We start from the raw sequence: 49,534 nt of genomic DNA on the forward strand, positions 1-49,534 counted from the left end.
CCGATGGTTCACCACGGCCGTCCCTCACCCCCCGCTATCCCCCCCCACCCCTGATCGCTTCCCCTCCACCCGCTCCCCCACCGCTCACTCCCCCGCCGCTGACTCCCGCGCCGCGCCCAAAGCGTCGGTTCAGTTCGGCGAGGGTCAGGCGGATGACGGTCGGCCGTCCGTGCGGGCAGGTCAACGGGCGCCCCGTTGATGCCAAGTCCCGCAGAAGGGCCTCCATCTCCGATCGGAACAGCGGGTTTTGAGCCTTGACCGCGCCCCTACAGGCGGCAATGGCCCGCCGGGCATGGTCCCGATCCGTCTCCCGCCGCTCCTCACCGGTGAGGGGGTCGGTCAAGGCGTCGAGGATGTCTCGGACATCCTTGGGGCCGTAAGATTCCCCGGTGCCCGCCGGGACCGATCGGATCAGCAGTGACCTGGGGCCGAATGGCTCAGCCTCGAAACCGGCTTCCCCCAGGGCCCCCCGGTAACGCTCGAAGGCCGCCGCTTCGTCTGCCGACAGCTCCACGGATAGCGGGACGAGGAGAGGTTGGCCGCGACCGCCTCCCGTCCCGGCCAGACGGTCGTAGATGATCCGTTCGTGGGCGGCGTGCTGGTCGATGAGATAGAGCCCGTCGGGACCCTCGGCCACCAGATATAGGTGGTGCAGCTGCCCCAGTGGACGGAGCTCAGGCCATGGGGCGACCGCCGATGATGGTGCGCCGGCCGACGGCCCCCCGGAGGGAGCCCCGAAACCCGCCTCGCCTCCGACCCCAAGCAGGTCCCCCGCAGCGGGAGGAGCCGCGCCCGAGGCCGGGACGGAGGCCGGCCAAGCGGCGGCGGTCTCCGGCGGCAGCTCCCTCAGGACACTCCCGCCCCAGGCCGCGCCGGCGGCCACCTCCCTGATCATCGAGCCCCCTCGCAAAGCCCCGGCGACACCGGCCCGGACGAAGCTGAAAGCCTCCCGTTCCCTGGCCAGCCGAACCTCGGCCTTGGCCGGGTGGACATTGATGTCGACCGCCTCTCCGGGCACATCCAGGAGGATGACCCCGACCGGGCGCCGCCCACTGGGAAGGAGGCCGGCGTAAGCTTCCTCGAAGGCCTTGGACAGGGCGGCCGATTGGACCGGCCGGCCGTTGATCAACAGGAGTTGTCTGGATCGATTGCGACGGTGGGCTTCCGGGCGGCCGACGAACCCTTCGACCCTAAGGGCCCCGTCGGCCAGGCCGACCGGCACCAAGAGGCCGGCCACGTCTCTCCCCCAAAGCTCGAGGATGACGGCGAGCCGGTCGCCCCGACCATCCGTATGCAGGCTGACCCGCCCGCCGACCTCGACGGAGAAAGCGATGTCCGGCCGGGCGACCGCCGCCCGTCCGACCGCCTCGACGGCCGCCGACGTTTCGGTGGCCACCGCCTTTAGGAACTTGAGCCTGGCCGGCACGTTATAGAAAAGGTTGCGGACGGTCACCTGGGTCCCCGGTGGCCCGGCCGCCTCCTCCGTCGCGATCAACTGCCCCCCCTGATAGCGGACAAGCGTCGCCGAACCGGCCCCAGCCTCCCTGGTCAGGACCTGGGTCAGGGAGACCGAAGCGATGCTCGGCAGCGCTTCGCCTCGAAAGCCCATCGTCCGGACCTCATCGAGGTCGGCGATAGACCGGATCTTGCTCGTCGCGTGACTGATGAAAGCCGACTGGGCGTCCTCGGGGGACATCCCAGACCCGTCGTCGGTGACCCGAATCATCGTCCGTCCGCCGTCGGTCAGTTCCACCCGGATCCGCCCGGCGCCGGCATCAATCGCGTTCTCGACCAGTTCCTTGACCACCGAGGCCGGCCTTTCGATGACCTCTCCGGCGGCGATCTGGCTGATCGTCTGTTCGTCCAGGAGACGGATCACGCCCATCCCCTCACCTTCCCCTCCGGGCCTTCTCCTGCAACTCATACAGCTTGTTGAGGGCTTCCAGAGGAGTCATCTCCACCGGCCGCAGGGAGCGCAACTCCTCGACCAGAGGGTCGGTCTTGCTTTCAAACAAGGCCAGCTGGGTGATGTACCGCGGGCGCCGTGAAGCAGCCACCTGACGGCGGCTGCGCCGGACCTCCTCGTCGGCCTCGATCGAGTTCAAGATCTCCTGGGCCCGCCCAGTGACCTCGGCGGGCAATCCGGCCAGACGGGCGACATACAGCCCGTAGCTACGGTCCGTTCCCCCGGGCACGATTCGACGCAGGAAGACAACCTCGTCCCCCTTCTCGGCCACGGCCACCGACAGGTTGGTCACCCCGGGGACGAGCCCTTCCAGCTCGGTCAACTCGTGGTAGTGGGTGGCGAAGAGGGTCAGCCCGCCGATCCGGGCCGGGTCGGCGACGTACTCAGCCACCGCCCAGGCGATGGACAGCCCGTCGAAGGTGCTGGTGCCGCGGCCGATCTCGTCCAGGATGACCAGGCTGTCAGCGGTGGCGTGATTGAGGATATTGGCCGTCTCGACCATCTCGACCAGAAACGTCGATTGCCCCATGGCCAGGTCATCGCTGGCCCCGACCCGGGTGAAGAGGCGATCGACGACCCCGATCTCGGCCGCCGCCGCCGGTACGAAGCTCCCCATCTGAGCCATCAGGACGATCTGGGCCACCTGCCGCATGTAGGTCGATTTGCCGGCCATGTTCGGGCCGGTGATGATCTGGAGGCGGCTGTTCTCCCGGTCGAGGAGGGTATCGTTGGGGACGAACGGGGCAGCCAACACCCGTTCGACCACGGGATGCCGGCCCGCCTTGATCTCGATCCGGCCCGCGGCGCCGATGCTCGGCCGGACATAGCCAAAGACGGCCGCGGCCTCACCGAGGGCGGCCATCGCGTCGAGTTCAGCCAGGATGCGCGCGTCCTCAATGAGGGTCGGGACGTCTTCGGCGACCTTCTCTCGAACGGCCTGGAAGAGCTCGTATTCCAGGGCGGCCAGGCGTTCTTCGGCGCCGAGGACGAGCGCTTCCTTCTCCTTTAGTTCCGGGGTGATGAACCGCTCGGCGTTGACCAGAGTCTGGCGCCGGTCGTAGTCAGGCGGGACGGATTCCAGGTTGGCCCTGGTGACCTCGATGTAGTAGCCGAAGACCTTGTTGAACCCGACCTTCAGCGAGCGGACTCCAGTTCTCTCCCGCTCCCTGGCCTCGAGGGCGGCGATCCATGACTTTCCGTCCCGACCGGCCTCCCGCAACTCGTCGACGCGCGGGTCGTGACCCCGCCTGATCAGCCCGCCCTCCCTGATGGCCGGTGGGGCCTCCTCGTCGATGGCCCGCCCGATCAAGGCGACCACCTCGGGGAGAGGGTTCAGACGGTCGGCCAAGTCGGCCAAGGCGGACGACTTCGGGCCGCTCGCCCGGAGGACCTCGGCCACCCGCGGGACCTGCTCCAAGGAGGCCTTCAGGGCCAGCAGGTCGCGGCCGTTGGCGCTGCCATAGGCCACCCGGCCCGCCAGTCGTTCGAGGTCGCGGACCCCCCGAAGGTAGTCGCGAAGGTCCTTCCTCATGAACGGGTGATTGAGGAACTCGTCCACCGCGTCGTGGCGGCGCCGGATCGATTCGACTCCGCGCAGCGGGCGCTCGATCCAGTCCCTGATCAGCCGGGCCCCCATGGCCGTCACCGTCAGGTCGAGGAGTTCGAGGAGGGTGCCCCGTCTTCCCCCTTCCCGAAGGTTCTTGGTCAGCTCGAGGTTCCGTCGAGTGGCCGCGTCCAGGACCATGAACTCCGACCGCTGGTAAGTATGGAGCCCGGTGAGATGGCCCAGGTCGCTCTTCTGGGTGTCCCGCAAGTAGGCCAGGACGGCCCCGGCCGCCCCGATGGCCGCCGGGAGGCCCCCGCACCCATAGCCGTCCAGCGTCGCCACGCGGAACTGGCGGCGCAGGTCCTCAGCCGCCAGCTCGGGCTGGAACTCGAGCTCCGGTCGGACGGTCACCGGAATCCTCAGTCGCCCCCCCCGGATGTCGTCAGCCACCCGCCCGGCCTCGGCCATTCCGGCCGGGAGAAGGCACTCCGCCGGGGCGATCCGCCCCAACTCGTCGAGGAGGTCCTGGTCGGCCGCCGGCCCGGTGATTTCGGTGACGGCGAAGTCACCCGTGGACGAATCGATGACCGCCAGGCCGTAACCCCCACCCGGCCGTCCGGCCACGGCTGAGAGGTAGTTGTGCTTCCTCTCATCCAGGAGGCCGGCCTCGGTCACCGTGCCCGGGGTGATCACCCGAGTGACCTCTCGTTTCACCAGCCCCTTGGCCGACTTTGGATCCTCGACCTGGTCGCAGAGGGCGACCTTGTACCCCCTCTCAAGGAGGCGGGCAATATAGCCCTCGGCGGCGTGGTAGGGGATGCCGGCCATTGGAGCTCGGCTCCCGTTGCCCGCGTCGCGGCCGGTCAGGACGATCTCCAGCTCCCTCGAGACCAACTCGGCATCATCGAAGAAGGTCTCGTAAAAGTCCCCGAGTCGGAAGAAGAGGATCTTGTCCCGATGCTCGTCCTTGACCCGGCGGTACTGGATCATCATCGGCGTAACGGCTTCGGTCAACCCTCTCCCTCCAGGGGTGGGGCGGATTCGGCTTGACCGTGCAGGACCCAGGTCCCGGCCCGCTCGACCCGGACCCGGACCAGCCGGCCCCGGTCGGCCGCCCCGCCCGGGAAGAGGACCAACCGGTTCGACCTGGCCCGTCCCTCGGCCCGTCCAGGGTTCTTGGCGCTCTCCCCTTCGGCCAGGACCTCCACCGTCCGACCGACTAAGCCCTCGTTGAGTTGACGGGTGATGGTGTTCTGAAGGTCGATGAGGCGGGCAATCCGGTCCTTCTTGACCTCCACCGGGACCTGCTCCGGCAGGGAGGCGGCCGGCGTGCCGCGGCGGGGGGAATAGATGAAGGTGAAAGCGGCGTCGAAGCGAATCTCCCTGACCAGGTCGATGGTCTCGGCGAAGTCGCTATCCCGCTCACCGGGGAAGCCGACGATGATGTCGGTGCTCACCGCCACCCCAGGTACGGCCGCCCTAATCCGAGCGATCAGATCGCGATAGTGGCGGGCCGAATAGCCTCGGTTCATCAATTCGAGGATGGAATCACTGCCTGATTGCATCGGCAGGTGGACATGCTCACAGACGGGCCCTCCGGCCGCCAGGGCCTGGATGAGCTCTGGGCCGAAGTCCCGCGGGTGGGAGGTCATGAAACGGATCCGCCAAAGCCCGGGGCTCCGGCGAAGGTCCCCGAGGAGAGCGGCGAAGCCCACTCCGCCCGCGTTCCGCGGGTCCAAGTCGCGACCGTAGGAGTTGACATTCTGCCCGAGCAGGGTGACCTCTCGACAGCCCTGGTCGACCAATTCCTCGACTTCGCGGCGGACGGCCTCCGGCCGGCGGCTGCGCTCCCGGCCCCGGACGTACGGCACGATGCAGTAGGAGCAGTAGTTGTCACAGCCGTGGGTGATCGAAACCCAGGCCTTCAGGCCGTCCTTGCTCCGGCGCGGCAGACCCTCGGCGATCTCCCCTTCGTCTCCACAGACGGCGACCAATGGTTGCCGCGCTTCCAAGACCTTCCGGAGCAACGCGGGGAAGTCGGCCAGGTTGTGGGTACCGAAGACGAGGTCGATGTGGGGGGCACGACGCCGCAGAGCCTCGGCCATCCCCTCCTGCTGAGGCAGGCACCCGCAGACCCCCAGGACCATCCCGGGGCGCTCGACCTTGAGCCGCTTGAGCTCACCAAGGCGACCGTAGACGTGCTCGACCGCGCTCTCCCTGACCGTGCAGGTGTTGAGGATGACCACGTCGGCCCCGGAGGGGTCGGGCGCTTCCTGGTAGCCCATTTCCTCCAGCATCCCGGCCAGACGCTCCGAGTCGTGCTCGTTCATCTGACAGCCGAAGGTCATCAAGCGATACTTCAAAGACCGACTCACCAGTCCTTCCGCCACCCCCAAGGAGGTGTCCAAATGTTCCAAGACCAGGCCGACCCGGGCGGTGGACGGCCGCCGCTGGACAACCAGGTCCTCGCCACCATCCGCCACCGCCGGAGCATCCGGGCCTACGCCGACCGCCCGGTCCCCGAGGAGGTCATCCAGGCCCTCCTCGAAGCCGCCCACTGGGCGCCGAGCGCGGTCAACTCACAGCCCTGGCAGTTCGTGGTGGTCACCGATCCTGAGCGGAGGCGGCGCCTGGGTAGCATTGCCCGTTTCTTCTTCGTCCGGTACCGTCACGTCGGCTCGGCCCCGGTGGTCATCGCCGTCCTTGGCCGGCCGACCGGCGACCGCTGGTATCAGATCGACTGCTCCCTGGCCGCCGAGAACCTCATCCTCGCCGCCGAGAGCCTCGGCCTGGGCACCTGTTACGTGGCCGGATTCTCGGTCCCCGCGGCCCGGCGCATCCTCGGCGTTCCCAAGGCCCTCGACATCCTCGGGCTGATCACCCTCGGTTACCCGGGCGAATCCCCGGCCCCGCCGCCCCGCCTGGAACTCAAGGAGGTGGTCCACCGCGAAGTCTACGACCCGCAGACGGCGGCCACCCTGACGAGCCGGCTAAGGAAGAGCGGCCTCTTGTCGCTCGGCAAGCGCCTGCACGGGCTGTTCCGGCGCTCAGGACGGCGGTGACCCGCCTCGCCACCATCAAGCCGGCCGGAAGGGTAACAAAGAAGAGCGCCCGAGGATGACCGACCGGACGGGTCCATCCCCGCCCGAAGTCACGGGCTCGGACGCCCGCCGGGGGCCCGGGCCGGCCCCGCTCCCCTACTCTCGCCGAGGCTTAGTCTTTCGACCAGCGCAAGGCTTTATCCTGCGGTCCGCGGCCCCGCGGCGAGGAGGAATTCCCGCCGATGGGGCCACTTCGAGGGCCTCCCGGTGATCGACGGCGGTCGCCTGGCCGGCGTGGTCACCATGTGGGACCTCTTGATGCGCTCCGTCGGCAAGGACCCGGCCTTCATCGGCCAGACCCCGATTAACGAAGTCATGAGTCCGTCATCCGGCTGCGGCCCACGGACGCCAAGAAGGTCGTCGACGACCTTCGGGCGAGCGGTGAGCGAGGACCGGGACGCAGCGGTGCCGGCGCCCGGACAGCCGACGAACCGCCCCGGGCCGGGGAGATGGGAAACGCGGCATGCGAAGAGGGAGCCCTGGAGGCTCCCTCTTAAATGTTCCCACCAGGTAGTCCTCTGGCCTCGATGGCCTTACCCCGGCGGCCGACCGGCTCACCCCGGCCGCCGCCTTCAGAACTCCCACAAGCGGGCCCAGAAGGACTTCTTCCGGTCTCGCCGGCTTTTCTGGGCAGTCAGCTCGTAGCGCAGCGACTGGACCTCTTGCTGGGTCCGAAGGAGGGTGTTGAGAAGGCGCTCGCGCTCTTCCCGTTGCTGCGCCTCCATCGCCTCCAGGTGGCCCACCAATTGGCCGACTCGCTCCATCAGCAGGCTCAAGTCCGCCAGGTCGGCATCGTAGACGGCCGGGACCTCGGAGACGGGCGTGGGCGTCGGGAAGGCGATGACCGCCGGCCGCGAACTGGCGGCGGCTTCAGCCGACGCGGCTGTCATCGTCGCCAGGGCTGCCTTGATATCCGTGTCACCGCTGCCGCCGCCGCGCATCTCGACGATCCGCTGCAGGCGCTCGTAGGCCCCAACCGTCAAATGCTTGGCCGGGACATCTAGGCCGGCTTGGACCGAGACGATCTCGGTCTCGAAATCAGCCAAGATGGATCGGAAGACTCGCGGCGTCAGGTTGAGAAGGACGCACGCTTCTTCGTAAGACACGAACTCCTTGAGACCGCCACCCATCCCCAGGCCTCCCTAAACGCCCTTCCTGACCAATAGCGACCGCCGGGTCCCACCCCATCATATTGTGCTTTCTACACCTGGCGACACCTTTCCTCCGTCTTCGCATAGCTCCATAGGGCCGCCGGAAAACTATCGATGCGGCACGACGGACCCTCCCAAGGTGGTTCAGAATCGAGCGCTGATGGAGGCAGGCCATGAAAGGGCGCCGGCAGATGATCATCCTCAGCCTGGTCGCGGCCCTGGCGGTTACGACGGCGGTGTTCTATGGGGTCACTTACGGCCCGCTCTCCCCGGGACCTCGGGGCGAGGGCGAACGAGCCCGAGGCTACACCGAAATCCTCGACGAGGACCGTCAAGTCCTTCTCCGCACCGGACTGGCCGTGGCCGTCGGCGATCAGCTGATCACTGCCGGCGACTCAATGTACCGGGTCATCCGCGTCTTGGGCCGGACGGCCGTAGCTCGCCTGGTGTCCAAGGCCGGAAGCCTCGACTCGACCGGCGGCTGGGCCCCGCCGAGCCAGGCGGCGTCAGGCCCCCAGCCCGCGACGGAGCCGACCCCAAGCCCGATACCGGCGCCTCAGCCCGCCCCCACCCCCGTCCCGGGGCCCGGTCAGCCGGCGACCCCAACCGGGCCGAGGGCCGTCGTCGTCTACCACACCCACTCCGACGAATCCTATACCCCGGACGACGGGGCCCCCGTCATCCCGGGCAACGGCAGCATCTTCGAAGTCGGGGCCACCTTCGGCACGGCCCTGCGGGCGAACGGCTATGTTGTCGTCGGCGACCCGACCCGCCATGACCCCCACGACAACCAGGCCTACATTCGCTCCCGGCGGACGGCCTACCAGGACATCCAGATGTACAACCCGTTCGCCCTCTTCGACCTCCATCGCGATTCGGCCCCGGCCTCCGACTACCTGCGGACCGTGGCCGACCAGCAGATCCAACAAGTGATGATCGTCATCGGGCGCCAGAACCCGACCATGGTCGCCAACCTCTATGTAGCCACGCAGATCAAGGCCACCGCCGACAGCCTCTATCCCGGCCTGGTCAAGGCGATCTACATGGGCCGCGGCCTCTATAATCAGGACCTGATGCCGACGGCACTGCTGTTTGAGTTCGGTACCGAGACCGCCCCGCGGGGGACGGCCGACAATGCCGCCCGGCTCTTCGCCGATGTCATCGCCAGAGCCTTCACGGCGACCACGACCCCCTGAGGGTCGGCGGCGACGCCGGCCGGCCATTGTCCGGACCAGCCGCACTTTCCACCGGAAGCCTTTGAAGAATGTTCTAGCATGGGTTTTGTTCGGCCGGCTAATAATACAATTGACTTCTAGAGGCCTGGAGGTGAAAACATGGCTCAAGACAACGATGACCTTCTCGTTCCCCAGGCCGACAGCGCCCTGAAGGACCTCAAGTTCGAGGTCGCCAGGGAGGTCGGAGTGGCCCAACGAGCGGGCTCGGGCACCGGCCTGACCCAGCAGAACTATGACCAAGTGCTCGACAAGTTCAAGAATGAGATCGCCGGGGAGATCGGCATCCTCGATGAAGTGAATCGTCGCGGCTGGGCCGACATGCCCTCGCGCCAGTGTGGACGGGTCGGCGGGTTGATGGGCGGGGCCATCGGCGGCCAGATGGTCAAGCGAATGATCGCCCTGGCCGAAGAACACCTCAGAGCCGGAACCAAGGTCTGATGTCCGGGACGCGAACAACGACGGCGCACCGCCAATGAGCGGAGCGCCGTTCTCTTATCGTCCACCAGGTCGCTTCGGGGAGTCTCCTTGGCGGCGCACGCGGACCGTCACTCCGCCCCGCAGGCGATAGAGGCGCCCGGGCAATTCCCCGAGCCGTCTTTCCTCCCAACCCCGCAGGATCGAAAGGTAAGTGGCGGCTTCCTCCTCGAGGTCAGCCGGGTCGACCCGGACAAACGAAAGATGGGCGAGGGGCGGCCGTTGGGCGGCCACCCGGAGGTGGGCCCGCCCGATGACGGCGATCTTCGGGTAGCCGCCGGTCGTATGGTGACCGGCCAGAAGGCAGACCGGCCGCCCATCCCGAGCCACCTGCACGGCCCCGGCGATCAGGCCGTCGGAGACGATGTCCGCACGTTCGGGGCTGACCGCCGGACCGTTCAGACGAAGCCCCATCCGGTCGGACGAGGGCGCGACCTGGTAGACCGAACGGTAGAAGCGGGCGAGCGCGGCGGGGGAAAAATGGTCGGCCTGCGGCCCGTCGGCGGCCGCGACCACCTCGCGGTCGAGGTAGTCGGCCGGGCTCTCCTGGCCCGGGGGGAGCATTTGCTCAAGACTCAAGGCCAGGCGGTCCAGGCGCGCCTGGGTCACGGCGCCTCCGGCCACCGGGAGGGCGTCGCCCGCCTTGACCGCCCGCCCCTCTCGCCAGCCCAGCCTGGCTCGCGGATCCGAGGACCGGCTGCCAAGGCTGACGGGCACGTCCAGACCCCCGGAGACCGCCAGATAGGCCCGACAACCCCGAGCTACGGGCCGGAAGCGCAGGGTCTGACCGGCCCGGGCCGTGATCCCCCGCCAGCTCGGGATGGTTCGTCCGTCCAGTTCCAGCCCCAGGTCGGCCCCACTCACCGCAAAGCTGATCGACCGGCGGAACCGAAGTTCCGGTCCGGCCAGGGTGATTTCCAGACCGGCCGCCCCGGGTTCGTTATCGACCAGGAGATTAGCCGCTCGTAAGGCGAAGCCGTCGGCCGCCCCCCCCGGACCCAGACCGTAGCGGGCGTAGCCTGGTCGCCCAAGGTCCTGAATGGTGGTGAGAAGCCCCGCTGCGATGACCTCGATGCGACCCTCGGTCACCTCGGCTCACCCCCGGCCCGGTCGGCCTTCCGGCCCTGGGCCGAGGCCGCGACAGATTCCACCGGGCAAAAGCGCACCCGGTCTCCCGGCTCGAGCAGCGAAGGCCTGTCCCGCCCCGGGTCCCACAGGACCAGTGGAGTCCAGCCGATGATTCGCCACCCGCCCGGGCTGGTGCTCGAGTAGATCCCGGTCTGCCCGCCGGCGATGCCCACCGCCCCCGCGGGCACCGTGGTCCGGGGACTCGCCAGGCGGGGCACGTTCAGCTCCGGAGGCAGTCCGGCCAGGTAGGGAAAGCCCGCCTGAAAACCGAGCATGGCCACAGAGTAGTCGGCCCCGCTATGTCGCCGAATGACCTCACTCTCAGAGAGCCGACAGTGCTCAGCCACGTCGGTCAGGTCGGGACCATGGCTGCCGCCGTAGGTGACCGGGACGACCAGGGTCGGTCGAGCCCCCGACCTTCGCCGGCGCTCCAGTCGCACCTGTTCGACCCAGCGACGGAGGGCGGTCGACGAGAGGATGCTCGGGTCGTAGACCACGGATAGTGAGCGGTAGGTGGGGATGACCTCGATGATCCCCGGTGGTCCGGCGGAGATCATGGCGTCGTCCAGCGCCCCCACCGCGACCAGGGCGTCGTCCTCGATGCCATCGGCGAACTCCACCGTCAGCGCGCCGTCGCCCAATGGCAACAGCCTCGGCCGGTCATACATCACGGGGCCGTCTCCGACTTTCGTTGAAGGCCAACGATCCTGACCCCGGCGGCCTCCAGACGGGTCCTGACCGCCGCGGCCAGAGCCGGGGCCCCGGCCGTATCGCCGTGGATACAGATGGTGTCCGCCCGGACCCGGATGCAGCCACCGTCGATGGCTGAGACCCGGCCCTCTCGGATCATCCTCAGGGCCCGCTCGGCGACGATCGGCGGTTCGGTGACCAGGGCCCCGGGCAGCTCCCTCGGCGCGAGGCGGCCGTCACTCAGGTAGGCTCGGTCGGCGAAGACCTCCTCGACCACCCTCAGGCCCTCCTCCCGGCCGACCGCACCGAGCTCGGAGCCGAATAGGCCGACCAGGGCCAGGTGGGGATCGACCGACTTGATCGCCCGGGCCACAGCCCGGGCCAATGACTTGTCCCGGGCAGCCTGGTTGTAGAGAGCCCCGTGGGGCTTGACGTGGGTCAGCTCGACACCTTCTGCCCGGGCCACTCCGGCCATGGCCCCGACCTGGTAGACGACCAGGTCCTCGACCTCGGACGGGTCGACCTTCATCTCCCGCCGCCCGAACCCGACCAGGTCCGGATAGCCCGGGTGGGCCCCGACCGAGACCCCCCGGTTCCTGGCCAACGCCACCGTCCGTCGCATCTGGCTCGGGTCTCCGGCATGGAAGCCACAGGCCACGTTGGCTGACGAGACCACGGCCAGCAGCGCTTCGTCGGCGCCAAGGCGGTAGCGGCCGAAACCCTCCCCCATATCACTGTTCAAGTCCACCCGCAGCACACGGTCCACCGTCCCTTGACCATCCTTCGACCCGGCCCGCTACGAGATTCCATCCGGAAGCTTGAAAAGCCTGCCCCTGGTGCGCTTTTTTGCCAGGTATGGCCAGCCGGCGCGGATCCCAAGACTAAAGCTCACAGGACCCGGACACCCGCCGCAAAGGTTCCGCCGGGGCCGGAATCTCTCCATCGAGGTGGTCAGGTAGTGATGTTCAGACGATGGGCGACCAGGCCACCCAAGGCCGGCGGCGCCCACCCGGTGACTCAAGAAAAGATCACCACGGGCCAACGGCTGGACCCCAAGGAGAAGCGTTTCCTCCTCGAGATGCACCGCAACGCCGTCCAGGACGAAGAATTCGCCCTGTTTGAGGAGCCTATCTCCGGTTGGTGGTCGAACGACTGGGTCATCGACCAGGAAGACCCCCGCCTCGACGACCCTTAGGACACGATGGTAGGTGGACACTCAAGGCCGGCGCGAGCGCGCCGGCCTTGACTTCACCGCGATGATCAATCAGGTAGTCCGCGGGCCGGCTTCCCTGACCTCGCTTGGCGAGCGGTCCAGGACCACCGGGGTGGCCGACTCCTCGCCTTCGATCGGTGGGGGCGGGAGAGCCCCTCCGACCTGAATCAACCGAGCCATCTGGCGGCACATCCGGCGGAGCCGTTCGTTCTCCTCCTTGAGGCGGGCCCCACGCTCGCGGCGGTCGTGGTCCATCGCCACCAGGAGGTCCATCAGCACCCTCCGGCTGAACCTCAGGCTCTGGACCTGATCCTCGAGCGTCCGCAAGCGGACCAGGAGCCGTTCGACGGAATCCTCGGATGCCGCTTCGGGCACGTTCGTCACTCCCCTCGCCAACCTCTACAGCTTATTATAGCTGGCAAGGGTTGACCCTATTCGGGCGGCCGTGACCCCGGCCCCCTCACCCCCACCGCGACCCTTCAGAACTCGGTGACGCCGGTGAAGGTGAAGCCCATCACGGTCGGCCTTCGTCCGACCGACGGTCTTCCAGCTCCTTGATGACCTCGTCCCCGACCCGGACACCGCCGATGGGAGCCCGCCCCGGAAAGCCCGGGCCGTGGGCATCGGAACCCCCGGTGACGACCAGACCGTAACGCCGAGCCATGGCCACATAACGCCGGGTCTGGCTTCGCGAGTGCTCCGGATAGCGGGCCTCGAGGCCGGCCAGGCCGGCGGCCACGAGCGGGGGGATGATCGAGTCGTCACCGATCAATCCCGGGTGGGCGAGCACGGCCACGCCACCGGCCGCCCGGATCAGCCGGACGGCCTCCTCCGGCGAAAGCTTGTAGCGTTCCACATAGGCCGGTTTACCGATCCCGAGATAGAGCCGGAAGGCCTCGCGGACCGATCCCGCATACCCCGCCTCGACCAGGACCTGAGCGATGTGGGGACGACCGAGCGGGCCGCCGCCGGCGATCTCCCTGACCCTGGTGAACGAGACGGGCAGGTTCAACCTGACCAGCCGGTCCAGGATCAAGCGGGCCCTCTCGTACCGGGCCGTCCGTAACCGCTGCAACTCGGCCTCCAGGGCCGGGGAGGACGGGTCGAAGAGGTATCCGAGGACGTGCACTTCGCGCGTTCTGTCGGCGATGGTCGTATCCGTGTTGACCTCGACTCCCGGGACGACGCGCAGTCCTCCCCCGGAGGCTCGAGCCGCCTGGGTCGCCTCGGGCAGACCGGCGGTGGTGTCGTGATCGGTCACCCCAATGGCCGTCAGCCCAGCCGCGACAGCCGCCCTGACGGCCTCGGAAGGGGTCAGCGTTCCGTCGGAGGCGGTCGTGTGCACGTGCAGGTCGGCTGGCATTACTTGGCCGACTCGGCCAGCCAAGCCAGGGTTCGGACGCCGAACCCGGTCGCCCCTTTGGGGGTATGGGCCTGCTCCGTCGAGGTCAGAGCCAGGCCGGCGATGTCCAGGTGGACCCACGGCGAATCGCCGGCGAACTCGCCAATGAAGTGGGCCCCGGTGATCGCCCCGCCCGGCCGGCCGCCGCTGTTCTTGATCTCCGCCACATCGCTCTTGAGAAGATCACGGTATTCGCGGTCAAGGGGCATCCGCCAAACCTTCTCCCCCGCCTTCGCGGCCGCCTCCTCGACCTCGGTGGCCAGCCGGTCGTCATTGGCGAAGAGACCTGCCCTCACGTTTCCCAAGGCGACCACGCAGGCCCCGGTCAGGGTGGCCAAGTCGACCAGCCGCTTCGCCCCAAGGCTCCTGGCATAGGCCACGGCGTCGGCCAGGATCATCCGGCCCTCAGCATCGGTGCTGATGATCTCGATGGTCTTCCCGTTCATCGCCCTGACCACGTCGCCGGGCCTGGCGGCGTGCCCTGAAGGCATGTTCTCCGTGGCCGGGACGACCGCGATGACCTCGACCGCCGGCTTCAGGCCGGCAACGGCCTGCATCGCCCCGAGTACGGCGGCCCCGCCGGCCATGTCTGCCTTCATTGCCTCCATTCCCTCGCCCGCCTTCAGCGAGATCCCACCGCTGTCGAAGGTGAGACCCTTGCCGACAAAGGCGAGGGGGCCGCCGGCCGCCCGGCCCTCGCTCGGGCGATAGCGCAGGACGATGAGCTTGGCCGGTTCGTCGCTGCCCCTGGCGACGGACAGGAAGGCCCCCATGCCCAGCCGCTCACAATCGGCCTTCTCGAGGACTTCGAGCTCCAATCCCTGGCGGGCGATGTTGGCGGCCACCTCGGCCAGAGCCGTCGGGGTGATCAGCTTGGCGGGCCGGTTGACCAGGTTTCGGGCCAAGGCGGTGGCCTCCGCGAGGACCTGCCCGTGCCGGACACCGGCCTCGACGGCGGGGATCTTGGTCTCATTGTGCTCGACGACGATCAATTCCTCCACCCCGTGCGGGGCGGACTCCTTGGCCGACTTCAACTCCCGAAATGAGTAGCTTGCCAGCAGGCTCCCAATGACCGTAGCCTCGGCCGCCGCGCCGGCCTCCAGGCCGGCGATGCCGGCCCCGTGGACGATGGTGGCCACGGTCCGACATCCACCCCGCGCCGCCGCTTTCATCGCCCATCCGGCGGCCCGGCGGACGCCCTCGAGGTCGAAGCCTGACGATGGACCCAACCCGGCCACGACGACCTTGGTCGCCGGCAGGCGCCCCAGGGAGTAGACGACCACCGCTTCCTTTTCCTGACCGGTCAGCTCCCCCGCTTCGGCCAGGCGGCTGATGGCTCCGCCCAGGGCCTGGTCGACCGCCCCGGTCGCCCCCCCGGGGCGCTTGACCCCTTCAAACAGGTTGATGATGACCGCATCCGCCTTGACCTCAGTGATCGAGCCTCGCCAGACCTTGACCTTCACCCTCGCCATCTCCTTGCCCGCTATTAGCAATTCTGCCCAAATGCCCCCCGGTTTTCCCCCGCCGCCGCCCGCCTATTCTTCCACGCCTTCCCTCCGTTCCCTGCCTGGCCTAATCTCGACCGGCAAGAAAAAAACCCGTCCCGAGTAGGGACGGGTGTCGGCTTCCTCTACGGGGTCGGCTCACCGTGGTGAGACGATGAGCCTTATGGCCGTCCGTTCCTGACCATTGATCTCGATGTCGGTGAACGCCGGGACGCAGACCAGGTCCATGCCACTTGGGGCGACAAAGCCTCGGGCGATGGCCACCGCCTTGACCGCTTGGTTCAAGGCGCCGGCCCCGACGGTCTGAATCTCAGCGTTGCCGCGTTCGCGCAGGACTCCTGCCAAAGCCCCGGCGACCGAGTTGGGATTGGACTTCGATGAGACCTTGAGGACGTCGACCAACTTGGGAAGAACCTCCTCCGCTTGGAAATTCTGCTCGGCAAGGGATAATGTTCTCTCTTGTCGGACAAAAACCTGCTGGCAGAGGAGCGAAAATCTTCACACTTCGACCTCTAGGCGCCCTAAATGAGAACCTGCCGGAACCCGCCGTGGGCGGTTTCTGTGGTCAAGCGAGACCGGCCAGCCCGGCCAGGTCTTCCGGCCGGATACGAAGGTCCTTGAACAACTCGGCTTCCATCGCTCTCACCGCCGGCCAGCACTCCTCGATGAGTGACGCGCTGCCGGGGTATCGCCGCTTGAGGTCGGAGAAGCGGGCCGCCAAGCCGACAAAGTCCCGGGCAACCAGCTTGTCGGCATAGTAGACGAGCTTCTCCTCCAGGTTTCGCGGTTGACGCTCGGGATCCAGGACGGCCTCGAGGAGGTGACGGCGGACGGCCTCAACCAGTTCGGCGTAGCCACGCTCGGCGGCGATGCGGGCTGAGGCGGCGGCGTGGTCAACGTCCCGCGGAACGCCCGGGGCCTTCCCCAAATCGTGCAGGAGAGCGGCCGCCCGGACGAGATCGACTTCCACCTTCCGGCCCGACCGCTTCAATTCCTCGGCCAGGAAGACGGCGACGGACGCCACCGTGGTCACGTGAGACCAGGCCCCGTCCGGAAAGCGATACTCCGACAAGAGCCTGAGGCACTCGCCCTCAGAGGGAATGATGACCCAGCCCTCCCCTTCTGGTCCGAAAGTCAGTCAGAACGCAGCGGATCACCCCTCGTCTTCCTGGAGGCGCCTGATCCCGGTGGCTCGGCCGGTCTGGTCGTCGAGGTCGACGACCACCGCTTCCAGCCTCGACGGCGGTCTGGCCACATCGAGACGCGTCGGAAGCTGGGTCAGGAAACGTTCCAGGGCCTGGTCCCGGTCGACGCCGATGATCGAATGCCGGGGCCCGGTCATCCCGACATCAGTGATGAAGGCCGTGCCTTTCGGCAAGATCCGTTCGTCGGCCGTCTGGACGTGGGTATGGGTACCGATCACCGCCGACACCCGACCGTCAAGGTAGTGGGCCATGGCCGCTTTCTCCGAGGTGGCCTCGGCGTGGAAATCGACAATCAGGAACGGCGACCGCCCGGAGACCTCTTCGAGGGCCCGCGAGGCGGCGCGGAAGGGGCAGTCGACGTAGACTTCCAGGAAGACGCGGCCACACAGGTTCACGAGGGTGACCTCCCGACCGTCGGCCGCCTGAACGACCCCGGTGCCGTGGCCGGGAGCCTGGCCCGGGTAGTTGAACGGTCGGACCACCCGTGACTCCAGTCCGAGGTAGTCATAGACCTCACGCTTGGCCCAGGCATGATTGCCGAGGGTGATCCCGTCGACCCCGGCTTCGAAGAGCTCCTCGGCCGTTTCCTGAGTGATTCCCTTTCCCCCGGCCACGTTCTCGCCGTTAGCCAGGACCAGGTCGGGGCCCTCTCGCTCCTTGATGACCGGCAGGAGCCCGGCCAATGCCTCCCGCCCCGGCCGCCCTATGACATCCCCGATGAACAGGATCCTCATGACGCACCCCCCGGACAAGGTAGTATACCCGACGGGCCCGGTGGCACAAAAAGGCCCCGCCGCTCGGCGAGGCTCGGCCGGCGCCCGTGGGCGCCGGGGTGTCGTCCTACCCTCACTTGTTGAAGACCAGGACCCGCCCTTCCTCACGAAAGGCGATCAGGTTCTTCTCCGAGCGGGCCTCCCTCAGGTCATCAAGCATCTCCTCGATGAGTTCCTCCTGGGCCGCCAGATCCTCCTCCTGGAAGGTCTCGCCCCGATCGACGACGAGGATGGTCGCGAAGGACCCCCTGATCAACTCGATGGTCAAGGCAATCTCGCCCTGACTGAGAGAGCGCACGTCCCTGGTGACTTCGACCACGCTGACTCCGCCGAAGCGAGACAGGCTGACCTCGCTCTTGCTCATCTCGAGGTTCTCAAGCCAGCCATAGGCGGCTAAGCTGTCGGTCAGGCGATGCTGGAAGGCCGAGAACTCCTCCTCCGACAGGACCTTGGTGAGAAGGAAGGTGAACTTCAGGGTCTGCCCCCGGGGATCGAAGTTGATCGTCGCCAATTCCGGATAACGTACCAGCATCGATATGAGCAGACTGACACTATTCCCGCGGTCGTTCTCACGGTATGAGCCTGACATCGGTTCGCCTCCCACCCCGGGCCATCTGGCCGGACCTGCCCTCTTTCCAGGCTACAATTCGGCGGTCCCAAAGCAATTCCTCCCCTTCCGGACCCAAATTCGGCCCTCGCTAGCAGGGAGAATCAACCGACCGCCGGAGAAAGAGAAGCCCCGGGCGCTTCCCGCGCCCGGGGCCGGTTTTCGTACAGCCCGGCTTTCACCGATCAGCCCAGCGAACTCTTCTACTTCGCGTATTCGACCGCCCGGGTCTCCCGGATCACGGTCACCTTGATCTGGCCGGGGTACTCCAGTTCACTCTCGACCTTCTTGGTGATCTCCCGAGCCAGCCGGATTGCGGCCAGGTCGTCAATCTTCTCCGGTTTGACCATGATTCGGACCTCGCGCCCCGCCTGGATGGCGTAAGCCTTGTCGACTCCGTCGAAGGAATCGGCTATCTCCTCGAGCTTCTCGAGGCGCTTGATGTAGGCCTCAAGGGTCTCCCGCCGGGCCCCCGGCCGGGCCGCGGAGACGGCGTCGGCCGCTTGGACCAGCACCGCTTCGATGGACTTGGGCTCTACGTCGCCATGGTGGGCGGCGATGGCGTGGACGACCTCGTTCGATTCCCGGAACTTCTTGGCCAGATCGACGCCGATGGCCACATGGGTGCCCTCGATCTCATGATCGACCGCCTTGCCCAGGTCGTGGATGAGACCGGCCCGCTTCGCCACCTGAACGTCGGCCCCCAGCTCGGCGGCCATCGCCCCGGCCAGATAGGCGACCTCGAGGGAATGCTTCAGGACGTTCTGCCCGTAGCTCGTCCGGAACTTCAGCCGGCCGAGCAGTCTGACAATCTCCGGGTGGAGTCCGTGGACGCCGGCCTCGAAGGTCGCCGCCTCGCCCTCCTCGCGGATCTTTGCGTCCACTTCTTTCTGAGCCTTCTCGACCATCTCTTCGATCCGGGCCGGGTGGATCCGCCCGTCGGCGATGAGTTTTTCCAGGGCCACCCGGGCAACCTCCCGGCGCACCGGGTCGAACCCGGACAGGATGACCGCTTCTGGAGTATCATCGATGATCAGGTCGATGCCCGTAAGCGTCTCAAGGGTCCTGATGTTGCGACCTTCGCGGCCGATGATCCGACCCTTCATCTCGTCGTTGGGGAGGGCCACCACCGAGACGGTGCTTTCAGCGACGTGGTCGGCCGCGCACCGTTGGATGGCCAGGGAGATGATGTCCCGTGCCCGCTTGTCGGCTTCCTCCTTGGCTTTGGTCTCGACTTCCTTGATTAGTATCGCCATGTCGTGGCGAATCTCCTCTTCCACCGTGGCCAGCAGGAGCTGCTTGGCTTCCTGTGAGGTCAGCCCGGATACCCTCTCCAGCTCGGCAATCTCCTTGCGATGCAGTTCGTTGATGGCTTCACGGATCTGATCGAGCTCTTCTTCCTTGCGGTGGAGATTCTCCTCTTTCTTCTCCAGGGACTCCACCTTGCGGTCCAGGACTTCCTCCTTCTGGACCAGTCTTCTCTCCGAACGCTGCAACTCCGCCCGCCGCTCGCGGACCTCTCGTTCCAACTCCGTCCGCAGTCGATGGACGTCCTCCTTGGCTTCGAGGACGGCCTCGCGACGCTTGCCCTCGGCATCCTTGCGGGCCTCATCAATGATCTTCCTGGCGGCTTCCTCGGCCGAAGCGATCCGCGCCTCCGCCAGAAACTTACGGATCAGGTAGCCGCCGCCGAAACCGACAAGGCCGGCGGCCAGAGCGATAATTGCTGTGTACAATGGGGCGATTGCAGGTCCACCTCCTCTTCACACGGTTTTCTTGATGTCTCTCGATTTCACGTCGGTGTTACGTGTCTCTGCTGGGAGCCCGAAAAACCAAAAAAGCCGACGAGCTCGGCTTTGATGAACGTCCACCACCAGGCGTGCCGGTCAGCTGACCGGCCGGCCAGTCATAGAAAGCATCCCGGCTTTGTGTCTGCCGGCGTACAACGGACCTCATCCCCGTTCCGGCCACTCAACGCCGCGAAAATCTATATAAAAGTGGTGCTAACGCTCGTCAGCCTGTCCCACTTGATTTTAAGCTTTTCCCAAGTCTATGTCAAGTTGCAAGTTTTCCGTCAATTAATCTGCAAAAACCCAAATCGCCTGCAAATCATGGTCCAAAGCCGAGAGCGGTCACTCCCCTTCCCCAGTCTCCCTGTCGGAGATGGCCTCTCGGACCACCTTCTCGGCCGTCTCGAAGCTGAACCCCCGACGCAAGAGGTAGTCCAGCAGTTGTTTGCGCAGCTTCATGACGGTCTTCGAGTCCGCGTTGGCGATCCGCGCCGCCCGCCCGGCCAACCGGGCCCGGGCGCTCTCCCTGGCCAGGGTCAGCTCGTCGGCGGACCCCCCGGCCGGGGCCCGGGCAACGGCCTTTTCCACGGCCTGGCGGCCAACGCCGCGGCGGGTCAGCTCGGCCCGCAGCAGGCGGCGACCCGCGGGCCGAGTCGATAGCCGGTGGTCGACATAATCCTTGGCCAGCCGCTCGTCGTCCACCAGCCCGGCCCTCTTGAGCCGCGCGATCTCCCCCTGCACGACCTCTTCCCCGAAACCGCGGCCGGCCAATCGACGGCTCAGCTCCCGGGCGCTGTATCCCTGTCTGGCTAGGAAGTCAAGGGCCCCCGCGTGGGCGGTCACCTTCTCAGCCTCCAAAGCCTGAACGGACAGGTCGGTTTGGTCGACGACTTGCCCCTCGCGCAGGCCGAGCGACTTTAGCGACCGGCGATGCAGGGACAGGGTCGGCCGGCCGTCGACGGAGACCCTGACTCTCCCGCGGTGAAAGCGGTCGACCTCGATGGCGGTGATGATGGCCATCTTGCCGGCCCCGGCTACTCGGAATCGTCGTCGCTGGCGGCCGCGACGGCCTTCAACGCCCCGCGGGTCAACCCTTCGCGGACCTTGCTCTCGACTTCGGCGCAGAGGGCCGGGTTTTGCTTCAGGTAGTCCCGGGTATTCTCGCGTCCCTGGCCGAGCCTGGTCTCCCCATAGGAGTACCATGCCCCGCTCTTGACGATGATCCCGAGTTCGGTGGCCATATCGACGATGCTGCCCTCACGGGAAATCCCGAGCCCGAAGATAAGGTCGAACTCGGCCTGCTTGAACGGGGGGGCGACCTTGTTCTTGACCACTTTGGTCCGGGCCCGCATCCCGATGATCTCGTTGCCCTGCTTGAGGGTCTCGACCTTGCGCACTTCCAACCGGATGGAGGCATAAAACTTCAGGGCCCGGCCGCCCGGCGTGACCTCGGGGTTGCCGAACATGACCCCGACCTTCTCGCGGATCTGGTTGATGAAGATGGCCGTGGTTCTCGACTTGGAGATGGCCCCAGTGAGCTTCCTCAAGGCCTGCGACATCAAGCGGGCCTGCAACCCGACATGGGTGTCGCCCATCTCCCCCTCGATCTCGGCCCGCGGCACGAGGGCGGCCACCGAGTCGACAACGACGACGTCGACGGCGCCCGACCGGACGAGGGCCTCAGCGATCTCGAGGGCCTGCTCGCCCGTGTCCGGCTGGGAGATCAGCAAGTTCTCCACATCGACCCCGATGTGCTTGGCGTACAAAGGGTCGAGGGCGTGCTCGGCGTCGATGAAGGCGGCCACGCCCCCGGTCTTCTGGGCCTCAGCCACGATGTGCAGGGCGACCGTGGTTTTGCCCGAGGCCTCCGGTCCGTAGATCTCGACCACCCGTCCCCGGGGGATGCCGCCGACCCCCAGCGCGACATCAAGCGACAGGGCCCCCGTCGGGATGACCTCGACGGGCACCCTGGTGGCTGCCTCACCAAGCTTCATGATGGAGCCCTTGCCAAACTGCTTCTCGATCTGGGCCAGGGCGGCATCGAGGGCTTTCTGCTTGTCCATCGACCTTCTTTGACCTCCTCCGGCCGACGGCCGGGCGCGGGCGGCGCTTACTGGAAATATCTACCTTTTAGAGTATAGCATGTCGAAAGCTTGCCGACAAGAGGGAACCCGGGGACTTGTGGTCTGACCGCGTCGAGCCGTTCAGGGCTCCAATCGCCGGAAGGGCAGGTTGGCAACGACCGAGTAGACCGGCCCTGACGGCCGCAGTTCGCTTCGATAGAGCCGGGCCTCGCCGGCCAAGAACCCTCCGGCTTCCACCGCGGTCAGGCGTCCGATGGCCGCCCGCAGAGCCTCTCCGTTCATCGGGCTGCGGACTCGTCCCAGGGTCAGGTGGGGGGACACGGGCTTCTTCTCTCTCAGGAACCCCAGCTTGACCAGGGCCCCGTCGACGTCGTGCGCCAGGGAGATGAAATCCGGCACCCCGTCGGCCAGCCCGATCCAGACCACCCGAGGACTCGCGGGGCTGGGGAAAGCGTCGATCCCCCGGAGCGCGAGCCGAAAAGGTTCCCGTTCGGGCACGGCCCGCAAGGCCTCGGCGATCCGCTCGGCCTTGCCGACCGGCACCTCGCCCAGAAACTTCAAGGTCAGATGGAGGTTCTCGGGCTGGACCCATTTCACGTCGGCCTTGGTCCGTCGCAGTTCGTCGATGATCGGGGCCACCGCCCGGCCGACCTCGTCGGGCAGACTGATGGCGACGAACAGGCGCCACTCTTCGACTGGGTTCATTGCCGGGTCTCCCCCCGTCGGCTGGGGCGGTTGGATCCCGGTGCTGAGCGGGTCCCACGCCTCTCCACTTGCTCCTTCGACGGCCGGGCTATGTTCTCCTTCGCTGGGCCTTTGCTAATCCGGCCGGCCTTTCGGGGCGGTCGCGCCGGGCTCGGCCGCAGCCCGCCCGAGCGCTCCGAGGCGGCTCCAGAGCATCGTCAGGGAGGCGAAGGCGGCCCGGTCCTTGACGATCGGCCGCGTGCCGATGAACTCCCAGCGGCGCACTTCCCGGCCGCCGGGCCAGACGAGGGCTCCGTAGACCAGGCCGACCGGTTTCTCGGCCGTCCCGCCGCCCGGCCCGGCGATGCCCGTAGTCGACAGGCCCAGGTCGGTTCCGCCGGCGCGGCGCACGCCCTCGGCCATGGCCAGCGCCGTCTCTTCGCTGACGGCCCCGAAGCATCGAATGGTCGCCTCCGGGACCCCCAGGGCTTTGACCTTGCTCGGGTTGGAGTAGGCCGTGACCCCCAGCATGAAGTAGTCGGAGCTCCCCGGCCGCTGAGTCAGCTGGTGGCCGATCAACCCGCCCGTGCATGACTCGGCCACGGCCAGGGTCAGCCCGCTCCGAGTGAGAATGTCCCCGACGACCTCGTTGATGCTCTGGCGGTCGGCACCGTAGATGTACTCGCCGACTCTCCCCCGCATCTCGGCCTCGCTGGCGTCCAGGAGCGAGGCGGCGGTGACCTGGTCGGCGGCCTTGGCCGTCAGCCGGAAGGTCACTTCGCCGCCCGAGGCCAGTGGGGCGATGGTCGGGTTACGTTGCCGGTCGAGGATGTCTTTGACCCGCGTCTCGGCGTCGGATTCGCCGATGCCGGCGAGGCGGAGGACGCGCGACAAGATGACCTGACCGCCGGCGCCCCACCGCTCGATGAGGTACGGCCGCACCTGGTCCTGGAACATGGGGATCAGTTCGGATGGCGGCCCCGGAAGGAGGATGGCCGCCTTGCCTCCGGTCTCCAGGAGGATCCCCGGAGCCGTCCCGTTCGGGTTCGGCAGGGCCTTTCCGCCCTTGGGCACGAGTGCCTGCTTGAGGTTGTTGGGGGTCATCCGCCGCGCCCGGCGGGCGAAGAATTCCTCGAGGGAACGCCGCGAGCCCTCGTCTTGGACCAATTCGAGGCCGAGGAAGCCGGCCAGTGACTCCTTGGTCAAGTCGTCATCGGTCGGGCCGAGGCCACCGGTGAGGATGACTATGTCCGACCGCTCCCAGGCCCGGGCGATGGCCTGGATCACCCGCGGCCTGTTGTCCCCCACCGATGTCTGGTAGAAGACGTCCATTCCGAGGGCGGCCAGTTCCCGCCCGAGGAACTGGCCGTGCGTATTGAGGATCTGGCCCAGGAGGAGTTCAGTCCCCACGGCGATGATCTCGACCGTCGGCAAGCGCTTCGCCGTCCTTTCGAACCGATGATGTCCCCCGCCATATTCGGCGGGGGCGGGTCAAAACCTTCACCCGTAGCCTGCCAATGATGAAGAAGGACCGCTGGCTGGCAAGCCCGCGGTCCTTCGATAAGCATCGAGACGGTCAGGGGTCGCTCCGGCTCAGTCGGCGGCCGGCGAGGCCGTCCGCCCTTCTTCGACGACCCGCCGCACCTCGTCACCACTTAGCGTCTCCCGGTCAAGGACGATCGACGCCACTTTCTCCAGGGCTTCGCGGCGGCCGCCAAGGAACTCCCTGACCGCCCCTTCCTGTGCTCTGAGCAGGGCGCCGATCTCGCGGTGCTCGGTGCGCTCGGGGAGGGTCTCCGGCGAGACGATCCCAAGGTCCGATAGACCGGCCCGGATGATCCGGCGGGCCTGTTCCACGGCCTGCTGGAAGTCGTTCATCGCCCCGGTACTGCGGCTGCCGAAGGCGATTTCCTCGGCCACCGCGCCGGCCAGGGCCACCTGGATCTGCCCCTCGAGGTACTCCCGAGTGGACAGGTAGAAGTCGTCCTCCGGCGTGTGGCGGACGTGTCCAAGGCTTCCGCCGCGGGAGGTGATGCTGATCGTCGAGACCGAGCCCGGCCGGACGACTTCGGCCATGATCGCGTGGCCCGCCTCGTGATAAGCCACCCGGCGGCGTTCTTCGCCGGTCGGGCGCCGTTCGAGTTTCTCGCCCATGATCACCTTGTCGACGGCCTCTTCCAGGTGGCGCTGCTGAATCCATTCGGACTTCTCCCGCAGGGCGAGGATGGCCGCTTCGTTGGCCAGGCTCTCGAGGTGGGCCCCCGAGAAGCCAAAAGTCTCCTTGGCCAGCCGATCCAGATCGACCGAGGCATCCATCGGCTTGTTCCGGATATGCAGGGCCAGGATCTGGAGGCGACCCTCCCGGTCGGGAAGGTCGACGTTGACAATCCGGTCGATCCGGCCGGGCCGAAGGAGGGCTTGGTCCAGAAGGTCGAAGCGGTTGGTCGCCCCGATCAGGAGGATGCGCGGCAGTTCGTCGGAGGTCAAGCCGTCCATCTCGACGAGGAGCTGGTTCAGCGTCTGATCGTACTCGAGGTGGCTGGTGTGTTGGCCACGCTTGCCGCCGAGGACCTCGATCTCATCGATGAAGATGATCGCGCTGTCCTTCTTCTCCTTTGCGGCCGTCTCCCGGGCCTGGGTGAACAGCTGGCGGATGCGTTGCGCCCCGACGCCCGCATAGACCTCGATGAACTCGGAGCCCGACGATGAAAGGAAGACTGAGTCGGTGTAATTGGCCGCCGCCTTGGCCAGGAGGGTCTTGCCGGTGCCCGGCGGGCCGGTCAGGAGGATCCCCTTGAGCGGTCGGATTCCCATCTTGCTGATCAATTCGCGGTGGACGATGAAATCAAGGGCCTCGAGGAGCTCCTTCTTGGCCGTCGGTTGGCCACCGATGTCGCCGAAAGTCACCGGTACGGCGGTCGACGGGGCCCCGACGGCGACGAACCGGCGTTGCGCGCCCCGAAGGCCGCCGCTCTGAAGGACCACATAGGCCAGAGCGACAAGGAAGATGACGGGCAGGATGTTGAAGCCGATGTAGGTCAGGAAGATCAAGAATGCCGCGGCCGTACCCAGGCCGACCTCCTTGCTCAAGAACCGACCCCCCCCGCTGCCGTGGTCATCGGCGACGTCCCCTCAGCCCGCGGGACGACCGCATAAAGGTAGCTCGAACCCTTGCTCAATTGCAGGAAGATGTGGCGCTCCCCAACGTAGACCCGGAAGTCATCCAAGCTACGTTGGCCGGCCTGGCTCTGAAGACCGCCGTACATCTCCTCAAAGTTGCCCCGCATCAAGGCTTCTTGGACCAGGAACTGCATCCGGTAGTAAGTATCCTCGAGGTACTGGTCACGATGGTCGGCGATGGTCAGTTCATAGCGACCCGGTTTGACGTATCGCTCGGCGGCTGCCGTCAGGTGATCATAGGTCGTCTCGAGGTCCTTGACCGGGCTTAGGGCGACCTCGATGTGGCTGATTGAACCTTCATCGGAGATGCTCACCGATTGCACTCCGGGTTCGGCCTTGAGGGCCTGGACCATCGGGCGGTTGAGTCCCAAATGAAGATAGGCGAAGTAGCCGCCAAAAAGGAGGGCGAGCATCCCGAGGAGGCTTGCCACGGCCACTGACCAGCGCAGGTTCTTGAAGTTCAAGGCTCTTGCCCCCTTTTCGCCGGGCCGCGAGGCATTGGGAGCCAAGGCCGAGCGTGGCCTGGCTCAATCAAGCGCCGAAGTCGCGCGCTTACTGGCCCGAATCACGCGCCCCGCAATGTCCACCGGCGGGCAGCAAAAAGCCCGTCCCGACGGCCCTTCGCGGCGTTGACATAAGTAGTATAGCACAAAGAGTCCACATCGACGACCCCAAGGATTAACCAAAGCGTCCGACCATTGCCATCGTCGGACGCTCAGGGAGGGACGAAAACCGTCGCTATAAACTACATAATCATACGATCCGCGAGCCCGGGCCCAAGCCTGGATCGCGCCGAAGCTACTCGGCCACCCCGATGATCGCCCCATGGAGGTCATAGGCCCCGGCGGCGGCAGTGATCCTGGCCCTGACCAAGTCTCCCGGCCTCGGCTCCGGCCCACCGGACCCGCCCACCGTGCGCTCCGCCCGGCTAAGGAAGATCATCCCGTCGATGTCCGGAGCATCCTTCTCCCCCCGCCCAACGAGCGGGTAGGCCCCGCCGCTCCGCCGGTCGATCAGCACCTCGAGAGTCGAGCCCACCCGGGCCTCGTTCTTGGCCCGAGCGATGGCTTTTTGGACCCGGGCGACCCGCTTGACTCTGGCCGCCTTGACCTCCTCGTCGACCTGGTCAGAGAACTCGGCCGCCCTCGTCCCCTCCTCGGGTGAAAAAGCGAAGAAGCCGGCGTGGTCCAGCCCGACTTCGCGGAGGAAGTCGATGAGTTCCTCCACGTCCTCCGCGGTCTCACCGGGGAAGCCGAGGATGAAGGAACCGCGCAGGTAGGCCCCGGGAAGATGGTGGCGGATCATGGCGATCGTCCGGCGCAGACCGGCGCCGGTCTCCCCGCGCCCCATCGCCCATAGGACCCGGTCTGAGGCATGCTGCATGGGCAGGTCAAAATACCGGCAGACCCGCCGCGAGCGGGCCACCGCCTCGACCAGGGCCGGGTCGACCCGCCCGGGATGAAGGTAGAGGAGCCGGATCCAGGCGGGCCCGGGCCCTTCATCAAGGCGACCGAGCAAGGAGGGCAAGTCTGACTTCGGTTCGAGGTCCCGGCCATAGGCCGTGGCGTCCTGAGCCACGAGGATCAGTTCCTTGACCCCCATCCCGATGAGCTGTCGCGCTTCCCGAAGGATGGCCTCCGGACGGCGGCTCCGAAACGGGCCACGGATCGAGGGGATGACGCAGAAGGCGCAGCGGTGGTCGCAGCCTTCAGCGATCTTGAGGTAGGCGGTGTGCGGCCCGGTGGTCAGAAGCCTCGGCGCCTCATCCGTGCCGGCGGTGGCGGCCGAGTCCCGGCCGCCCTCGGGACGGCTCCTCTCCGCCGGTCGGTCCTCACCGGTCAACGCTTCAAGCAGACCGACGATGCTCCCATGGGCCTCCGTGCCGGCCAGGGCATCGATCTCCGGGATTTCCTTCTTCAACTCATCCGCGTAGCGCTGAGACAGGCAGCCGAGGACCACCAGGCGCCGCTCAGGATGCCCCCGCTTGAGGGCGGCCGCGTCGAGGATGGCCCGGATCGACTCCTCCTTAGCCGGCCCGATGAAGCCGCAGGTGTTGACGATGGTCACGTCGGCCTCACCCGGGTCATCGGTGATCGTCCAGCCCGCCTGACCCAGCGCGCCGAGGACGTATTCGCTATCAATCCTGTTCTTCGGACACCCCAGGGAAACCAGGGCCACTTTCAAAGGGTCATCACCGTCGATGGGTTGTGACGTTTCGGCGGGCAGCGCCCAGCCCTCAAGGCTGGTCCAGGACCAGCCGATAGTAGGCCTCGTACTCGGCGACGAGCCGGTCGGCGCTGAACCGCTCGGCCGCCCGGCGACGGGCCGCCCGACTGACCTTGCCGTGCAGGGCGTCGTTGGTCAACAGGGCGATCGCCTGGTTGGCCATGCGGTCGAGGCGGTCGGGCGGGTAGAGGAACCCCGCCGCCCGATCGCCGACCACCTCCGGCAGGCCGCCGACCCTCGAGGCGATCACCGGCACGCCGCAGGCCATCGCCTCGAGGGCCGACAGCCCGAAGCTCTCCGTGGCCGACGGCAGGAGGAACAGGTCGGCCAGGGAGAATAACCCGGCCACTTCGTCCTGCTGCCCAAGGAAGCAAACGCGGTCACCGACCCCCAGCCGCTCAGCCTCCTGGCGGGCCACCGGAAGGTCGGGGCCGTCGCCGACCATCAGCAGCCGGGCTCTGACCGCCGCCGCCAACTGGGCGAAGACCTGAACCACGGCGTCGACCCGCTTGACCGGGCGGAAGTTCGACACGTGGAGGACGATCTTCTCGTCATCGGCGGCGAAGCAGCGTCGCTTGCCGCGGTCCGGCTCCGGGCGATAGACGCCGGGGTCGATGAAGTTGTGGACGGTCACGATCTCTCTGGTCACCTGGAAGGTCCGCAGCGTCTCCTGGCGCAGGGCCTCCGAGACCGCCGTCACCCCATCCGACTCATTGATGGTGAAGGCGACCATCTCGGCGTAGGAAGGCTCCGAACCGACCAGGGTGATGTCGGTCCCGTGGAGGGTGGTGATGAACTTCAACCGCCTGGCCCGCCCCCCGTCCCGCGAGGCGAGCATCTGACGGGCCAGATAGGCGCTGGCCGCATGGGGGATGGCGTAGTGCACGTGGAGGAGGTCGAGCTCGCCGTAGACGGCCACCTCGGCCATCTTGTTGGCCAGGGAGAGCAGGTACGGCGGATGTTTGAAGAGCGGGTACGAAGGCACCTCGACCTGATGGTAGAGGATGTTCGGCGAGAACTCCCGAAGCCGGAAGGGCTGATCGTAGCTGATGATATGGACCACGTGCCCGCGCCGGGCCAACTCGCGCCCGAGCTCGGTGGCCACCACCCCGCTCCCTCCGTATGAGGGGAAGCAGGTGATCCCGACCCGCATTAGACCGCCCTCCTTACTCCGGGACCGCCCCGGGGACCAGTTCCAGGAGGCTACCGACCCGGTTCAGCCCGCGCCTGACGAAGCCTTCGGCGAAGCCGACCCCGGTCTTGGAGCCGAACAGCCGGTCCCGGCTCTGAACGAAGGCCAGGAAGTCGGGGTCGTTGAGGGGCGTCCCGGTAGTCTCCTCGGACGTCCGGGCGAACTGCGTGTGATGAGCCGCCAGGGCCGCCAGTTTCCTCTCGTAGTAGGCACTGACGTCGATGACGAAAGAGGGAACGGCTTCGGTGTTGATGAAGTAGTAAGCCACCAGGCTCGGGCGGAATGATTCGAGGCCGGGGGCGAACTTGCCCACCCCGGCGGCGAAGCAAGCCTCGGTCACCAGCCGGCTGCACCGGACGTGGTCCGGGTGGCGGTCCTCCCAGTAGGGCCCGCAGACGACCGCCGGCCTCACCGTTCGGATGACCTGGACGAGCGCCCCCACGGTCTCCTCGTCGACGCTGAAGCCCAGGTCGGCAAGACCAAGGTTGTCCCGGCCGGCACCGAGGACGCCGGCGGCCTCGATGGCCTCCGCCGCCCTCTCGGCGGCGGTCCCGTTGGTCGACCGCTCGCCGCGGGTCAAGTCGAGGATGGTCACCCGATGACCGGCCGCCGCGTGGGCCGCCACCGTCCCGCCCATGCCGATCTCCACGTCGTCAGGATGGGCCCCGACGGCCAGGATTCGCGCCATTGCCTACGCTCCCCCAGGACGGCCGACGGGGCCGCCCGTCTCTTTTGTCCTTCTCGTACATGCCCCATTGTACACCATTTGCCGCCCTCGGGCCAGCCGCGCGGGGGGTGGACCGGAACGTACGTTCGTGCTAGAATCAGAGCCGAGGGGGTTTGGAAGCGACGTCATGAAGCTCGATCAAGTCCTCGAGGAAATGCGGGCATCACCGGCCTTCCGGTCCTGCGTGGCCGAGTGGCGTTCGCTGCCGGCCAAGCCGGCCCGTTACGCCGATTTCCCCGGCTGGCTCTCGCCGCGCCTCGCCGGCGTGCTGAGGAACCGGGGCATCGAGCGTCTGTACACCCATCAAGGCTCGGCCCTGGACACCGTCCACGCCGGCAAGAGCGTCGTCGTCGTCACTCCGACCGCCTCCGGCAAGACGATGTGCTACAACCTCCCGGTCCTTGACGCCATCCTCAAGGACCCGAACGCCCGCGCCCTCTATCTCTTCCCGACCAAGGCCCTCTCCCAGGATCAGATGAACGAGCTTCACGAACTCATCACCGACCTCGGGGAAGACATCAAGACCTTCACCTACGACGGGGACACTCCGACCACGGCCCGGAAAGCCATCCGGACGGCCGGACACGTCGTCGTTACCAACCCGGACATGCTCCATACCGGCATCCTCCCCCACCACACCAGGTGGGTCAAGCTCTTCGAGAACCTGCGCTTCGTGGTCGTCGACGAGGTCCATCACTATCGGGGGGTGTTCGGAAGCCACGTCGCCAACGTCATCCGGCGCCTTCGCCGAATCTGCCGCTTCTACGGTTCCGACCCCCAGTTCATCTGCGCCTCCGCGACCATCGCCAACCCGGTCGACCTGGCCGAGCGACTAACCGGGGCCGACCTCGAGTTGGTTGACGACAATGGGGCCCCGGCCGGCCGGAAGGACTTCATCCTCTACAACCCACCGGTGGTCAATCGCGAGCTCGGGATCAGACGCAGCTCCGCTCTGGAGGCTCAGAAGCTGGCGGTGAACTTCCTCAAGAACGACGTTCAGACGATCGTCTTCTCCCGCAGCCGGGTCTCGACCGAACTCCTCCTGACCTACCTCCGCGAGGGGCTGGCCCGCTACCCAGGCCTGACCGAGAAGGTCCGCGGATACCGGGGAGGCTATCTCCCCCTCCAGCGGCGGGAGATCGAGCGCGGCCTGCGGGATGGCACCGTCCTCGGGGTGGTCGCCACCAACGCCCTGGAACTGGGGATCGACATCGGGCGCCTGGATGCCTGCGTCATGGTCGGTTATCCGGGCAGCGTCTCGAGCGCCTGGCAGCAGGCCGGGCGGGCCGGCCGGCGTTCGGGGACCTCGGTGGCCATCCTCGTCGGCAGTTCCAACCCGCTCGACCAGTACCTTATGAACCACCCCGACTTCTTCTTCGGGCAAGCCCCCGAGAGCGGCCTGATGAATCCGGACAACCTCCTGATCCTCTTGTCCCACCTCAAGTGCGCCGCCTTCGAGCTCCCCTTCGAAGCGGGCGAGGACTTTGCCGTCGAGTCGACCGGCCAGATCCTCGACTTCCTGACTGAGCAGAAGGTCCTCCGCCGGGTCGACGGCCGTTACCACTGGATGGCCGAGGATTTCCCGGCCGAGGAGATCAGTCTCCGCTCGGCCTCCTCCGAGAACTTCGTGATTATCGACACCACCGACGGCCAAACCAGGGTGATCGGTGAGGTCGACCGGGTCTCGGCGCCCATGCTCATCCACGACGAGGCCATCTACATCCACGAAGGGCAGCAGTACCACGTCGACCGGCTGGACTACGAGGAGAAGAAAGCCTTCGTCCGCAAGGTCGACGTGGACTACTACACCGACGCCAACCTGGCTGTCCGCCTCCAGGTCCTGGACGTCTTCAAGTCCCGCCGCGACCTCGTCTTCCCGGTGAGCTACGGTGAGGTTCTGGTGGCGGCGATGGCCACCATGTTCAAGAAGATCAAGCTCTTCACCCACGAGAACATCGGCTCCGGTCGGATCCATCTGCCCGAGGAACAGATGCACACGGCGGCCTGCTGGTTCGAAATCCCCGAGGAGGTCGCCGCGGGACTCGGTCCCGAACCCCTTCAGAACGGCCTCGCCGGGCTGGCCAACGTCCTCGTCAACGTGGCCCCGCTCTTCCTCCTCTGCGACCCGCGGGACATCCAGGTCGTCGCCGAGGTCAAGTCACCCTTCACCGGCCTGCCTACGGTCTACCTTTACGACCGGTACCCGGGTGGGATCGGGTTGGCCGAGAAACTTCAAGGCATCGGTCCCCTCTTCCTCCGCGCGGCCCTCGACCTCATCACCGGCTGCCACTGCGAAGGCGGTTGTCCGGGCTGCGTCGGGCCGGCCGACGAGGTCGGCCTGAAAGGCAAGGAAGCCGCGGTCAAGCTGCTCCGGGAGGCCTTAAGACCACTTGCAGCTCAAGGATAAGCTAGGCGAACTGGTGGCGACCGGCCAGGTCCGCCTGGGAACGGCCGGCCTCAGCGACCAACCACGTCGCGTCAAGCACGGCATCGAGCGGGTCGTCGCCGGCACTTCGGTGGACACCGCCTACGGCCCAGCCTACGTCGCCGAAACCCGGTACGGTGCCGACGGCGAGCACGGCGGCGTATCCCTCGGCGAGGCCAGGACCGTCCCCGGCCGGCTCCTGGCCGACCTCGGCCTGGACGCCGGGCTGGTCGGCCTAGACCTGAGCCGGTCGGTCTTCCTGGACACCGAGACGACCGGTCTCGGCCTCGGCGCGGGCACCTACGTCTTCCTCGTCGGGCTCGCTTGCTTCGAGGGTGAGGACTTGCTCGTCAGGCAGTTCTTCCTTCGCGACTTCAACGAGGAGCCGGCCTTCCTAGCCGCGGTCGAAGACCACCTCAAGCGCTTTGACTCGCTGGTCACCTTTAACGGTAAGGCCTTTGACCTTCCCCTCCTCGAGAACCGCTACATCCTGGCCCGTCGCCGCCCCCGCCTACCGGATGCCGCCCACCTCGACTTGCGCCACGCCTCCGCCCGCCTCTGGCGGGAGCGGCTGGCCAGTTGCAGCTTGGCCAGCCTCGAGCAAGGCATCCTCGGCTTCGCCCGGGAAAATGACGTCCCCGGCGAACTGATCCCCCTCCTCTACTTCGATTACCTGCGCACCGGCGATGCCCGCATCGTCGAACCGGTCTTCACCCACAACCGGCACGACCTCTTGTCGCTATTGGCTTTGACCATCAAGGCGGCCCGGCTGGTGGCCGACCCTCTGGGCGGAGCGGTCGACGACCCCGCCGATCGTTTCAGCCTGGCCCGCCTCCTCGAACGGCTGGGCCGGACGGAGGAAAGCCTGGCCTGCTACGAGATGGCTTTGGCCGGCCCGCTGCCGGAGGCCACCCGGGAACGGGCGGCCCGCCGACTGGCCTGCCTCTACAAGCGGGTCGGTCAGAGGGGACGGGCCGTGGATATCTGGCTCACGCTGGTCGCCGAGACCGGTTGGACCGTCTATCCCCACATCGAGCTGGCCAAGTACTACGAGCACCAGGTCCGCGACTATGACCGGGCGATCGAGGCCGTCCGGGAGGGGCTGGCTCGTCTGTCTCTCCGGTCAAGGGCCGCCGGGCCGCGGTCCGCCCCCGACGATGATCCTGAATATGTGGCTCTCCGCCACCGCCTGCGGCGGTTGGAGGGAAAGCGCTCCCGCCGCTCTGGTTGATCGGGCTCAAGAGGCCCGCCGTTGACGCCATCCCTTTAGCGAACCCAATAACGACCACACCCCCGCATATCCCGCCCCGGCGGGAATATTTATTTCCTGACGATTAAGGGGGGACGAGACGTGCTCTTCGTGACCATCAAGCGACCCTTACCGACCCGCCTCGTCCTGGTCGTGGCGGTCGTCCTGGTTCTCGTCGCCGGGGCCATCGGCATCGGCGTGTCCGGGAACCGGCTGGCCCTCGGCGGGGGGCTGCAGACGGCCGAGAACGAAAAGGATGTGCCGGTCAGCGGGCGACTCCAGCCGATGCGTCAGGTTGACACCACCCAGAAGGCTCTGGCCCTGACCTTCGACATCAGCTGGGGCGACAAGACCCCGCCACTGATCCTGGATGTGCTCCGAGGCTATGGGGTCAAGGCCACCTTCTTCCTGTCGGGCCCGTGGGTCAACCGTCAGCCGGCCTTCGTCCAGCAGATCAAGGCCGATGGCCATCAGATTGAAAGTCACGGCCACGCCCACGTCAACCTGAGCCAGTACCCGGCGGAGCGGATCGCCGAGGAGATCCGCCTCTCCGACCAGGCCATCTCCCAGGTGGCCGGGGTCAAGGCCAAGTATATCCGGCCACCGAATGGAGACTACAGCGACATCGTCATCCAGACGGCAGCCGCGGGCGGTTACACCGTCATCACCTGGGGCACGGACTCTCTCGATTGGAAGAACCCCGGCGTCGACGCCATCGTTAAGCGGGTCCTGGACCGGGCCCACAACGGCGACGTGGTCCTCCTCCACGCCAGCGATACCTGCAAGCAGACCCATCTGGCCTTGCCGGCCATCATCCAGGGTCTCAGGGATCGCGGTTTCACCCTCCTGACCCTCGACGAACTGGTCATCCTGTCGAAGAAGTGAACTACCGCGTCAGAGCCTGATGACGGCAGACAAAATCGGCGCCGGGCGAAGCCCGGCGCCTTGCGTTCCCTCCACCATCGGCCCATCAGGTCGGCTTCCCCGGCCGGCCTCAAGTCCCTCTGACCAGGGCGGATAATACCGCCCGGGAGAGTTCGATCACCGCCTGGTCTTCGGCCGCCGCCCCGCCGAGGGCGTATAGGATCCGAGCCAGCCCGACCGGGTCGTCTACCCCGGCCCCGGCGGCGAACCCCTGGACGGCCGCCTCCCCGCCGTCCGTGGCGAACCCCACCAGCAGGACAGCTAAGGAGCGGAGGTCGCCGAGAACCCTCTCGAGGCGGTCACCGCTGATCGCCTCGACGACTGATAGAAGTCGGGCTCGAAGGGCCGGCGGTTCCTGCCCCGGAAAGGCCGCCACCAGGCGGTCGAGGCGGGCCTCCCCCGCCCGGCTCAGACGAGGCTTGCCGTGCTCCACCGCGTCGAGCGCCTTGGCCAGGAACTGGTGGCGCTGCAACCGCGGCCTGACCCGGACCGCCAGTTCGAGTTCGACGGCCTTCCGCCAAAGGAACGGCCGCAGCCCTGGGTCACCCCCGGCCTGCCCATCGGCCATCGCTTCGGCCGTCTTGACCGCCCGACGGGCCTCTCCCCCGAGCCTCAGATACTCAGGGAAGGAGCTGGCCAACCGGCGATCGGTCTCACTGACGACGAAATCGATGGTCACCTCGGACCCACCGGAGCCAGCCGACCTGTCGGCTCCAGCCGCAACGCGAAGCGTCCCGCCGTGCTCGCCCGCGACCACTTCGGCCAGGGCCCTGGCCAGCCCGGTCGGGCTGGGCCGGCCGGGACCGGCGAGGCTCAACCTGACCAGCGCCTCTCCAGCCCGGTGGGCGGTGGTCACCCTGACCTCGCCATCGGCGTCCCCCGGACCGGCGGCCTCCAGGATCAGGCCGACCAGGGCGGTAGTCAGTCGTTCCCGGTCCAGGCTGAGCTTGGGCAGCCCGGTGCCGGGCAGGAAAGTGACCTGGTCCCCCCGGATCAGCCCGGGTCGGCTGAGGTGGATGGCCTGATTGATGACCGCGTTCAACTCATCGTGGCTCGGCGCGGCGGGCCCGCAGAAACCCATCAGGGTCCGCAGGCCCCTGATCTCCCAATGGGCTCTCTCGGCCAAACCGGTCATCTCGGCCAGGCGGTCGGACCGGAGGCTGCCACGGCGGGCCTCTTCAGCCGATGTCGTCAACCGGGTCATCGTCCGTCCGGCCCGCAGCCGGACCTCTTCGGCCAGGCCCGCCAGCTCGGCGGGGATTCCCCCCGCTGCGGCCCTCACGGCCAGGTGCAGCGAGGCAAGGAAGGACGAGGCCGGAGCGTTCCCGCCCGACCCCTCCACCAAGGGCGCGACCAGACCGGTTTCGCGGACCGGGTCATGCGCCGCCGTCCCGAACCCGCCGGTCGCACCCCCGCCCTGTGGCGGGGCGGCCGCGGGCAGCCACGCCCAGAGGGACCATCGTCCCGGGCCCCCCTCCGCGCCTTCCTCCAATCGCCAGATGACCCCGCCTCCTTGAGCCTCAAAAGCGGCTCTGGCTGCGGAGAACAGGCGGGCCGGTCCGACCGGTCGCCCGCCGCCGGGACCGGTCAAGGACGGGTGGAACTCCTCCTCCGGGCCGCCGGTGAAGACCAGAGAGGCTGGCCACGGGCCAAGCCCAGGCGATGGTGGAGCCTCAACCCCGGCGACGGTGACCCGCCCGGCCGCACTTTCGCCGTCCCCCGGCAGAGCCTGGGACAAATCGCGGAGGATGAGGGCAAGGGCGGGGGCTGTCAACGCCGGATCGCCTCGGGCGGCGATGGGGTCACCAGGGGTCAAGATTACCTCGGGCTCGGCCGTCGCCAGCCGGGGCCCCCCCGGATCGGTCGTTTCGGCCAAGACCTGTTCAATGAGAGCCCTAAGGTCCAACCGGCCGACGGCCGGCGGCCGACAGGGCAAGAGGTCCGGGCCCAGAGCGGTGGCCATCAGAGCCGCGTCCTTGGCGGCGGTCGCCACTCCGGCCAAGTCTATCTCATCCGGGGCCGACCCATCGGACTTCCCCCGGAGGGCCGTGCAGGCGGCGGCAGTCCGCTGGTCCAGGCCGCTGAGAGCCCGTCGTACGGCCTCCATCGCCCGCAAGCCCTCCCGGCGGGCTTCCGACAAGCGCTCGTCGGCCCCCCGGGCCAGAAGGCTCAGGACCAGCGGTCGCCGTCCTTCCAGTAGCCGGTCGATGGCGGCGGCGGCGGCGCCGTCCGGGTCACCCGGCGGGGCGAGTTCGAGGATGGCCGATACCGCCTCTTCCACGGCCCCTGGGCCGGGGCCTCCTCCCATCCCGGCGATGGCCGATGAAAGGTCGACCGCGGCCTCGCCGAGATGTCCCGCCTCAGCCAGCAGCAGGGCCCTGAAGCCGAGGTCGGTCGGGGAGGGCTTGTCTCCGATCAGTTCAAGACAACGCAGGGCCTCAGTCAGGCGCCCATCGGCCAGGGCCAAGGTGGCCTCCAGGCGCCTCGCGGCGGCCGGCCGCAGGTGCCTGGTCGCCATGACCCCGGCCATCACCCGGACCAAGTCCGAGCAGCCCCGGCCGAGGAGTTCGACCCCCTTGCGCTCCAAGGCCGCCGGATCGACCAGGGCCAGGACTTCACCGGCCACCGCCGCTTGGCGGGCCTTGAGCGGGGCTTCGGCGACCGCCTCAATGACCCGGTCCGAGGCCTTGGTGACGGCCGCCCTGACCCGCCCACCGGCGGCCGGGTCATCGGCCCCACGCACGACGGCCCGGAAACCGGCCACCCCGCGCTGCAGAAGGTGAAGGACGGTCTCCTCCAGGGAGGGACCGTCTTTGTTGGCCAGGTCGAAAGTCAATTCAGTCAGCGAAACAGGCAAGAGCGACACCCCCGACGACCCCTATTCCCGCCGGCCCGGGCGAAACCCTCCTCCCTATTCTACCCCGAACCTGGCCGACAGGCGCAACAGGGGCAGAAAGGCCCGGAGGAACAGGCGGAGGGGCGTCCTTCGGCGGTTGTCGTCTTGGGCTACCAGAGGAAAGGCCTCGCGCAACTCGTCGCCGACATAGACCCTCACTTCACCGACGACGTCTCCGCGGCGAACCGGGGCTCTCAAGGTGTCCGGGAAGCCCCACTCGACTCGGGCCAGGGCCGCTTCGTCGCTCCTAAGGGCGACTGAGTAGTCGCCGGCCGCGGTGACCACGGTCCGGGGGGCTTCCCCGCGAACCACGCCGACGGTCCGCAGGACCTGCCCGGGCGTGGCCAACCGGATGAGGGTGAAGTTCTTGAACCCGTAACTCAAGAGGCGCGCGGCATCGCCCCAACGGTCCCCGCTGTGCAAGACGACGGCGATCAGCCGCTGGTCCCCGCGGGTGGCCGAGGCGACCAGGCACTTCCCCGCGACCGAGGTCGTCCCGGTCTTGACCCCGTCGGCCCCTTCAAAGCTCCACAGGAGGCGGTTGGTGTTGTACAGGGTCGCCTGCCGCTTCTCATCCTCGCTGACGAAGAGTTTTTCCCGGGTGGCGACGATCTCGGCGAAAGTCGGGTTCTCCAGGGCCGCCCGCGCCATCAGGGCCAGGTCATAGGCGGTCGAGTAGTGTCCCGGCGCGGTCAGGCCGTGGGGGTTTTGGAACTGGGTGTCGTAGGCCCCCAGGGCCCTGGCCTTGGCGTTCATCATCGCGACGAAGGCCGCCTCACTACCCGCGATGTGTTCAGCGGCGGCCACCGAGGCGTCGTTCCCGGAGCGCATCAGGATGCCGTAGAGGACCCGCTCGAGGGTCAGCCGCTCGCCCGCCCGCAGGTGCATCGACGACCCGGGGGTGGCCGCGGCCCGCCGGGAAACGGTCACCACGTCGTTCAAGTTGCCCCGCTCGAGGACCAGAAGGGCGGTCATGATCTTCGTCGTGCTGGCCATCGGACGAAGCCGGCGAGCCTCCTTGGCGAAAAGGACCCGCCCCGAGGCCCAGTCGATGAGGACGGCCGAGGGCGAGCTGACCTGCGGCGGCTTGATCTGGGCCCCGGTCTCGGCGGACGATCCGGCGGCGGTGCCCGGTGCCGCGGCGAAGGCCCCGACCGGGCCCAGGACTAAGAAGGCGATGGTCACCGCCGTCATCAAACGTCGCCCTGCCCGGGTCCTTGCCGTCTGGTCGGGCCTGAGCCGCCTGCGGTGAGTAACGTCCGACACGTGCCCATCCCCCCGGAGCAAGCCTCGACAAGATTCTATTGGCGTGGCCCGGGCTTTAGTCGAGGCTCCGGAGGAACGAGAAAGCCCCGTCCGATGTCCCGACGGGGCTGACTTCCCATAGGCTCGCCCTATTTCTTGACCGTCAGGATGAGCGTCCTGGGGGGTTGTTCACGCGGGCCGGTATCCACCGGCGCCGAGTTGACCGCGAGGCTGACTCCGCCCGGGTTACCCATCCGAAGTTCGAAGCGGTCCTTGGCCGACCACTCCATTTCCCGGCCGGCCTCGAGGACCTCCTCATTAACCGTCTGCCCGTCGGCCACGGCTCTGACCCAGCAGCGTTCATTGGCCTTGAGGGTGACCACGACTTCCGTGACACTCAGGGTGTAGATAGTCGTCTCCTGATCCGTCTGCCTGCCCTCCAGGACCAGCTTGGAGAAGTCCGGAACGGGCTGTGTCCCCGGTGACCCGGTGACCGGAGTGCTCCCCCCGGCGGAACCGCTTGAGCCCCCTGGCGCGGCGCCCCCGGTCTGTCCGGCCCCCGTAGGTCCGTTCTCGCCGCTCCGGGGCGGGTTCGCCGCCTGCCAGTGGTCCAGGTAGCGCCAACCGACATAGCCGAGCCCGCCCAGAATGAGCAAACTGATAACGATCAGGACCACCGGTGAGCGCTTGCGCCGTGCATGGCGGCGGCGCTCACCCTCTTCCCCGGCTGACCGGGGCCTCTGGGAAGGCCTTTGGGGTCCCTGCGCCCGTTTGACCCGAGTCGGCCGAACCATTGTGGGCGTTGTTCCCGGTGGCGACGCCGGCGACGGCGCCGGCCGCGGCTCGCGGTGCGCCCGCGAGGACCGGGCACCGGAATCGTTGCGTCCGCCGGTTCCCTCCCGGCCACCAAGGACCTCGGCCGCCTTGATTTCCTTGTACTTGGTGACCAGATTGATCCCGTCAAGGCCCAGGTAATTCCCGTAGAAACGGAGGAAACCCTTGAAATAGGCCTCTCCTGGAGTCTCGCCATCCTTACCGGCCTCGAGCGCCTCCAGGTACTTGGTCCTTATCTTCGTGTCCAGCTGAGCTTGGGCAAGGCTGATCCCCTTGCTCTCGCGCGTCCGGCGGAGCAGGTCGCCGACGGCCGCCAGGCCCGATGGCCCTTCCTCGACGACCTTGCCTTCCCTCTCGCCGTTCTCGTCCAACGGTGATCGTCCCCCTAACCCGTGTGATCGCCCCGGAGCGACGGCCGCCCGGCGGCGCCGTCCTCAGGGCTGCAGTCGGTTGAGAAGGCGGGCGAACGGGATGGTCTCCCTGACGTGCTCCAGCCCGCAAACCCAGGCCACGGTTCGCTCGATCCCGAGTCCGAAGCCGGAGTGCGGGAAGGTCCCGTACTTTCTCAGGTCGGTGTACCATCGGTAGGCCTCGGCCGGGAGGTCGTGCCGGCGGAGGCCCTCGTCCAGTTGCGCCGGGTCGTCGATCCGTTGCGAGCCGCCGATGATCTCACCATAGCCCTCGGAGGCCAGCAGGTCGGCGGCCAGGACGACCTCTGGCCGATTCGGGTCGGGCTTCATGTAAAAGGCCTTGATCTCCCGCGGAAAATGAGTGACGAAGACGGGCCGGTCGAACTGATTGGAGATGATCGTCTCGTCGGGGGCCCCAAAGTCCTCGCCCCACGGGATTTCCCGTCCGGCTGCCCGCAGGCGTTCCAAGGCCTCGTCGTAGCTGATCCGCGGGAAGGGGGTCTTGATCTTCTGCAACGGGGCGGTATCCCTCTCGATCGCCTTCAGCTCGGTGGCCCGCCGCTCGAGGACGCGGGCGACGACGTAGGCGATCATCTCTTCCTGCAGCCGGAGGTTATCCTCGAAGTCGAAGAAAGCCGCCTCAGGTTCGATCATCCAGAACTCGATCAGATGCCGTCGGGTCTTGGACTTTTCGGCCCGGAAGGTCGGCCCGTAGCAGTAGACCCGCCCGAAAGCCGCGGCCGTGGCCTCGTTATAGAGCTGCCCGCTCTGACTCAGATAAGCCTTGGTGTCGAAGTAGTCCGTCTCAAACAGGGTGGTCGTTCCCTCACAGGCGTTGGGCGTGAGAATCGGCGAATCGACCCGGATGAACCCCTGCTCGTCCAGGAAGTCCTCACAGGCCCGGATGACTTCTGAGCGGATGCGGATGATCGCGTTCTGCCGAGGCGTCCTGAGCCAGAGGTGGCGGTTGTCCATCAGGAATTCGACCCCGTGCTCCTTATGGGTGATCGGGTAGTCTTCGGCCACCTGGATCAGGTCGAGGCCGGTCAAGGTCAACTCCACGCCGCCGGGGGCGCGCTTGTCCGCCCTCACCCGGCCGCGGACGGCCACCGACGACTCCTGGGTCAGGCGATCGCAGGCCGCGAAGGTCTCCGCCCCGATCTCGTTCGGAGCGGCCACGGCCTGCACGAAGCCGGTGCCGTCGCGGATGATCAGGAACTGGATCTTCCCGCTTGAGCGCCGATTGTAAACCCAGCCGCGGAGTTCGACTTCCTCCCCGACATGCTCCGCCAGCCGGCTGATGGTTGTCGCCGTCAAAGTCACCCAAACCTCCTGGTCCACCCAATATTCTCCGGGCCTCCGCCGCTCTTTACGGGGGTGCCCTCCGCTCTTTGTTATGCCCCGTGGCTAGGAATTCCTGCTTTCATGGCCGTGTGGAGGCGGAAAGTTGCCGGTAACGGGGAGCCCCGGGGTGAACCCCGGGGCTCCGTGCCGCTCAGTTGCTTCGACCGACGTCATGGTCCGCGGCTGTTCCGGCTCAGCCACCGGCTCCCTGGAGCTGCTTCAGTACCTGGCCGAGGTTTTGGACGGCGCTTCCGTAGGCGGCCCAGTCTCCCCGGGTCATCGCTTCCTGGGCCTGCTGGTAGAGTTGGTTGGCCTGGGCGATCAAGCTACGCACGGCAGCCGACTGACCGGTTCCGGTCGATGGGCCGGGGCTGGGGGTCCCGGGCGTGACCGGGCCGGGCGTGATCGGGGTCGCGCCGAAGATTCGGGCCAGGGCCTCGCCGAGGCTCGGCTCCATGACCACCCGCTCCCCGTAGGCGACGATGACCCGCTTCAGCTCAGGTAGCTTGTTGGTGGCCGATTCGAGGTAGAGCGGGCGGACGTAAACGAGGGAGTTGTCAATCGGGATGACCATCAGGTCACCCTGGTTGGCGCTGGTCCACAGGGTCAGCTGCCGGACGATCTCGGGGTCCTGGTTGATCCGGGCCTTGATCTGCTCCGGCCCATAGACCAGCTTCTGTTTGGGGAACTTGAAGACCAAGAGTTGCCCGTAGTGCTCACCGTCCGAGCGGGCGGCGATCCAGGCGATCATGTTCTGCTTGGTCGTCGGGGTATAGGGCATGATCAGGACGAACTCCTCGGCCTGCTGACCGGGGATCCGCATGATGATGTATTCCGGCTGGGGAACGGTCTTTTGCCCACTCTGGCCGGACGACTGGTCGGTCGCGGCCCCGGCGCCGGTCAGCCCGACCCCCTGCCACTTGTCCTCCTTGTTGTACCAGACGATCGGGTCCAGCATGTGATAGGTCGCATAGCGCTCGGCCTGCACCTGGAAGAGGCCCATCGGGTAGCGGATATGCCGCCGCAGATCCGGCCGCATCTGGTCGATGCTGGTAAAGAGGCTCGGGAACATCTTCTGGTAGGTCTGGATCAGCGGGTCCTTGGGATCGACCACGTAGTAGGTCGTGTCGCCGTTGTAGGCGTCGACCACCACCTTGACCGAGTTGCGGATGTAGTTCATCCCTTCCGGGGTCCGCTCCGAGTATGGGAACCGCCCGCTATAAGTGTAGGCGTCGATGATCCAGAAGAGGCCGCCGTCGTCCCCCACGACGATATAGGGATTGTCGTCATAGGACAGGAACGGGGCGATCTTGGCCTGCCGGGTCAGCGGGGCGGCCGCCGTCGGCTTGATGTTCCGGTAGAGGAGGATCCGGCTGTCGCGTTGGACGACGTCGGACAAGAGCATCTGGAAGGATTCCAGCCGCAGGGCGAAGGCCGCCTTGACCAGGGGTGAGGATAGCTTGACGCCGCCTGTCCCCTGGTAGGTCGTGTAGGCGTTGTCGTCGCCCATCGGGTAGTCGAATTCCTTCTGCTTGGTGTCGACCAGCACATAGTCGTCGGTCAGTTCTCCGAAGTAGATCTCGGGTCGGGTGACGGCCACGTTCACCGTCGACTTGGGCGGGATGTCCTTGACCATCATCAACGGCAGGCCCTCGGCGGTGACCTCAGTGGTCGGGCTCATTACCAGCCCGTAACCGTGGGTGAAGTTCAGGTGGCGGTTCACCCAGGTGTCCGAGTTCTGCTGGGCCAGCACGCTCTTGTCGAGTTCTCTGGCGGCCAGGGTGACCTGGCGGTAGCGACCATTGATGGTGTACCGGTCGACATCCACGTCGTTGAACCGGTAGTAGGGGCGCAACCCTTGAAGCTGAGCATAGGTGCTGAGAAGCTGAGGGCGATCCCAGATTCGGATGTTTTCGATCGTCCCCTGGTTGGCCGCCAGCGTCTGCTGGTTGAGGCCGTCCTGGGCGGTGAACTCCTTCTCATCCACCTGGTCCAACCCGAACCCGAGCCGACTGAACTCGATTGTATACCTGATGTACGGCTCTTCTCTGGTCAGTTCGTTCGGGGTCACCTCGAACTGCTGGACAAAATAGGGATAGACGGTCCCGGCCAGGAACGAGGCGGCCAGGAGGACGCCGAAGCCGATGGCCGGCAGGTTCGTCCGGCGAAGGAAGGCGTTGAGCGCGGTGATGATCGCCAGGGCGATGGCCAGCACGGCCAAGATCTTCAGCCCCGGGGCCTCCGCGTGGACATCAGTGTAGCTGGCCCCGAAGACGACCCCCCGGGGTGAGTAGACCAAGCCGTACAGCCTGAGCAGATAGCCGCCGGCCTTGACCAGGAACGCCGCCGCCAAGAGGAGCGACAGGTGGGCCATGGGCTGCGGCATGAGTTCGGGCATTCCACGGCCGAAGTTGATCTGCCGATTGAAGATATAGAGGGCGCCCGAGCCCAAGATGGCGATGACGATCGCCGCCATGACCGTCCCATAGAGCGCCTCGAGGAACGGGACCTGGAACACGTAGAAGGCGACGTCCCGGTGGAAGATGGGGTCGCCGACCCCAAAGGGGACCCGATTGAGATACTGCAAAAAGACTTCCCAGTACGCGGCGAAGTTGATTCCGGCGATGACCCCGATCGCCGCCGCGGCCAGGGTGAGGATGATCTTGATCCACCTGGGAGTGACCGCTCGGCCCAGGGTGGCCTCAATCAGTTCGCCCTGGAGCTGCCACAGGCGTCCCTTGGCCCACCATAGGTTGGCCCAAATGAATAGGCCGAACAAGGTGCCGGCGACGAGACCCAGCCATACCTTGGTCCAGAGGACCGTGGTGAAGACCCCGGCGAAGCCGAGCGAGCCGAACCACATGAAGTCCGTGTAGTATTCGGAAAAGACGAAGAAGGACAACAGGACGAGGGCCAACAGAGCCAGGAAGACCCGCAGGAACCAGGAACTGCGCAAGACGCAGAACCTCCTTATCGAAGGTGTCCCGTACTACTTCGGCCGCGGGCCGGTCGATACCTTCAGGGCCGGCCTCATTTCCACAGGCGTTCCAGGGCGCAGCCCTGGAAGTAGTGGGTCAGGATGGCCGAGGCCTTCCACCCCGCTTGGGCCAGGGCCTGGGCGCCGCGCTGGTCGAGGCCGGTACCGTGGCCCCAACCCCGGCCGGTGAAGATGACCGCCCCCGTCCCCTGGTCGATCGAGGTGATCAGGGTCGACCGGAAGACGTCCGAACCGACGGCCTCCCGCAGGGCGGGTCCGCTGATCTTCTTCGATCCGACGGTGATTTCGAGCGCTCGGCCGGAGACCCCGTACCGGCTGATCTTGACCGTACTCGACGAGCCGGGGGCCGCCCCGGTCACCCCCTCGAGTTGCCACCGCGGCACGGCCAGCCGCCAAGTCTCTTCGGCCGGCGGAGTCACGGCGTCCCCCAATGACGGGACGCTGGCCAGATAGGGGGACGGGTGGCCGAGGTCGGGAAAGGCCTCCCGACCGGTCGCCGTCAACCCGCCGGCCGAGTTGGAGTAAAGGGAGAAGATGAGGTCGCGGTCGTAGGTCAGGACCTGCCCCCGAGTCATCGCCACGGCCTGGCGAACCGCCGCGTTGATCCTCGCCGGCGCGTAGGCCTGCAGGTGCTGCGGGCTGGTGCAGGCGTCCGTCCCATGGATCCGGCGCGGTCCGATTCCGAGCTGCATGTTCCTAAGGGTCTCGGTCCGGGAGCAGACCGCCTGAGCGGCCAGGGCTTCCAGGGGCCAGTCGGGGTCCATCTCCGCGGCGATCACGCCGGCCAGATACTCTTCCATCGCCATTGAAACCGAGTAGCCGCGGTCGTCGAGGAAGACCGAAATTACTGGCTCCGCGGCCCAGACCCGGCGCCATTCGAGACCGGCCGGCGCAACCGGCGGGCCCGCGGCTCCCACGGTCTCGGGTCCCACGCCGACAGCGACGAGGATGACCGCCGTGCAGGCCAACGCGGCCCAACGGAACGGGCGCCCAGAGTCTGGCTTTGCCGCCAACGTCAATCACCCCGGGCTAGTATGCCCGGGGTGCTCTGCTTTCGCCTCGCTCAGCGGAGGGTGATGTCGACCCGGAGATGGGTCTGGTCCCACTTCAGCTCACCCAGGGCCTCGGCCACGAAACGCAGCGGGACGAGGGTCCTCTGGTTGACCACTGCCGGCGGGACCTCGAGGATCACGCTCCGCCCGTCGACGGTGGCCGAAGTCTGGCCGACGGTCATCTCGATGATGTGCTCCCCGCGCTTGGCCATGACCCGCTGAGCCGCCTGGTCCCAGGCGACCGTCGCTCCGACGGCCTCGAAGAGGGCCCGGAAGGGCACCAGCGACCGGTTCGCCTGAATGACCGGGGAGAGGTCGCCGAAGTCGACCTCCTGCTCGCCGATGAACACCCGGACCGGTGAATAGGCGTAAGCCCGCCCATCATAGCTTCCGAAGTAAACCGTACCATCGGCGTAGGCCGGCGGCGTGGCGATCTTCCCGGCCGCCGGGGACGTCCAGAGGAGCCGCCCGTCCTCAAGATTGAAGCTGTATATCGCGCTCGGGAGGTCCACGGCGTAGTAGGCCCCGACATAGACGTGGTCACCCCCGGCGACGGGGGTCATCATCGTTGGATACTTGGCCCTCCCGCCGAACTTCTGCGGGATCATATGAGTATTCCAGACGAGCCCTCCGGTCTCCAGGTTGAAGGCGTACAGCCAGCCCAGATTGCCGGCCAGGACGAAGACCCGCCCATCGGGCAGTGGGGCGATGGTCGGGGCGCTCCACAGGTTGTTGCCACTGATCGAACGGGTCCACAGGACCGTGCCGGCCCGGGCATCGAGGGCCACCAGGCCGCCCCGGTCATAGCTGCTCGAGGCGACGATCAGCTTCCCGCCACAGAGGGCCGGCGACATCCGGAGTTCCCCGTCGGTCTGGTAGGCCCAGGCCTGATGGCCGTCGGACGACTCGAGGGCATGCACGCCGCCGGCGTAGTCCTCGACATAGACTCGGCCGCCGCCGGCCGCCGGGCTCGACCAGATCGGCAGGCCCACCTCGACCTTCCAGCGCACGGCCCCGGTCTCTGGCTCGATGGCGTAGACCGTCCCCAGGGCGGTGGCCACGTAAAGGTTCCCGTCGGCGATCACCGGCGAGGCGCCGGTTCGGCCGCCGAGGGCGACATCCCATAGAAGCAGACCGTCAGCGGCTCGCAGGGCGTAGGTCCGTCCATCGAAATCGGTCACCCAGACCTGGCCATCGGCGACCACCGGGGCCGATCGAAGCAGGCCCGTCGCCGTGAAGGTCCATCTGACCTGCCCGTCGTCGACGGCCAGAGCCCTCAAGACGCGGTCATCGGCCCCGAAGAAGACCGTCCCCCCGGCGACCACCGGAGCCCCCTGCACCGAGACCCCGAAGGCGGCCGACCACCGTTGAAGGAGCACCGACCCGAGCCGGTCGGGGGTGTTCCCGGCGTGTTCCGGCCCCTGACCGTAGGCCGGCCATTCGGCGGGCGGGGCGGCGCCGGCCACCGCCGCCGGCCGGCTCCCGGCCGCCGCCAGGACTACCAGGAGAGCCATGGTCATGACGCCTAGCCGGAAGAAGCGTGTCATCGTCGGACCTCCCATCCGTCTGAGCCCACGCTCACCAGTTGGGATTGGCCGTCCAAAGGCAAAAGTCCTGCTTGAATGGATTATCTGGGAATCAGGAGGCGGACCCCGGAAAGGGCGAAGTAGCCGCCGAGGCCGGCCAGGAACAGGCCGCAGACGACCAGGAGGCCGCGGAAGATGGCCGGCCCGAGGAGGCGCCGCCCGCCGGCCACCGCTCCCGACACGGACGCCAGCCAGGCCAGGTCAGAGAGGATGTGACCGACGTAGAAGGCGGCCACGGCGAGCGCCCCGAGCTTCAAGGACAGGGCGATGTAGCTGGCGCCGATGGTCGCCCACCAGAGGACCCAGTAGGGATTGGAGACGCTGGCCGCGAGGCCGGCCAAGACCGGGTCGGAGAGTCGCCCGCGGGACCCGGCCGTGGGCTCCGCCGGCTCCGAACCGGCGGTACCCCGCATCGCTCCGAGCCTCGCGGCCACTCGGCCGGAGCTCCGCAAGGTCTCCCAGGCCATCCAGACGAGGACGACGCCGCCGACGATGCCGATGCCCCCGGTCACGGATGGGTGAGCCAGGTATGACCCGAGGCCGAAGGACAGGGCGACGACCACGGCCAGTTCGACCAAGCCGTGCCCGGCGACGGCCCGCGGGCCGGCCCAGAAGCCACGCTCAGCCACTTGCCTGATGGTCACCGTCAGGAGCGGTCCCGGCATGAGGGCTCCGGAGAGCCCGACGACAAAGGCGGTCAGGAACAGGGTGGTGACGGTCATGATCCTCAGTCCTCTTCCGGGCTGGGTAAGCGCGCCGGCCGCCGACCGGCCAAAGGGCCCTTGCGCGGGGACCGGCGGTCAGTGCTCCAACTGGTCCAAGGGCGGCGCCTGGCCCGCGGGGAGCGGGCAGACATACGGTTCGTCCTTGCTCTTCCGCCGGAACTCCTCCGTCGCCTGGGCGCGGATATCGGGGCGGGCCAGGAGGTCGTATGCGGATCGTTCCCGACCCCGAGGAGGTTGTGGCCGCATAACGGCAGGTTGATGAAGGTCTTCACTTCGGCGGGCGAAACCACCGGTCTGACCACGACCCCCGCCGCCCGGGAGCAGTCTCGGTCGCCGTCCCAGTCTTCGTCATCGGCCGGCCTCCTGCCCCGGCCCCGGTCGGAAGGATCTGGCCGACTCCACGGCGGCCCGCCAGCCCCGGTAGGGCCCGGCCATCTCGGCCTTCCCGGGCCCCGGAGCGAAGACCCGCTCGGCCCGGCGCAACTTGGCGATGTGCTCGAGATCGGGATAGAAGCCGACCCCCAGGCCGGCCAGGAAGGCGGCTCCCAGGGCCGTCGTCTCGGTGACGGCCGGCCGATCGACCGGGAGGCCCAGAAGATCGGCCTGGAACTGCAAGAGAAGGTCGTTCCTGGCCGCCCCGCCGTCGACCCTCAGCGATGCCGGGACCACCCCGGCGTCGGCGCCCATCGCGTCAATGAGGTCCTTGGTCTGGTAAGCGATGGCCTCGAGGGCCGCTCGGACCAGGTGGGCCCGGGTCGTCCCGCGGGTCAGCCCGAGGATCGCGCCCCGGGCGTACATGTCCCAGTATGGCGCGCCCAGACCGGCGAAGGCCGGGACGAAATAGACCCCGCCGGTGTCCGGCACCGAGGCCGCCAGGACCTCGCTCTCGCCCGAAGCGGCCAACAGACCGAGGCCGTCGCGCAGCCACTGGATGGCCGCCCCGGCGATGAAGACGCTGCCTTCAAGAGCGTAGGTGACCTCCCCGCCGAGGCCCCAGGCGATGGTCGTGATCAGTCCCGACCGCGAGGCGATGGCCCGGTGGCCGGTGTTCATCAGCATGAAGCAACCGGTGCCGTAGGTGTTCTTGGTCAGGCCCGGAGCGAAACACCCCTGGCCGAAGAGGGCCGCCTGCTGGTCGCCGGCTACCCCGGCCAGGCGCACCGGCGCCCCGAAGACGCCCTTGGCCGTCGTCCCGTAGTCCCCCGCCGATGGTCGGGCCTCGGGCAGCATGGCCCGGGGAATGCGCAGGCGGGCCAGGATCTCATCGTCCCAGTCCAGGCGGTGAAGATCGAAGAGCATCGTCCGGGAGGCGTTGGAGTAGTCGGTCAGGTGAACCCCGCCGCCCGGCCCTCCGGTGAGGTTCCAAATGAGCCAGGTGTCGACCGTCCCGAAGAGGGCCTCGCCCTGTTCGGCCTTTTCCCGCAGACCGGGAACGTGCTCAAGGAGCCAGGCCAGCTTGGTGCCGGAGAAGTAGGCGTCGATGACCAGACCGGTCCGCTGCCTGATCCGTTCCTCCCAGCCATCCCGACGGAGCTCATCGCACAGACCGGCCGTCCGCCGGCATTGCCAGACGATCGCCCGGGCCAATGGGCGGCCGGTGCGTCGTTCCCAGACCACGGTGGTCTCGCGCTGATTGGTCAGGCCGATGGCGGCCAGTTCACCTGGGCCGATCCCGGCTTCCTCCACGGCCCGGCGGGCGACATCCAGCTGGGTCTGCCAGATCTCGTCGGCATCGTGCTCGACCCAGCCCGGCTGCGGATAGTGCTGCGTGAACTCGCGCTGGGCCAGGGACCTGGATCGTCCGTCGCGATCGAAGACTATCGCCCGGCTGCTGGTGGTCCCCTGGTCCAGGGCCAGCAGGTAGCTTGCGGTCAAGAGGCCTCCCCCTCCTGGTCGACCGGTTCAGCGGCCGAATCGCGACCAGAGCCAGCTGTCGACGTCGGTCAGGACCACCTCGCGGTCGTCCT

The 49,534-nt window shown here is 67.4% G+C and carries 40 protein-coding genes; 7 read left to right on the forward strand and 33 right to left on the reverse strand.

Annotated features, from left to right (window positions below):
- Positions 1 to 34: 34 nt before the first annotated feature.
- Genes mutL through miaB form a run of 3 tightly spaced genes read right to left on the reverse strand, consistent with a single transcriptional unit; the run spans position 35 to position 5,887 of the window.
- On the reverse strand, positions 35 to 1,885 hold the full coding sequence (mutL, locus tag VGL40_11090; protein HEY3315804.1) for a DNA mismatch repair endonuclease MutL: 1,851 nt from the start codon (positions 1,883 to 1,885) through the stop codon (positions 35 to 37).
- 4 nt (positions 1,886 to 1,889) lie between these two features.
- Positions 1,890 to 4,526 (reverse strand): DNA mismatch repair protein MutS, encoded by a 2,637-nt coding sequence (gene mutS / locus VGL40_11095; protein HEY3315805.1) that lies wholly within the window; start codon positions 4,524 to 4,526, stop codon positions 1,890 to 1,892.
- Positions 4,523 to 5,887, reverse strand: coding sequence for a tRNA (N6-isopentenyl adenosine(37)-C2)-methylthiotransferase MiaB (gene miaB / locus VGL40_11100; GenBank protein ID HEY3315806.1), 1,365 nt, complete (start codon positions 5,885 to 5,887; stop codon positions 4,523 to 4,525). The genes mutS and miaB overlap by 4 nt, the downstream gene beginning before the upstream one ends.
- A gap of 33 nt (positions 5,888 to 5,920) precedes the next feature.
- On the opposite strand from miaB, the gene VGL40_11105 reads away from it, so the two are divergent.
- Positions 5,921 to 6,574 (forward strand): nitroreductase family protein, encoded by a 654-nt coding sequence (locus VGL40_11105; protein HEY3315807.1) that lies wholly within the window; start codon positions 5,921 to 5,923, stop codon positions 6,572 to 6,574.
- 611 nt (positions 6,575 to 7,185) lie between these two features.
- On the opposite strand, the gene VGL40_11110 is transcribed toward VGL40_11105, so the two are convergent.
- Positions 7,186 to 7,743, reverse strand: coding sequence for a hypothetical protein (locus tag VGL40_11110; protein ID HEY3315808.1), 558 nt, complete (start codon positions 7,741 to 7,743; stop codon positions 7,186 to 7,188).
- Positions 7,744 to 7,937: 194 nt separating this feature from the next.
- On the opposite strand from VGL40_11110, the gene spoIIP reads away from it, so the two are divergent.
- Together spoIIP and VGL40_11120 are read left to right on the forward strand one after the other, a co-directional pair.
- Entirely contained in the window at positions 7,938 to 8,960 is a 1,023-nt protein-coding gene (gene spoIIP / locus VGL40_11115) for a stage II sporulation protein P (protein ID HEY3315809.1), read from the forward strand.
- 138 nt (positions 8,961 to 9,098) lie between these two features.
- Positions 9,099 to 9,437 carry an alpha/beta-type small acid-soluble spore protein gene (locus tag VGL40_11120; GenBank protein HEY3315810.1) on the forward strand — a complete coding sequence of 113 codons (339 nt, stop codon included), beginning with the start codon at positions 9,099 to 9,101 and terminating at the stop codon, positions 9,435 to 9,437.
- A gap of 54 nt (positions 9,438 to 9,491) precedes the next feature.
- Here VGL40_11120 and VGL40_11125 read toward each other — a convergent pair whose 3' ends face one another.
- The 3 genes from VGL40_11125 to VGL40_11135 are packed head-to-tail and all read right to left on the reverse strand — an operon-like array spanning position 9,492 to position 12,057.
- Entirely contained in the window at positions 9,492 to 10,562 is a 1,071-nt protein-coding gene (locus tag VGL40_11125) for a biotin-dependent carboxyltransferase family protein (GenBank protein HEY3315811.1), read from the reverse strand.
- The gene (gene pxpB / locus VGL40_11130; GenBank protein HEY3315812.1) at positions 10,559 to 11,269 is read right to left on the reverse strand and encodes a 5-oxoprolinase subunit PxpB; all 711 of its coding nucleotides are present in this window, start codon (positions 11,267 to 11,269) and stop codon (positions 10,559 to 10,561) included. The genes VGL40_11125 and pxpB overlap by 4 nt, the downstream gene beginning before the upstream one ends.
- Positions 11,269 to 12,057: a 5-oxoprolinase subunit PxpA gene (locus VGL40_11135; protein HEY3315813.1), complete on the reverse strand. Its 789-nt coding sequence runs from the start codon at positions 12,055 to 12,057 to the stop codon at positions 11,269 to 11,271. The genes pxpB and VGL40_11135 overlap by 1 nt, the downstream gene beginning before the upstream one ends.
- 195 nt (positions 12,058 to 12,252) lie before the next feature.
- Here VGL40_11135 and VGL40_11140 point away from each other — a divergent pair, with 195 nt between their 5' ends.
- On the forward strand, positions 12,253 to 12,486 hold the full coding sequence (locus VGL40_11140) for a hypothetical protein (protein HEY3315814.1): 234 nt from the start codon (positions 12,253 to 12,255) through the stop codon (positions 12,484 to 12,486).
- A 69-nt stretch (positions 12,487 to 12,555) separates the two neighbouring features.
- Here VGL40_11140 and VGL40_11145 read toward each other — a convergent pair whose 3' ends face one another.
- From VGL40_11145 to bshB1, 17 genes are all read right to left on the reverse strand, one after another.
- Positions 12,556 to 12,879 (reverse strand): hypothetical protein, encoded by a 324-nt coding sequence (locus VGL40_11145; GenBank protein ID HEY3315815.1) that lies wholly within the window; start codon positions 12,877 to 12,879, stop codon positions 12,556 to 12,558.
- 139 nt (positions 12,880 to 13,018) lie between these two features.
- Positions 13,019 to 13,867 carry a PHP domain-containing protein gene (locus VGL40_11150; protein ID HEY3315816.1) on the reverse strand — a complete coding sequence of 283 codons (849 nt, stop codon included), beginning with the start codon at positions 13,865 to 13,867 and terminating at the stop codon, positions 13,019 to 13,021.
- Positions 13,867 to 15,369: a leucyl aminopeptidase gene (locus VGL40_11155; protein ID HEY3315817.1), complete on the reverse strand. Its 1,503-nt coding sequence runs from the start codon at positions 15,367 to 15,369 to the stop codon at positions 13,867 to 13,869. The genes VGL40_11150 and VGL40_11155 overlap by 1 nt, the downstream gene beginning before the upstream one ends.
- A gap of 180 nt (positions 15,370 to 15,549) precedes the next feature.
- Entirely contained in the window at positions 15,550 to 15,813 is a 264-nt protein-coding gene (locus tag VGL40_11160; GenBank protein HEY3315818.1) for a stage V sporulation protein S, read from the reverse strand.
- Between the two features lie 163 nt (positions 15,814 to 15,976).
- On the reverse strand, positions 15,977 to 16,483 hold the full coding sequence (locus VGL40_11165; GenBank protein ID HEY3315819.1) for an HD domain-containing protein: 507 nt from the start codon (positions 16,481 to 16,483) through the stop codon (positions 15,977 to 15,979).
- A gap of 81 nt (positions 16,484 to 16,564) precedes the next feature.
- Entirely contained in the window at positions 16,565 to 17,350 is a 786-nt protein-coding gene (locus VGL40_11170; GenBank protein HEY3315820.1) for a TIGR00282 family metallophosphoesterase, read from the reverse strand.
- Between the two features lie 112 nt (positions 17,351 to 17,462).
- Positions 17,463 to 17,978, reverse strand: coding sequence for a hypothetical protein (locus tag VGL40_11175; GenBank protein HEY3315821.1), 516 nt, complete (start codon positions 17,976 to 17,978; stop codon positions 17,463 to 17,465).
- 221 nt (positions 17,979 to 18,199) lie between these two features.
- Positions 18,200 to 19,741: a ribonuclease Y gene (rny, locus tag VGL40_11180; GenBank protein ID HEY3315822.1), complete on the reverse strand. Its 1,542-nt coding sequence runs from the start codon at positions 19,739 to 19,741 to the stop codon at positions 18,200 to 18,202.
- Positions 19,742 to 20,128: 387 nt separating this feature from the next.
- Positions 20,129 to 20,806: a regulatory protein RecX gene (locus VGL40_11185; GenBank protein ID HEY3315823.1), complete on the reverse strand. Its 678-nt coding sequence runs from the start codon at positions 20,804 to 20,806 to the stop codon at positions 20,129 to 20,131.
- A 14-nt stretch (positions 20,807 to 20,820) separates the two neighbouring features.
- On the reverse strand, positions 20,821 to 21,849 hold the full coding sequence (recA, locus tag VGL40_11190; protein ID HEY3315824.1) for a recombinase RecA: 1,029 nt from the start codon (positions 21,847 to 21,849) through the stop codon (positions 20,821 to 20,823).
- Between the two features lie 141 nt (positions 21,850 to 21,990).
- The gene (gene thpR / locus VGL40_11195) at positions 21,991 to 22,575 is read right to left on the reverse strand and encodes an RNA 2',3'-cyclic phosphodiesterase (GenBank protein ID HEY3315825.1); all 585 of its coding nucleotides are present in this window, start codon (positions 22,573 to 22,575) and stop codon (positions 21,991 to 21,993) included.
- Positions 22,576 to 22,689: 114 nt separating this feature from the next.
- Positions 22,690 to 23,988, reverse strand: a complete 1,299-nt coding sequence (locus VGL40_11200; protein ID HEY3315826.1) for a competence/damage-inducible protein A — start codon at positions 23,986 to 23,988, stop codon at positions 22,690 to 22,692.
- A 159-nt stretch (positions 23,989 to 24,147) separates the two neighbouring features.
- Complete coding sequence (locus VGL40_11205; protein ID HEY3315827.1) at positions 24,148 to 25,644, reverse strand: AAA family ATPase; 1,497 nt, start codon at positions 25,642 to 25,644, stop codon at positions 24,148 to 24,150.
- Positions 25,641 to 26,198, reverse strand: coding sequence for a hypothetical protein (locus VGL40_11210; protein HEY3315828.1), 558 nt, complete (start codon positions 26,196 to 26,198; stop codon positions 25,641 to 25,643). Before VGL40_11210 ends, VGL40_11205 begins: the two co-directional genes overlap by 4 nt.
- Before the next feature lie 334 nt (positions 26,199 to 26,532).
- Complete coding sequence (gene rimO / locus VGL40_11215) at positions 26,533 to 27,912, reverse strand: 30S ribosomal protein S12 methylthiotransferase RimO (GenBank protein ID HEY3315829.1); 1,380 nt, start codon at positions 27,910 to 27,912, stop codon at positions 26,533 to 26,535.
- Between the two features lie 58 nt (positions 27,913 to 27,970).
- Positions 27,971 to 29,113, reverse strand: coding sequence for an N-acetyl-alpha-D-glucosaminyl L-malate synthase BshA (gene bshA, locus VGL40_11220; protein ID HEY3315830.1), 1,143 nt, complete (start codon positions 29,111 to 29,113; stop codon positions 27,971 to 27,973).
- Positions 29,114 to 29,126: 13 nt separating this feature from the next.
- Positions 29,127 to 29,840 (reverse strand): bacillithiol biosynthesis deacetylase BshB1, encoded by a 714-nt coding sequence (bshB1, locus tag VGL40_11225; GenBank protein HEY3315831.1) that lies wholly within the window; start codon positions 29,838 to 29,840, stop codon positions 29,127 to 29,129.
- Positions 29,841 to 30,006: 166 nt separating this feature from the next.
- Here bshB1 and VGL40_11230 point away from each other — a divergent pair, with 166 nt between their 5' ends.
- The 3 genes from VGL40_11230 to VGL40_11240 all read left to right on the forward strand — a co-directional run bounded on the left by VGL40_11230 (position 30,007) and on the right by VGL40_11240 (position 34,438).
- Positions 30,007 to 32,286 carry a DEAD/DEAH box helicase gene (locus VGL40_11230; GenBank protein HEY3315832.1) on the forward strand — a complete coding sequence of 760 codons (2,280 nt, stop codon included), beginning with the start codon at positions 30,007 to 30,009 and terminating at the stop codon, positions 32,284 to 32,286.
- On the forward strand, positions 32,270 to 33,535 hold the full coding sequence (locus tag VGL40_11235; GenBank protein ID HEY3315833.1) for a ribonuclease H-like domain-containing protein: 1,266 nt from the start codon (positions 32,270 to 32,272) through the stop codon (positions 33,533 to 33,535). Before VGL40_11230 ends, VGL40_11235 begins: the two co-directional genes overlap by 17 nt.
- A gap of 120 nt (positions 33,536 to 33,655) precedes the next feature.
- Positions 33,656 to 34,438 (forward strand): polysaccharide deacetylase family protein, encoded by a 783-nt coding sequence (locus tag VGL40_11240; protein ID HEY3315834.1) that lies wholly within the window; start codon positions 33,656 to 33,658, stop codon positions 34,436 to 34,438.
- 109 nt (positions 34,439 to 34,547) lie between these two features.
- Here the strand turns inward: VGL40_11240 and VGL40_11245 are convergent, their stop codons facing one another.
- The 9 genes from VGL40_11245 to glpK form a co-directional block, all read right to left on the reverse strand.
- Complete coding sequence (locus tag VGL40_11245) at positions 34,548 to 37,334, reverse strand: hypothetical protein (protein HEY3315835.1); 2,787 nt, start codon at positions 37,332 to 37,334, stop codon at positions 34,548 to 34,550.
- Positions 37,335 to 37,388: 54 nt separating this feature from the next.
- The gene (locus VGL40_11250; protein ID HEY3315836.1) at positions 37,389 to 38,567 is read right to left on the reverse strand and encodes a D-alanyl-D-alanine carboxypeptidase family protein; all 1,179 of its coding nucleotides are present in this window, start codon (positions 38,565 to 38,567) and stop codon (positions 37,389 to 37,391) included.
- A 200-nt stretch (positions 38,568 to 38,767) separates the two neighbouring features.
- Complete coding sequence (locus tag VGL40_11255) at positions 38,768 to 39,823, reverse strand: helix-turn-helix domain-containing protein (protein ID HEY3315837.1); 1,056 nt, start codon at positions 39,821 to 39,823, stop codon at positions 38,768 to 38,770.
- 63 nt (positions 39,824 to 39,886) lie between these two features.
- Positions 39,887 to 41,179, reverse strand: a complete 1,293-nt coding sequence (gene asnS / locus VGL40_11260) for an asparagine--tRNA ligase (protein ID HEY3315838.1) — start codon at positions 41,177 to 41,179, stop codon at positions 39,887 to 39,889.
- Between the two features lie 220 nt (positions 41,180 to 41,399).
- Complete coding sequence (locus tag VGL40_11265; protein ID HEY3315839.1) at positions 41,400 to 44,162, reverse strand: UPF0182 family protein; 2,763 nt, start codon at positions 44,160 to 44,162, stop codon at positions 41,400 to 41,402.
- Positions 44,163 to 44,236: 74 nt separating this feature from the next.
- Positions 44,237 to 45,217 carry a SpoIID/LytB domain-containing protein gene (locus VGL40_11270; GenBank protein ID HEY3315840.1) on the reverse strand — a complete coding sequence of 327 codons (981 nt, stop codon included), beginning with the start codon at positions 45,215 to 45,217 and terminating at the stop codon, positions 44,237 to 44,239.
- A gap of 50 nt (positions 45,218 to 45,267) precedes the next feature.
- On the reverse strand, positions 45,268 to 46,803 hold the full coding sequence (locus tag VGL40_11275) for a PQQ-binding-like beta-propeller repeat protein (GenBank protein HEY3315841.1): 1,536 nt from the start codon (positions 46,801 to 46,803) through the stop codon (positions 45,268 to 45,270).
- A gap of 80 nt (positions 46,804 to 46,883) precedes the next feature.
- Entirely contained in the window at positions 46,884 to 47,564 is a 681-nt protein-coding gene (locus tag VGL40_11280; GenBank protein ID HEY3315842.1) for a LysE family transporter, read from the reverse strand.
- 351 nt (positions 47,565 to 47,915) lie between these two features.
- Positions 47,916 to 49,442: a glycerol kinase GlpK gene (gene glpK, locus VGL40_11285; protein HEY3315843.1), complete on the reverse strand. Its 1,527-nt coding sequence runs from the start codon at positions 49,440 to 49,442 to the stop codon at positions 47,916 to 47,918.
- Positions 49,443 to 49,534: the final 92 nt, after the last annotated feature.

The sequence above is a fragment of the Bacillota bacterium genome, assembly GCA_036504675.1.
GTDB lineage: Bacteria > Bacillota > Sulfobacillia > JAJYWN01 > JAJZPE01 > DASXUT01.

What these genes read in the sequence shown, in the direction of transcription:
- mutL (HEY3315804.1), bottom strand. Translation starts at nt 1,885, where the DNA reads ATGGGCGTGATCCGTCTCCTGGACGAACAGACGATCAGCCAGATCGCC.
- VGL40_11105 (HEY3315807.1), top strand. Translation starts at nt 5,921, where the DNA reads ATGTTCCAAGACCAGGCCGACCCGGGCGGTGGACGGCCGCCGCTGGAC.
- VGL40_11110 (HEY3315808.1), bottom strand. Translation starts at nt 7,743, where the DNA reads ATGGGTGGCGGTCTCAAGGAGTTCGTGTCTTACGAAGAAGCGTGCGTC.
- spoIIP (HEY3315809.1), top strand. Translation starts at nt 7,938, where the DNA reads ATGAAAGGGCGCCGGCAGATGATCATCCTCAGCCTGGTCGCGGCCCTG.
- VGL40_11120 (HEY3315810.1), top strand. Translation starts at nt 9,099, where the DNA reads ATGGCTCAAGACAACGATGACCTTCTCGTTCCCCAGGCCGACAGCGCC.
- pxpB (HEY3315812.1), bottom strand. Translation starts at nt 11,269, where the DNA reads ATGTATGACCGGCCGAGGCTGTTGCCATTGGGCGACGGCGCGCTGACG.
- VGL40_11140 (HEY3315814.1), top strand. Translation starts at nt 12,253, where the DNA reads ATGTTCAGACGATGGGCGACCAGGCCACCCAAGGCCGGCGGCGCCCAC.
- VGL40_11150 (HEY3315816.1), bottom strand. Translation starts at nt 13,867, where the DNA reads ATGCCAGCCGACCTGCACGTGCACACGACCGCCTCCGACGGAACGCTG.
- VGL40_11170 (HEY3315820.1), bottom strand. Translation starts at nt 17,350, where the DNA reads ATGAGGATCCTGTTCATCGGGGATGTCATAGGGCGGCCGGGGCGGGAG.
- VGL40_11175 (HEY3315821.1), bottom strand. Translation starts at nt 17,978, where the DNA reads ATGTCAGGCTCATACCGTGAGAACGACCGCGGGAATAGTGTCAGTCTG.
- VGL40_11185 (HEY3315823.1), bottom strand. Translation starts at nt 20,806, where the DNA reads ATGGCCATCATCACCGCCATCGAGGTCGACCGCTTTCACCGCGGGAGA.
- recA (HEY3315824.1), bottom strand. Translation starts at nt 21,849, where the DNA reads ATGGACAAGCAGAAAGCCCTCGATGCCGCCCTGGCCCAGATCGAGAAG.
- thpR (HEY3315825.1), bottom strand. Translation starts at nt 22,575, where the DNA reads ATGAACCCAGTCGAAGAGTGGCGCCTGTTCGTCGCCATCAGTCTGCCC.
- bshA (HEY3315830.1), bottom strand. Translation starts at nt 29,113, where the DNA reads ATGCGGGTCGGGATCACCTGCTTCCCCTCATACGGAGGGAGCGGGGTG.
- bshB1 (HEY3315831.1), bottom strand. Translation starts at nt 29,840, where the DNA reads ATGGCGCGAATCCTGGCCGTCGGGGCCCATCCTGACGACGTGGAGATC.
- VGL40_11230 (HEY3315832.1), top strand. Translation starts at nt 30,007, where the DNA reads ATGAAGCTCGATCAAGTCCTCGAGGAAATGCGGGCATCACCGGCCTTC.
- VGL40_11250 (HEY3315836.1), bottom strand. Translation starts at nt 38,567, where the DNA reads ATGACGGCGGTGACCATCGCCTTCTTAGTCCTGGGCCCGGTCGGGGCC.
- VGL40_11275 (HEY3315841.1), bottom strand. Translation starts at nt 46,803, where the DNA reads ATGACACGCTTCTTCCGGCTAGGCGTCATGACCATGGCTCTCCTGGTA.
- VGL40_11280 (HEY3315842.1), bottom strand. Translation starts at nt 47,564, where the DNA reads ATGACCGTCACCACCCTGTTCCTGACCGCCTTTGTCGTCGGGCTCTCC.